This is a genomic window from Butyricicoccus sp. AM27-36, from assembly GCF_003480945.1.
GTDB lineage: Bacteria > Bacillota > Clostridia > Oscillospirales > Butyricicoccaceae > Agathobaculum > Agathobaculum butyriciproducens.
This window is the reverse complement of sequence record NZ_QUJR01000004.1, coordinates 38,713-96,383: the sequence shown is the minus strand read 5'-3', so window position 1 is coordinate 96,383 and position 57,671 is coordinate 38,713. Positions and strand designations below refer to the sequence as shown.

Below are 57,671 nucleotides of genomic sequence, written 5' to 3'. Positions count from 1 at the left end.
GGCAAGCCGGTTATCGGCGTGGTGCCGTACGGGCGTTTTGACATCGACGATGAGGACAGCCTGTCTGAGCGTCTGGACGCAAAGGCTGCTCCCGCACTGGTAAACATTGCGGTGATAAAGCTGCCGCGACTGTCCAATTTCACCGATTTTTCCGCACTTTCGCGCGTAAGTGGCGTGAGCGTCGCGTACGCGGACAAACCGGCGCAGCTTGCCGGAGCCGGCCTGATTATCCTGCCGGGCACCAAGTCTACGCTGGCAGACCTGCGGTGGCTGCGCGAGAGCGGCATGGAGGCGCAGATTCTCAAGGCGCACGCGGCAGGCACACCGGTTTTCGGCATCTGCGGCGGTTATCAGATGATGGGACGCACGGTGTCCGACCCGAACAATACCGAGGGCGGCGGCAGTCTGCGCGGCATGAATCTGCTGCCGATCGACACGGTGTTCCGCCCGAGCAAGACCACGACGCAGACGCGCGGCACGCTGCTTGAGATTGACGGCGTGCTGTCCGATTTGAGCGGTCTGGCGGTCGAGGGCTACGAGATTCACATGGGCGAAACCGTGCGCGACGCGAGTGCAAAGCCGCTCGTTCGATTGCTTCGCAGGGAAGGCGAAATCGAGGACGGCTGTCAGACGGAAAACGCCTTCGGCACTTATCTGCACGGCGTGTTCGATGCACCGGAGGCGGCGCTGCGGACAGTGCAAGCGCTGGCGAAAAAGAAGGGCGTGACGCTCACCGGTGAAGCGCTCGACACACACGCCTACAAGGAGCAGCAGTACGACAAACTGGCGGATTCGGTGCGGAAATCGCTCGATATGGAGTGGATTTACCGTATAATGGAGGGAAAAGCATGACAGGACTCATTCACCTGTACTGCGGCGACGGCAAGGGCAAGACTACGGCGTCGGTCGGTCTGGCGGTGCGTTGCGCCGGACGCGGGAACAAGGTCGTGTTCGCGCAGTTTCTCAAGGATGGGACCTCGGGTGAATGCCGTGTGCTGGCGAAATTGCCCGAAGTGACCGTTATGGCAGCCAATCCGGTCGGCAAGTTCTCGTTCCGCATGACGGATGCGGAGAAGCGGGAGACAGCAGACGCGCTCACCCGCACCTTCGATGCGGCAACCGGCTTTGCCGTGCGGGAGCACGCGCGGCTGCTCGTGCTGGATGAGGTCTGCGCGGCAATCTCGTGCGGCTTTCTGGATGAGAAAACGGTCGTAAAATTTCTTGAGATCAAGCCGGAAACGCTCGAGGTCGTACTGACCGGACGGGGTCCGTCCGAAGCGCTGCAGGCACACGCGGACTACATTACAGAAATGAAAATGCAGCGGCATCCATATGAAAAGGGCGTTGCCGCGCGGGAGGGAATTGAATTTTGAACAGATACATGAAGCCGCAGGACATTGAAAAGCGGTCGTTTGAAATCATCACCGCCGAACTGGGCGAGCGCACGTTTCCGGCGGGCATCGCCGAGGTGGTCAAGCGCGTCATTCACACCACGGCGGATTTTGACTACGCGGACAGCCTCGCGTTTTCGCCGGATGTGATCGAGCAGGCAAAGGCCGCGCTTGCGGCAGGGGCGACGGTGGTTACCGATACCAATATGGCGCTCTCCGGGGTGAGCAAGGTGACGCTGGCAAAGCTCGGCGGAAAGGCGGTCTGCCTGATGGCGGACGAGCAGGTGGCGAGCGAGGCCAAGGCTCGCGGTGTCACGCGGGCGGTCGTTTCGATGGAGCACGCCGCCAAATTTGAAGGCCCGCTCATCTTCGCCATCGGCAATGCGCCGACTGCGCTTATCCGTCTGCATGAGTTGATTGAGGAAGGCATTGTCGCGCCTGCGCTCGTCATCGGCGTGCCGGTCGGATTTGTCAACGTGGTCGAGGCGAAGGAGCTGTTCATCGGCGGGGACACGCCGTATATCATCGCGCGAGGCCGCAAGGGCGGCTCGAATGTAGCTGCGTCCATCGTCAATGCACTGCTGTATCAGATGGTACATCGAGAAGGCTTTTAAGCAGAAATTAGGAATTGCGTAATGGGTTGGCTGACCGGCGGCGGTTTTTCTCGGCACTCGCTTTCCGGTGCACACGTACCGTGCAGCGGTACGCTCTTTCCGGGCGGAGAGTATTGCCGCAGGCGCACAAAAAGGAGGAAACCAACGGTTTCCTCCTTTTTGTGAATCTTCCTCTTGCCCTTGGATAGCTTGGACGCAGATGGTAAACTGCGTAAGCATAGCAAAGGGGAACGACAGTGGGGTTGCATTTGCGTAGGGGCAGACCAATGTGTCTGCCCATTTCTCTGCCTATACGCAGTGTCAGATACCTTTGTGCTGCATATGTGGGTGAATCCACGCAAGCGCGGCACAAGGTGAATGGTTTGTGTAGCAGTACGTTATCCGAAATGCGAAAAGGTGTTATACCACGCGGAAGAAAAAATCCTCTGCCGTTCTCCTTTTCCACGCTTACGCAGTCTACCATCTGCACCCAAGTCCTCTAAGGGAAAGGTAGGAGTTCAAAGAGGAAGGAAAACCGTAGGTTGTCCTTCCTCTTTGTCCCCGCGGCGGACGCCGCAATGTCCTCGCCCGGAAATTGCAAACCGCTCACGCGGTTCGGGCACCCCGCAAAGCCGGTGCAGGAAATCTCCGTCACCGCGTCAATTACGAATTACGCATTCCTAATTACTTGCTCAATCGCTGTTCCATATAATTGTGCGCGTTCAGCTCAAGAGTATCGTTGAGCGGTACGAGCGGCTCGGTCTTGCCGTAGCGGCGGTCGAGCGCGGTCTGCAGGATGAAGTCGCACAGCACGGGATTCTTCGGCAGCAGCGAGCCGTGCGAGTAGGTGGCGAACACGTTGTTGTAGCGTGCGCCCTCGGTCTGGTCCTCGCCGTTGTTGCCGTAGCCCTTGATCATCATGCCGAGCGGCGCGACATCCTCACCGAGATAGGTTTTGCCCGAGTGATTCTCAAAGCCGACCACGATGGAGCCGCTGCTCTCGGGCGTTGTGCGGTACATGTAGTTGCCGATCATGCGCTCTTTCGCGCCGATGGTGTGCACGTTGATCGCGCCGATGAAGTCGAGCTGCACGCCGTCCCACGTTTTGTAATACTGGCCGAGCATCTGGTAGCCGCCGCAGATGGCGAGGAACACCTTCTCCTCCTCAACAGCGGTGCGGATGTCCTTGCCCTTGCCGGAGGCGAGGTCGCGCAGCAGCACCTCCTGCTCGAAGTCCTGTCCGCCGCCGATGAAGAAAATGTCGTACTTGTCCACATCGAGCGGCTGACCGATCGAGCACTCGTCCACATTGACGCTGATGCCGCGGCTCTCCAGACGGCGCTTCATCGTGATAATGTTGCCCCGGTCACCGTACAGATTGAGAATGTCGGGGTAAAGATGGCAGATATTCAGTTCCATTGCAGTTTCCCCCTTATTCGTAGAACGCCTTAACGTCTGTGTGCTTGCTGATCTCACCGCGCAGGTCGAACATGGCAGTGTATGTCGGCATAAGGAATGCCGGTGTCTCATCCGAGCCGATCTCGGTCAGCAGCTTGTCGTACTCGCGGATAACCTCGATACGCTCGGGTGCAAAGCCTGCATACTTGAGACGCAGCGCCATATCATCCGCACGCACGCTGGAAACCAGTACGCGTGTAAAGCGCACCTGCTGGTCGGCGAGTGCCTCAAAATCCACGTCCCAGATCCAGCTGATGTCCGTGCCGTCCGCGAAGCGGTCGTTGAGCAGGAACGCCAGCTTGTAATTGCCCTCGTCGTGCGCGATCAGGTTGATGACCTGATTGAAGCCGGCGGGATTCTTTACCAGCATCATGCGCGCCTGCGCCTGACCGAGCTTGAACTGCTCGGCACGGCCGAAGCCGCACTCAAACTGAGAAAGCGCGCTGACCGCAGTCTGCTCCTCAATGCCGACAACATGCGCGACAGCGGCCTCTGCAGCGGCGTTGTAGATGTTGTAGCCGCCCGGCAGGTTGACGTGTACCTCGTGCTCGTGACCGAAGATGTCCAGTATGATGTCGGACGAGTCCGCGCCGGTGGCGAGCACCTTGGTGACAGCAACCTGCGGTGTCTGGCGGTGGTAGCCGCACTTCGGGCAGCGGAAGCCGCCGAGATGACCGTAGGTGATGTAATCGTACTCATATTCGGTCTTGCAGTGGATGCAGTACGGCGCGTCGGACAGCTCGTGCGCGGTCTCCTTGTAGATCGGGACATTCACGCCGAACCAGACGATCTTGTTCGGCACGCTGCCCGCAAGGGAAGCGGTGAGCGAACAGTCCGCGTTCAGGCAGAGCGTTGCATTCGGCACATGCGTAATGCCCTCGCGGATGGCGTTGAGCGTGTGCGTAATTTCGCCGTAGCGGTCAAGCTGGTCGCGGAAAATGTTGTTGACGACCAGACATTCGACCGGCAGGTATTCACTCGTTTTGCGGAAGGCCGCCTCGTCGCATTCGATGAGCGCGTGCGTGTACGGGCATTTGCCGGACAGCGTGGAATGCTGTGCAAATACCGCGATGATGCCGGTCAGCAGGTTCGCGCCCGACTTGTTGGAGAAATATTTGAGTCCCGCATCGGCAAACGCCTGCTCGATCATGCGGGAGGTGGTGGTCTTGCCGTTCGTGCCGGTCACGACCGTGACCTTTACGCCGCGCGACAGCTCACCCAGAATATTTTTATCAATTTTCAGCGCCAGCTTGCCCGGCAGGTTGGTGCCGCCGCGTCCCAGCTTGCGCAGAACAGCGCCCGATGCCTTGCACACCAGCACCGCCAGTCTGGTTTGGAGTTTCATTGCTGTAACCTCTTTTTTCAAGTCATATAAAATAAGTATAGCGCATTTTGCGTCATTGCACAAGGGAAAACGTCGGAAAATGCGCCTACCCGGCGGGGGCACAAGAGGGTAGACACCTGCGGTTTCCACCCTCTTATGAATCACCCCTTTCCCTTGGAGGGTCTGGCGCAGATTGCCGACATGTGACCGCTGCGAAAAAAGGGAACGGCAGAGGATTTTTTCTTCCGCATCTTTCGCAACCTATTCGCAGTGTCGGAGACCGTACTGCTACACATAAGATTAACTCTACGCAGGCGCGACATACCCGTGTCGCGCAAATCCTTGGCACGTTGTAACGCACGGCACCTGCGAGGATAAATTGCACCGAACGCCTAATCCGTAGGTGCTGTCCGCAAACTCCAGACTTACGAGTTGTGCGGCACTGTCATCCTCCAGAGGACCCTCTCTTGCCCTTTGGGCAATTCACCTTGTGCCGCACTCTGCGTTGATTAACCCGCATGTGTAGCAGTACGCTGTCTGTGAACTGCGAAAAGGCGGAGAAAGACACGCTGAGGTAACCCGACTGCCGCGTCCTTTTCCTGCTTACGCAGTCTACCGTCTGCACCCAAGGTAGTAGGGAAAAGGGGAGATTCACAAGAGGGTGGAAAACCGCAGGTTGTCTACCCTCTTGTGCGCCTGCCGCGCGTAGCGGCAATTCCCCGCTGTGGTTCACGGCAAAGCTCCCCGCCCGGACAGGGCGAACCGCCTGCGCGGTTCGGGCACACTGGACAGCCTGTGCCGCCGTTTCCGTATCGGCTTTTCGGTTTGCATAGAGCAACAATTTTGCCCGCATATTGACTTTCGGCTGCGCATATGCTAAGATAAATCGCAATAAGGGAGTAGTCGGCGCGGAGCGTTCCGCCGCGCGGCAGAGCCAACATACTGGGGAGGACGCTCCTCTGGTTTTGCATGAAATGACGAGACTTATCTGTTCTACGCGGCAGATGGGTCTTTTTTTGTGCCTGTTTTCCGCCGGATAAACGACTGAGGAGGACAAGAAAATGGGTTTATTGGAGTTATTTTTGATCGCAGTCGGTCTGTCGATGGATGCGTTCGCGGTGTCTGTCTGCAAGGGACTGAGCGTGCGCACGCTCAAGGCTAAGCACGCGGTTATCTGCGGACTGTATTTCGGCGGCTTTCAGCTTTTAATGCCGCTCATCGGCTTTGCACTCGGCGTGCGCTTTCAGTCGCTCATCACGAGCATTGATCACTGGATCGCCTTCGTGCTGCTGGGGCTTATCGGCGCAAACATGGTGCGCGAGTCGCGCGAGCACGATGACGAAAGCGTCAGCGATTCGTTCCGCTTTATGACCATGCTGCCGCTTGCGGTTGCCACGAGCATTGATGCGCTTGCGGTCGGCGTGACGTTTGCATTCCTGCAGGTCGATATCGTTCCGGCGGTGTCGTTCATCGGTGCAACCACGTTTGTGCTGTCGTGCATCGGCGTGAAGATCGGCCATGTGTTCGGCACAAAGTACAAGTCCCGCGCAGAGCTGTTCGGCGGTATCGTGCTGATCCTGATGGGTCTCAAAATCCTGCTGGAGCATTTGGGTTTTCTGGGATAACAAAAGGCACCTCAATGAGGTGCCTTTTTACTGTCTCTATGCGTTTTCGGTCGAAAATCATTCGGCTGCAGCCTGCACGCCTGCCATATCCTGCACGGTCTTGCAGGTCAGCTCCTTGCTGATCTTGCCCGCGAAGCCGGTCAGCGTCTTGCCCGGACCGATCTCGCACGCCGAGGTCAGACCGGCAGCCATGCCGTTCTTCACCAGCTGCGTCCAGCGAACCGGAGAGATCATGTGCTGCTCGAGGTGTGCCGGCAGGTCGGAGCAGTCGTAAACCTTGCCGTCGAGGTTGGAGTAAATATCCATCTTTGGTGCGGAGAAGGTAAAGTCCGCAACGTAAGCGCGCAGCTCTGCGGCAGCCTTTGCCATCAGCGGGGTGTGGAATGCACCGGATACAGCAAGCGGGAGCGCACGGCGTGCGCCTGCAGCCTTGCAGTTTTCGATCGCCTCTGCGAGAGCCGCCTTTTCACCTGCGATAACCAGCTGACCCGGGCAGTTGTAGTTTACCGGACGAACCACGCCGGAGGTCACCTTCGCGCAGGCTCCTTCAATTACGCTGTCCTCCAGTCCGAGGATAGCCGCCATGCCGCCGTCGATCGAGTCTGCTGCCTGCTGCATCAGCTTGCCGCGCATGGAAACGATCTTCACGCCGTCTGCGAGGGAAACAACGCCTGCAGCCGCCAGTGCGGTGTATTCACCGAGCGAGAAGCCTGCCGCTGCTTTGAATTCCACGCCTGCTTCCTTCAGTGCAGCCCAGGCTGCCATGGAATGGGTGAAAATTGCAATCTGGCTGTTCTCCGTGCGGGAGAGCGTTGCCTTGTCGCTCTCAAAGCACAGCTTGGCTACATCCAGACCGGCGCCTTCGCTTGCTTCCTCAAAAACCAGCTTGGCAGCCTGCGAGTTCTCATAAAGATCCTTGCCCATGCCGGGGGCCTGTGCGCCCTGACCCGGGAAAAATGCAAAACCGTAGTTCACGTTTCGTTCCTCCAAAATAATAATCAAACGCTGACAGCACCGTATTTTAATAGATATTCTTCACACAAAGTGTTGCTAAATAATAACGGTCTGTCTTGACAATTTACTGTGCTTTTATTATAATAGTCGGAGAATACTTTGTCAATCTAACTATTGTCGCTTTTCCACGCTTTTTGGGAGAGCGATTTGGACTTTTTAGGAGCGTGGAAATCATCAACAGTAAACTGATCGGCACGGGCGCCTGCATTCCGGATTTTGTCCTGACCAACGCCATGCTGGAAAAAATGGTCGATACAAACGATGAGTGGATCGTGCAGCGCACCGGTGTGCGCGAACGCCGCATCGCAAAGAATACACATACATGGGAGCTGGCGCTCGGTGCCGCACAGGACGCACTCGCGGACGCAGGCATCACCGCAGAGGAGCTGGACCTCATTCTCGTCAGCACCTGCTCGCCGGATACCAACACGCCGAATACGGCGTCTATCCTGCAGGACAAGCTGGGTGCGCGTCAGGTCGGCGCGTTCGACATCAACAACGCCTGCACCGGCTTTGTCTCCGCGACCGACATTGCGGACAGCTACATTAAATCCGGCAAGGCAAAGACCGTACTGGTTGTCTCGGCGGAAACGCTTTCGCGCATCGTGGACTACACCGACCGCTCGACCTGCATTCTGTTCGGCGACGGTGCCGCTGCAGCCGTTTATCAGGCGACCGAGGACGAAACAGTCGGCATTCTGTCTACCTTCACCGCGGCAGACGGCTCGGGTGCAGAGTACCTGCACATGGAAGCCCTGCCGGTCGAGGATCCGCTTTCCGGCGACCGCACGGTGGACCCGAAGGCGCGTTTCCTGAAAATGCAGGGTGCACCGGTCGTGCGCTTTACCGCAAGAGCCGTACCGCTTGCGATCGACACCGCGCTCAAGCGGGCAGGCGTCACCGCAGAGGAAATCGACTGGGTGGTGCCGCATCAGGCGAATCTGCGTATTCTGGATGTTATTGCACGCAGATACCATCTGCCGAAGGAGAAAATTTACGTCAATATGGATCGTTTCGGCAATACCTCGTCGGCAAGCGTGCCGATCTGCCTGAACGAAATGCGTAAAAACGGCCTGCTGAAGGAGGGTCAGACTATTGTCTGCACCGGTTTCGGCGGAGGCTTGACTTATGGCGCATTTGTGATTAAACTATAATATTGGATAAATCCGGACGGTTCTTGCAGCCGTCCGGCATTATCTGTTAGACAAATTTAAGGTGAATTGTCTAAAATATGCACGCTGTCTATTATTTGCGTTAAAATATGTTATAATAATTTACTACCTATTAAAAAGGGGAGAACAAACCTATGAAAACCAAGATCACAGAACTTCTCGGTATCGAATATCCGATCGTGCAGGGCGCTATGGCGTGGATCGCGGAGCACCATCTGGCTGCTGCGGTTTCCAAGGCAGGCGGTCTGGGCATTATCGCGGGCGGCGCGGCTCCGGTCGATTACATCCGTGAGGAGATCCATAAGGCGCGTGCCATCACGGACAAGCCGCTCGGTATGAACATCATGCTGCTCTCCCCGAATGCGGACGATCTGGCACAGCTGGCCATCGACGAGAAGATCGAAGTGCTGACCACCGGCGCAGGCAATCCGGGCAAGTATATCGCGGACTGGAAGAACGCAGGCATTAAGGTTATGCCGGTCGTTGCTTCGGTTGCACTGGCAAAGCGCATGGAGCGCGCAGGTGCAGATGCGGTTATCGCAGAGGGTATGGAAGGCGGCGGCCACATCGGTGAGCTGACTACCATGCCGCTCGTTCCGCAGGTTGTAGACGCACTGAGCATTCCGGTCATCGCCGCAGGCGGCATTGCAGACGGCCGCGGCATGGCAGCTGCCATGATGCTTGGCGCCGAAGGCGTACAGTGCGGCACGATCTTCCTTGCAACACCGGAGTGTCAGATCTCGGAAAAGTACAAGGAACTCGTCCTCAAGGCAACCGACATTTCGACCGTTGTTACCGGTCGTCCGTCCGGTCATCCGGTGCGTTCGCTCAAGACCCCGATGGCGCGCAAGTGCCTCGAGCTGGAGAAGCAGAACACCGATGCCTCCCTTGAGGAGCTTGAGAAGGCAACCGCCGGTTCGCTGCGCAAGGCCGTGCAGGACGGCAACTATGAGGAGGGCACCTTTATGTCCGGTCAGATTGCGGGTATGCTCAAGGAGCTGCATCCGTGCGAGGAGATCCTCAAGGGCATGACCGCGCAGGCGGAGGACCTTCTGAAGAACGCTTACAAGAGATTTGAATAAGCGGAGAGTGAAGAGACACGAAAACTCCTCACTCCTGCCTGTCTATAGAATGGAGTAAACAATGAGCTTAGCAATCGTAACCGGCGGTTCCCGCGGCATTGGCGCGGCGATCGCGGAAAAGCTGGCGCAGGACGGCTTTGACGTCCTCATCAACTGTGCGTCCTCGGTCGAAAAGGCTGAGGCTGTGGCGGAGAAGTGCCGCGCGCACGGCGTCAACGCTTATGTGAAGAAGTGGGATGTTGCGGACTATGACGCCTGCAGCACCGCGCTCAAGGAAATTAAGGAAGAGATCGGCGTACCGTTCGTTCTCGTCAACAATGCGGGCATCACCCGCGACGGCCTGATGGTCCGCATGAAGGAGGACCAGTTCGACGACGTTATCCGCACCAACCTCAAGGGCGCATTCAACATGCTCAGCCTGTGCGGTGCGATGATGATGCGCGCCAAGCAGGGCCGTATCATCAACATCACCTCGGTTTCGGCGTTCACCGGAAACTACGGCCAGATCAACTACACTGCTGCCAAGGCGGGTATGGTCGGCATGACCAAGACCGCCGCCAAGGAGCTGGGTGCGCGCGGCATTACAGTAAACGCAGTCGCTCCGGGCTGGATCGCCACCGAGATGAGCGACAAGGTGCCCGAGGACATCCGCGAGAACGCCAAGAAGCAGATCGCGCTCGGCCGTTTCGGCAAGCCGGAGGAGATCGCAGGCGTGGTTGCCTTTCTGGCCTCCGACGCTGCAAGCTATATTTCCGGCCAGACGATCATCGCTGACGGCGGACTTTATTAAGGCATCACCGGACAATTCGCCTGCGGCACTTTGCGGTAATTTTCCGCTCTGATGCCGGCCGCAGTTTCTTGTGCAGGCTCCGGCCGCACTGCTGCGCTTTTTGCAATACACAAAGTATTGCTGCAAACCCGCGCCTAATCAGAACGCAAAATTCCTGCGCAAATTGCTCTTGCCGAATTATCCGGTGATACCTTTTTGCTGCGTGGAATAAAAATTGCGATTAGATAAATGCGTGATATTGGAATGAAGGAGCAAATATATGGAACGTGTAGTAATCACCGGCATGGGTGCCATCACTCCGGTCGGCAACGATGTGCCGTCGTTTTGGGAGTCGCTCAAGACCGGCAAGTGCGGCATCGGTCCCATCACCAAGTTTGATGTATCCGATTTTAAGGTAAAGCTGGGTGCAGAGGTCAAGAATTTCGACCCGACCCAGTATATGGAGAAGCGTGAGGCGCGCCGCGCAGACGCAAATGTGCATTACGCAATGGCGGCAGCGGTGCAGGCTGTCGAGCAGGCAGGCCTCAAGGAAGGCAATTTCGATCCCTATCGCACGGGCGTTATCTTTGGCTCGGGCGTAGGCGGTCTGCACGTTGCAGAGCAGGAGGTCCCGAAGCTGCTCGAAAAGGGTCCCGGCCGCGTTTCGCCGTTCGCTATCCCGGAGATGATCGCCAACATCGCGGCGGCGTATATCTCCATGCACTTCGGCTTCAAGGGCGAGAATTTCTGCCCGGTCTCCGCGTGCGCGACCGGCAACCACTCCATCGGTGAGGCAATGCGCGCCATCCGCCACGGCTATCAGGATGTTGTTGTCTGCGGCGGCACCGAGAACGGCATTATCCCGATCTCGATGGCAGGCTTCCAGAACATGAAGGCCGTTCACATGGGCGAGGACCCGACGGCGGCTTCCATCCCGTTTGACGCACGCCGTTCCGGCTTTGTCATGGGCGAAGGCGCAGGCTGTCTCGTACTTGAGAGCCTGACGCACGCACAGCAGCGCGGCGCGACCATTCTGGCAGAGGTGGCAGGCTACGGTGCCTCCGGCGACGCTTACCACATCACCAGCCCGTCTCCGGACGGCGATGCGGCTGCACACGCTATCCGCGGTGCCATTGAGGATGCCGGTCTGACCCCGGCTGACGTTGACTATATCAACGCGCACGGCACCTCCACGCCGCTGAATGAAAAGTATGAGACCATTGCCATCAAGAAGGCGTTTGGCGAGGAGGCTTACAACGTGAAGGTATCCTCCACCAAGTCCATGACCGGCCATCTGCTGGGCGGCGCGGCTGCGGTTGAGGCCATTGCCTGCGTTATGGCAATCCGCGAGGGCATTGTACCGCCGACTATCGGCTACAAGGAGCCGGATCCGGAGTGCGATCTGGATATCACTCCGAACAAGGCGGTTGAGATGCCAATCAATGTTGCCATCTCCAACTCGCTCGGCTTTGGCGGCCACAACGCCTGCATCCTGATCAAGAAGGTATAAAAATGGACATCAAAGAATTGAAAGACATCGCGCTTGAGCTGATGGACGCGCTGGCTGCAAAAAAGCTGGGCGAGGTCGAGCTCGAACTGGATGACGTAAAAATCAAGATTAAGGCAGCTGAACCGGCTCCCGTGATCGCTGCAGCATCGGTAGCAGCGGCGGCACCGGCAGCGGCGTCGGCGGCAGCACCCGCAGCGGAGAGCGCAGACGCGGCACCGGCGGCAGAGGAGCAGCTTCCGGCAGGCACGCAGGTGAAGAGCCCGTTGGTCGGCACGTTTTATTCTTCTCCGTCTCCGGACGAACCGCCGTTTGTGCTGGTCGGTCAGCAGGTGAAGGAGGGCGATACCCTCTGTATCATCGAGGCGATGAAGATCATGAACGAGATCAAGGCACCGTGCGACGGCAAGATCATCCGCATTATGGCGCAGCCGGGCGATATGGTGGAGTATAACCAAGTCCTTTGTGTTATTGAGTAAGACGTAAGCATCTGCCGCGCATCAGCGCGGATTCAATAGAATTTGCATAGCAAATTCATAAAAACGGGGAGCAAGTATCACCGTTTTTATACCGATAGAGGGAGAAAGTTTCGACCGACGGGAGGAACTTTCGTACGACTTGGGAACGGTCCACGATCCGTTCCTATTACCGGCAAAACTGTAGTTTTGCGGTAATTATCTTGCTTTTTAGATTGAGAGGGATTATAATATGCTGAACAAAGAACAGATCATGGAGATCCTTCCGCACCGTCCGCCGATGCTTCTGGTGGACGAGATCCTCGAAATGGACGAGAACCATGTAGTCGGTGCGCTGCACCTGACCGGTGACGAGTTCTTCTTCCAGGGCCACTTTCCGGGCAACCCGATCATGCCCGCAGTGTTCCGTCTGGAGGCGCTCGCACAGGCAGGCGGCGTAGCGCTGCTGTCCCTGCCCGAATTCAAGGGCAAGACTGCGGTCTACACCGGCATTGACAAGGCGAAATTCCGTGCAATGGCAAAGCCGGGCGATACCCTTCGTCTGGAAGTCACCTTCACCAAGCGCCGCGGCCCGATGGCAGTAGCCGAGGGCGTTGCCTGGGTTGGGGACGAGAAGGCCGCCGAAGCGGAGATCAAATGCATGGTCATCAATGACTGAGGCGGGAGAGAGCTAATCGAATGTTTCAGAAGGTACTCATTGCGAACCGCGGCGAGATTGCGGTCCGCATTATTCAGGCCTGCCGTGATTTAGGCATTATCTCGGTGGCCGTTTACTCCGAGGCTGACCGCGAAGCGCTGCACGCGCAGATCGCGGACGAAGCGGTCTGCATCGGTCCGGCCCGTGCGGCGGACAGCTACCTGAATATGGATAATATCATTTCGGCGGCGCTGGCTTCCGGCTGTCAGGCCATTCATCCGGGCTTCGGCTTCCTGTCCGAGAATCCGGATTTTGCCGAGCGCATCACGCAGGCCGGTCTGGCGTTTATCGGCCCGACTGCGGCAACCATCCGCCTGATGGGCGACAAATCCGAGGCAAAGCGCAACGCGATCGCCGCAGGCGTTCCGGTCGCGCTCGGCACGGACGGTCCGCTGCGCGATTTTGACGAAGCCATCTCCGAGGCCGAGCGCATTGGCTATCCGGTCATGCTCAAGGCGGCATCCGGCGGCGGCGGCAAGGGCATCCGCGTGGCGGAGAGCGTCAAGGACCTCAAGGACGCGTACGACAGCGCCTCTGCAGAGGCTATCGCCAACTTCGGTGACGGCCGCCTGTACATGGAAAAATATATTCACAATCCGCGCCATATCGAGGTGCAGATTCTGGGCGATAACTACGGCAACGTGGTGCACCTGTTCGAGCGTGAGTGCTCGGTGCAGCGCCGCCACCAGAAGCTGATCGAGGAAAGTCCGTCGGCTTTCGTCACGCCCGAGCTGCGCGAGAAGATGACCACGGCGGCTGTTGCGCTGGCAAAGCGTGTCGGCTACCGAAACGCGGGTACGATCGAATTTCTGGTCGATAACGACCGCAATTTCTACTTCTGCGAGATGAACACTCGCATTCAGGTCGAGCACCCGGTCACCGAGGAGGTCACCGGCGTAGATCTGGTCTGCGAGCAGCTTCGCGTGGCGGCAGGCGAGGCGCTGTCCTTCCGGCAGGAGGATCTGACCATCCGCGGTCACGCCATCGAGTGCCGCATCAACGCGGAGGACCCGTCGAGAAACTTTGCACCCTGTCCGGGCACGCTGGTGTCCTTGCATCTGCCGGGCGGTCCCGGTGTGCGCGTGGATTCTGCGGCTTATCAGGGCTATAAGATTCCGCCGTTCTACGATTCCATGATCGGCAAGCTGATCGTCTATGGCGCCGACCGTGAGCAGGCTATCGTTCGCATGCGCCGCGCCCTCGCGGAGATGCTGTTTGAGGGTGTTGTGACCGCAACCGACTATCAGATGCACATCCTGTGCTCGAAGGCGTTTGTGGAAGCAAACTTTAATGTTAATTCCATCGCAAACGGCGATTTTGACTAAATCAATTATTATGGTATAATAGATTTAGCATAAGTATAGTTGAATCCGAAGGTCTTACAAAATCAGCGTATTTTGAAAAGCGAAGTTTTTGTAATCCGAAGGATTTCAAAGGCAGTACCGCACGGTTGGACAAGAGCGATTTGCGAGATGTTTTGTTCACTGGTGCGGCGCGGACTTGCAGCAGTACGCTGTATTGCAAAAGTACGCAACAAAACCAGGGGGCAAAACAGCCGCAAAGCGCCGAAGGCCAATCGTGCGGTACTGCCTCCAAACGAAAGGGGAGTTACGCATGGGTCTGATCGACCTGTTTCAAAAAACACGCGAGACCTCTATGGAAATGAAACCGCAGGAGGACGAAGCGGCCAAGGTTGTAACCTGCAAGGGCTGCGGCGCAGAACTGAAGGCGTATGCCTACGGCAAGAATCTGTATGTGTGCCCGCACTGCGGACGATACGGACGACTGCTCGCGCGCACGCGCATCCGTCAGATCGCGGATAAGGACAGCTTTGAGGAGCTGTACGCAAATCTGGCACCGGCGGACCCGATCCACTTCCCGGGATACGCAGAGAAAACGGCAGTGCTGGCTGAAAAGGTCGGCATGCCGGACGCGGTCAAGACCGGCGTGTGTAAGATCGGCGGCGTGGAGACCGCGATCGGCGTGATGGACAGCCATTTCATGATGGCGTCTATGGGTTCGGTCGTCGGTGAAAAGCTGACCCGTCTGTTCGAGTACGCGACCGAAAAGGGTCTGCCTGTCGTGCTGTTCACCTGCTCCGGCGGTGCGCGCATGCAGGAGGGCATGTTTTCGCTGCTGCAGATGGCAAAGGTGTCCGCGGCGGCGCGCCGTCACTCGGATGCCGGACTGCTGTATATCACCGTGCTGACCGACCCGACCACGGGCGGCGTTACCGCGTCGTTCGCCATGCTGGGCGATATTATCCTCGCGGAGCCGCGCACGACCATCGGCTTTGCCGGCCGCCGTGTTATCGAGGGAACCATCGGCCAAACCCTCCCGGACGATTTTCAGTCCTCGGAGTTCTTGCTATCGCACGGTTTCTGTGATAAAATAGTTCCGCGTAATCAACTCAGAGAAACGCTGGAAAAACTCTTGAAGCTGCACTGCGGCTCCAAGTCCAAGAAATGGCAGGTGTGGCGTCGTGATTAACAAACCCGCAAGTGAAAAAATGCGTATCATTCACGATACCAAGCGTCCGATGCTCACGGACTATATCAATGAGCTGTTCACCGATTTCACCGAGCTGCACGGCGACCGCTATTTTTCGGACGACCATGCCATCCTCGGCGGCGTTGGCTACTTCAACGGCACACCGGTGACGGTAATCGGCCACCGCAAGGGCCGCACCATTGAGCAGAATATGGACGCCAACTTCGGTATGGCGCACCCGGAGGGCTATCGAAAGGCCCTGCGTCTCGCACATCAGGCGGAGAAATTCCACCGCCCGGTCATCAACTTTGTTGACACCGGCGGCGCGTTCTGTGGCGTAGGCGCTGAGGAACGCGGTCAGGGCGAGGCCATTGCCCGCTGTTTGTATGAGTTTATCGAGCTGAAAACGCCTGTTATCTCTATCGTGACGGGTGAGGGCGGCTCCGGCGGCGCACTGGCGCTGGCGGTGGCAGACCGTGTGCTCATGCTCGAGAACGCCCTGTATTCGGTTATTTCGCCGCGCGGCTGCGCGTCCATTCTCTGGAAGGACCCCAAGCGCGAGGCGGAGGCAGCGGACACGCTGCATATCACCGCGCAGGACCTGTACAGCTTCGGTATGATCGAAGGCATCATTCAGGAGGGCACATCCTCCGCACAGCTTATCCGCAATGTGGCGCGCACGCTGCGCGACCAGCTTGCCGAGCTGGATGCTGAGCCGGACATCGACACGATGCTGCAGAAACGGTATGAAAAATTCCGCAGAGTCGGAGTTTTCAGAACAATAAATCAAGAAAGTAATGAAGGAGTGTAAATCCCATGTTTGAAAAGGTATGTGAGATCCTGGCAGACAAGTTTGACGCTGACGCTTCCACCATGACCATGGACACCAAGGTCAAGGAGGATCTGAACGCAGATTCTCTGGACGTTGTAGAGCTGATGATGGACCTCGAGGAGAACTTCGGCGTAACGATTTCCGACGAGGAAGCTGCTAAGATGAGCACCATCGGCGACATCGTAAACTACATCGAAGCAAATCAGTAAGATTTCGTTTTGAGCATGAAAAAGCCACCGTTTCTTTGAAACGGTGGCTTTTTGCTGTGTGCAGCGTGTTTTTTATTTCACAGTCAAGATCATAGTCATGGTGTTCGCGTTCCAATCCACGCCGAAGCCGAGGGCGTCGCCAAGGTCGCGCAGCTTGAAGTAGTTGTTGCCGCCGATGGAATAGGCGGTCAGATTCAGCGGCTTGCCGTCCAGATAAACGGAGGCGTTCGTGAGAGATGCGGCCTTATTGCCGGAGGGCAGGGCAGCCTGCTCGCCGCCGACTGCGGTATAAGCGGTCCTGCTCGTCAGGTCGATGCGCTGCTGTGCGGCGTTCCACTTGACCTCAAAATTGGTGTTCAGACCGTCGAGTGCTTTCGCAAGATCGCGCAGCTTGAAGTAGTTGCTGCCGTTGATGGTGTACGCGCCAAGCTTTGCCGACTCGCCGTTGAGCGTTACCTTGTGGGTGGAAACCTTTGCGGTCGGGTTGGTCAGGCGGCGCAAAGAAGCGATGGTATCCTGCAGAGCCGCACGCGGAGACAGCGCACGGTCGCTGTTGTAAGGACTTTCCCAGAAGGAGTAATACTGCTCGTCCATATCGTCGGTGAAGTCGAGGATAGCGGAGGAAAATTCCTCTGCGGTAACGGACTGACCGTTGATGGTTTTGACTGGTGTCGGTGTCTCGGCATCCCAGTCGAAGCCGTCCGTGTAAGTGAGGACCACAACGGCTTTATCGCCCTGTTTGGTCCAGAAGGTGACCGGATTGTTATTCATCACTTCCTGACCGGAGACCAGATACGCCTTGTCTTTGCCAACGTAAAACTGGGTGCACGGCGAAACATCCGTACCGAAGTTGATCACGCCTTTCGGGATTATAAGTTCATAGATTTTGCCGTCTGCATATGAGTACATATGCTGTCCTTGGTGAGCGGCAGCGCAGTACAACTCCGGAATCGTGTCGCCGTCCATATCCACCAGCTTTGCCATCGACAGACCGGTCAGCAGTCCCTGAAAGCCGTCATCCGTGCGGGCGGCAGCCTTGCCGTACTTGTTCTGCAGGGTGGTGATCTGATTCAGATACGCCTTTGCACCCTGCGGCGAAAGCGTGCCGAGGTCAGCCGCGCCTGCGGCTCCGACTGCTATCGCACCGGTGAGCGCGGTGCAGAGCATTGCCTTTCCGATTTTGTTCATAGAGATTCTCCTTCCTTTTATCAGGCTTGCGTCTTTTCTTCATTGTACGGCAGCAGCCTGTCTGCGTCAACTGTATCCTGAGCGGAATTTTTCTCAGTTAGCAAAATATTTTACAATTTAGAGCGGATATATCGCCGTAATTTTGACGATAAAATAGGTGGAAAATGAACGAAAAAACGGGTATAATAAATTCTGTACGAAAATAATCCCGCTGATGGAGGAATAGAATATATGATCCGTAACGATTTACGCAACATCGCCATCATTGCGCACGTTGACCATGGCAAGACCACTCTGGTCGATCAGATGCTCAAGCAGGCTGGCGCTTTCCGCGAAAATCAGGTGGTAGAGGAGCGTGTCATGGACTCGGGCGACATCGAGCGTGAGCGCGGCATTACCATTCTGGCAAAGAACACCTCTGTACATTACAAGGGCGTAAAGATCAACATTGTAGATACCCCGGGCCACGCCGACTTCTCCGGCGAGGTAGAGCGTATCCTCAAGATGGTAGACGGCGTTGTTCTGCTGGTTGACGCAGCAGAAGGCCCGATGCCGCAGACCCGTTTCGTGCTGCAGAAGGCACTGGAGTTCGGGCACAAGATCATCATTGCGATCAACAAGATCGACCGTCCGGACGCTCGTCTCAACGAGATCGGCGACGAGGTCCTCGAGCTGCTGCTCAACCTTGATGCGACCGACGAGCAGCTGGACAGCCCGATCGTTTACTGCTCCGGCCGTGCAGGCACCGCTTCCATGTCCCCGAACGTGGAGGGCAAGGATCTGACCCCGCTGTTCGAGCAGATCCTCGAGCACATTCCGGCACCGCAGGTTGACACCGAAGGCCCGACCCAGATGCTTGTTTCTTCTATCGACTACAACGAGTACGTTGGCCGTATCGGCATCGGCCGTATCGAGCGCGGCTCGATGAAGGTAGGTCAGCAGGTTACCGTCTGCGACTACCACGGCAACACCAAGCCGTACAACGCGAAGCTGGTTACCCTGTACTCCATCGAGGAGCTGGGCCGTCAGCCGATCGAGGAGGCACAGGCAGGCGAGATCGTTTGCTTCTCCGGCATCGAAGGCGTTACCATCGGTGAGACCCTGTGCGACCCCGAGCACGTTGAGGCTCTGCCGTTCGTTAAGATTTCCGAGCCGACCGTTGAGATGACCTTTATGGTAAACGACTCTCCGTTTGCCGGCAAGGAAGGCAAGTTTGTTACCTCCCGTCACCTGCGTGAGCGTCTGTTCCGTGAGCTGCTCAAGGACGTATCCCTGCGCGTTAACGAGACCGACACCACCGATGCATTCCGCGTTTGCGGCCGTGGTGAGATGCACCTGTCCATTCTGATCGAGAATCTGCGCCGTGAGGGCTACGAGTTCCAGGTTGGCGCACCGAAGGCGCTGCTCAAGGAGATTGACGGCAAGACCTGCGAGCCGATGGAGCGCATGATCGCAGACGTTCCGGCGGATGCTGTCGGCGCGATCATGGAGAAGATGGGCTCCCGCAAGGGCGAGCTGGTTTCCATGAACCCGAAGGGCACCGACCGTATGCGCCTCGAGTTCATCATTCCGGCGCGCGGCCTGTTCGGCTACCGTACCGAGTTCCTGACCGATACCAAGGGCGAGGGCGTTATGTCCTCCGTATTCAACAGCTATCAGCCGTATAAGGGCGATATCCAGAAGCGCACCACTGGTTCTCTGATCGCGTTTGAGGCCGGCGAGGCTGTCGGCTATGGCCTGTTCAACGCACAGGATCGCGGCCCGCTGTTCATCGGCCCCGGCACGATGGTATACGAAGGCATGATCGTTGGCGAGAATCCGCGTGGCGAGGACATGGCTGTAAACGTCTGCAAGAAGAAGCAGCTGACCAACATGCGTGCATCCGGCTCGGATGATGCGCTGCGCCTGATCCCGCCGCGCCAGATGTCCATCGAGGCGGCACTCGAGTTTATCTCCGACGATGAGCTGCTTGAGATCACCCCGGAGAGCATCCGTATGCGCAAGCGCGTTCTGTCCAACACCGAGCGTCTGAAAAAGACCAAGGGCGGCAAGAAGTAATTTCACATCGTTTTCAAAAAATAAAGATATATAAAGGAGAATTCCCACCATGGCTATCAAGGAAGTTCTGCACACTGATCTCGCACCGGCAGCCGTAGGCCCGTACTCTCAGGCAATCGCTGCAAACGGTTTCGTATTTACCTCCGGTCAGGTTCCGATCGACCCGAAGGAGGGCAAGATCGTAGCGACCACCATCGAGGAGCAGACCGAGCAGGTTATGAAGAACCTGCAGTGCGTTCTGGCACAGGGCGGCGTAGGCTTTGACCGTGTTGTCAAGACCACCTGCTTCCTGTCCGACATCAACGACTTTGCAGCATTCAACAGCGTGTACGCTAAGTACTTCCCGGAAGGCGCTCCGGCTCGTTCCTGCGTTGAAGTAGCTGCTCTGCCGCTCGGCGCTAAGGTAGAAGTAGAAGTAGTTGCAGTACAGGGCTAAAAGCCTGCGGCTTTTTCGATTCAAAGGACTTGTCCTTTGAATCGAGGGACGGTGTCGCCGCGCGTGTCCGTTTCACGGACAGGGCGGGAACACCTGCTGCAGCAAAACACCCCGAAAACTTTCCGGTTTTCGGGGTGTTTTACTGTTTGTTAAAAATGGCAGGCGCATGTCCTGCCATTTTTGTCGCGCACGCGCTCCATTTTATGCGCTCCGCGGCGTGATGGGTTCTCTGGGTGCAGAAATCCCTGCGGGATTTTATGGGGTGGCAGAAACGCGGTCACCCGCGGAAGGCTCGGCGGCACGCGCCATCTGCCTTGTGGATGTCTTAATTTTCCGTTACTCGAATTCCCACCAAAACGCTTGCTTTGCGGCCTTTGTATGCAAACGGCGAAAAATATTATGCGGTGAGAAGAAATTTATCGAAAAATGATAATGCAATTTGCGGCATACTGTTGTATAATAAAGCTATATCGGAAAATCTGGTCGTATGACCCTTGAGAAACGAAAGGATTTCTGCGATGAATAAAGTAAATGCCGTCATGGTTGGCGGCCTGTTTGACGAAAGCGGCATTTCTGCCTTTGCGCGTCCGGTGCTGTTCGGCACTGCGGGCGATGCAATGCGGGATGCACTGCCTGATGCGGTGGAGGCATGCTTCTTTGCGCACGACGACAGAGAGTCTGCCGTTGCCGGCGCACAGGATATCGCGCTCGATGCTGCAAATCGTTTTGCCTCGCTGGCTGCGCTGCCGGAGAGCGAGCACGTTCTGGTGCTGGCGGCTCCGTTTGCACTGGCAGAGGAGGACGCGCTGTTCCATCTGGCGGAGACGCACCTGAACACCGGTTACGGCGTCAGCGTACTGTCTGCCGAGCAGCAGGGCTTTGACGCGGAAGGTCAGCCGCTGCCGAGAGACAGCCGCTGCTATGCCGCCATGTTCACCTGGGATATGCTGGAAAAGGCACTCGCGAGCGGCGCTGATACGCTCGACGGCCTGGTTGCGGCGGCTGTTGCAGCCGGTGCGCAGAAGGGCATTGCCATCACCAACAAGATTTACGTCATCTGCGACGGTACGGCGGCCTTTATGGCGCAGGTCGAGATGATGCAGCGTGTCAACTTCGGCCTCATCAAGAAGGGCGTGCAGATCTTCGATCTGACCAGCACCTACATTGCGCCGGACGCTGATATTGCTCCGGGCGCGACCATTCTGCCCGGCTGTCACATCCGTCCCGGCTGCAAGGTCGGCGCGGGCGCGGTCATCGGCCCGAACACCATCCTCGAAAAAGCCGAGATCGGCGCAGGCACCACGGTAAACAATTCGCAGGTTTATGAATCCACCGTCGGCAGCAATACCACGGTCGGTCCGTTTGCCTATATCCGCCCGCAGAGCGTGGTCGGTGACGGCTGCCGCATCGGCGACTTTGTAGAGCTGAAGAAGTCCACCATCGGCAACGGCACCAAGGTTTCGCACCTGACCTATATCGGCGACGCGACCGTCGGTGAGCGCGTCAACTTCGGCTGCGGCACGGTCGTTGTCAACTACGACGGCTATCACAAGTACCGCACTGAGATCGGTGACGACTGCTTCATCGGCTGCAACACCAACCTCGTTTCGCCCGTCAAGCTGGGCGACCGTGCGTTTACGGCTGCCGGTACGACTGTCACCAAGGACGTTCCTGCCGGTGCGCTGAGCGTTGCACGTTCCCGCCAGACCAATCTTGAGGGCTGGAACGACCGCCGCCGCGCCGCACACGAGAAGGACAAGAAGTAAATCCATAAAACGTATATAAATCCACACGGAACAAAAAATATATTTATATGACGGAGGCAAATCAATGATTTCTCACGGAAAAAACATCAAAATTTTCTCCGGCAACTCCCATCCCGCACTGGCGATGCAGATCGCTTCTGCGCTCGGACTGCCGATCGGCAAGGCTGCCATCTCTACCTTCGCTGACGGCGAAATCTCGGTTTCCATTTCGGAATCCGTTCGCGGCTCGGACGTGTTCCTCGTACAGTCCACCTGCGGTCCGGTAAACAACAACCTGATGGAGCTGCTCATCATGATCGACTCCTGCAAGCGTGCATCGGCAGGCCGTATCACGGCTGTAATCCCGTATTTCGGCTACGCTCGTCAGGACCGCAAGAGCAAGGCGCGTGACCCGATCTCCGCAAAGCTGGTCGCAAACCTCATTACTGCTGCAGGCGCTGACCGCGTGCTGACCATGGACCTGCACGCTGCACAGATCCAGGGCTTCTTTGACATTCCGGTGGATAACATGCTCGGTTCTTCCGTTCTGATCCCGTACATTGCGGGCAAGTTCGGCGTCGGCACCGATGATACCGTTATCGTTTCTCCTGATCTGGGTTCGGTTACCCGTGCCCGCAAGTTCACCCAGAAGCTGGATATGCCGCTTGCCATCATCGACAAGCGCCGTCCGAAGGCCAACGTATCCGAGGTTATGAACATCATCGGCAACGTAGAGGGCAAGAAGTGCATTCTGGTTGACGACCTGATCGACACCGCAGGCACGCTCGTACACGCAGCGGACGCTCTGGTAGAGCGCGGCGGCGCGACCGAGGTTTACGCCTGTGCAAGCCACGGCGTACTGTCCGGTCCGGCGATCGAGCGCATCCAGAACAGCCCGATCAAGGAGCTGACCATCCTCGATACCATCCCGCTGACCAACGACAAGAAGCTGGATAAGATCAACGTCCTGCCGGTTGCACCGGTGTTCACCGAGGCGATCGCGCGTATCTATGAGGAGACGTCCGTATCTACTCTGTTCGATTAAGTTTTTGCATGGAAAAGAGCTGCTGCATGGGTGCAGCGGCTCTTTTTTGTATATATTTTCTGCACCGACCAGCTGGGGGACACGAACTGCCGCAGGCGTGTTCGCCCCTGACGGGGCGGGGAGTTTTTTGCTGAACCTCAGCGGGGGGATTCGCCGTCTGCGGACGGCGGGAGCGTCGCGGCGCCCGCCGCGGGGGCAAAAAGGAAGGACAACCTGCGGTTTTCCTTCCTCTTTGAACTCCTACCTTTCCCTTGCTTCCTAATCTGGCGCAGATTTCCTATATGTGACCGCTTCGAAAAGGAGTACGGCAGAGGATTTTTTCTTCCGTATCTTTCTCAACCTGTTCGCAGTGTCAGATACATTACTGCTACACATACGGACTACTCTGCGCAAGCGCGGCACTGTCATGCCGCGCCCTGCGGAGATGAAACCACATGTGTAGCAGTACGGTATCTGACGCTGCGAATATGTCTCGGCATGGGAGCACACTGTGCTCCCCTACGATAGAAAAAAATCCTCTGCCGTTTCCTATTTCGCAGCGGTCACATGACGGCAATCTGCGCCAGGCTATCCAAGGGAAAGGGGAGATTCACAAGAGGGTGGAAACCGCAGGTGTCTACCCTCTTGTGCGCCTGCGCGGCGTCAGCGCACTCCCCCGCCGCGGGGCGCGGCATGCTCCCGCCGCAGCGGCGGCGCACTCCTCGCTGAATCCGGCGGAACCAATCAACGGCTTGCAGCAATGATAGAAAGAGGTAATCCATGAAACTATTAGTCATCGGCGATGTGGTCGGTGAGGCGGGTATCGACGCGCTTCACGGCCTGCTCCGCCGCATCAAGCGCGACACCGGCGCAGATTTCGTCATCGTAAACGGCGAAAATGCAGCCGGAAACGGCGTTCTCCCGCGTCAGGCGGATGACATTTTTGCCGCCGGCGCGGACGTGATCACGCTCGGCAACCATGTGTTCGGCAAGCAGCAGATCGTGCCGTATCTGGACAGCCGTTCGGATATTCTCCGTCCGGCCAATCTTGCGCCGCAAAGCCCCGGCCGGGGCTGGGGCATTTATGACGGCCCGCAGGGCATGCGCCTGCTCGTCATGAACCTGATCGGCCGCTGCGACATGAAATTCGGCCCGGATAATCCGTTCCTGTGTGCAGACCGCATTCTCAAGGAAAACGAGGGCATGTACGACGTGGCGCTTGCCGAAATCCACGCGAACGCCACGAGCGAAAAACTCGCCATGGGCTATTACCTCGATGGCCGCGCGGCGGCTGTCTGGGGCACGCACACGCATGTGCAGACCGCGGATGAGCGCGTCAATCCCAAGGGCACCGGCTACATCACGGATATCGGCATGACCGGCCCGATCGTGTCCGTGCTCGGCGTGCGCGTGGAGCAGTCCATCGCCATGTTTCGCGGTGACCTGACCGAGTATTTCAAGACAGCTGAGGGCGACTGTGCAGTTGCCGGTGCGCTGTTCGATATTACGAGAAACGGAAAATGCAATTCTGTCACCCGCGTGTGGGAGCGCTGGAATGTGAGATAAAGTGTACGCAGATGCACAGTATCGCACTTTTGATACACGATTGCGCATTGTGAAACGGATTTTGCCATGCGGAAACGTTTTCGTAAAAAAGTCCTATCGGCGGACAAGTGACCGTGTCGGGAAAACAGTGAGAAATCCCTCAGGTTTTGTACATTTTGCAAGAACTTGTAATTCAACTTGCAAAAAAAGCAAAATCACAGTTGACGAGAGGGTGGGTTTTGCGGTATGCTATAATCGAAAGACAATGGGGCAAAGGTTAAGAAATTTAACCGGCCCGGTTAGCATGCCGTGGCGAGGGACTCCGCGGTGCTTAAGGAGGAAATGATACAGATGAACTCATTGCTCACCAAATTCACCTTTACCGATGAATTGACCGATGTCATCGAGAACTGCAAGGGCGTATTTGTTCCCACTAGCAAGGCGGAACTGTACGACATGGTATTCGGTCCGGAACATGCCGACGTGTACGACGTTGTATTCGATGTACCGGGCAAGGGCAAGATCAAGGAAGCTGACGTTGTACGCTGCAAGAACGGCGCATCCGTCAACTTTGCAGAGGATTACATGCGCCGCCGCGAGCCGGACTGCATGCGCATCGCAGACGACAAGCCGACCGATAAGAAGCGCTTCGCGGATGTGTACGGCTACAAGTTCGACAAGCTGCGCCGCGAGACCATGGACTGGTTCAAGACGCAGGAGCTGATCCTCATGCCGTTTAATTCCGGCGGCAACCAGTACGGCTACGGCTCCATGCTCGTATGCCCGAAGCAGTGCGCGTTCTTCGCATTCGCGCTGGCACATCTGCAGGGCTTTGTAAGCGCAGAGGAGACCGAGGGCTACAAGCCGCGTGCGATCATCTATGTTGCACCTCCGTTCCGTCACACCCACTTCGACGGCAAGCAGGTCGTTGTTCACAACCGTCTGGATGACTGCCACGAGGTATTCTCCTATAACCTGTATCCGGGCCCGTCTGCCAAGAAGGGTGTTTACTCTGTACTGCTCGACATTGGCGAGCAGGAGGGCTGGACCACCTGCCATACTTCCGCAGGCCGTCTGATCACCCCGTACGAGAACGAGCTTGTCATCATGCACGAGGGCGCTTCCGGCGGCGGCAAGAGCGAGATGCTGCAGGATATCGCCCGCGAGCCGGACGGCGAGGTGCTGCTCTCTACCAACACGGTAACGGGCGAAAAGACCTACCTGCATATCAGCTCCACCTGCAAGATCGAGCCGGTGTGCGACGATATGGCTACCTGCTATCCGGGCGTGCAGAACAAGTCCGGCAAGCTGGTACTCGTTGACGGTGAGGACGGCTGGTTCCTCCGCATGGACGGCGTAACCCACTACGGCTGCGATCCGGTTTACGAGCGCATCTGCACCGAGCCGAAGGAGCCGCTGTGCTTCTTCAACATGGAAGGCCATCCGGGTGCAACCCTGCTGATCTGGGAGCACACCCTGGATTCCAACGGCAAGCCGTGCTCCAACCCGCGTGCCATCGTGCCGCGCTGGGATGTTCCGAACATCGTCAAGGAGCCGGTAGAAGTAGACGTACGCTCTTTCGGCGTTCGTATGCCCCCCTCCACCCGCGATAACCCGAACTACGGCATCATGGGTATGCTGCATATCATTCCGCCGGCACTGGCTTGGCTGTGGCGCCTGATCGCACCGCGCGGCTTTAATAACCCGTCTATCGTAACCGGCAACGAGCTGAAGAGCGAGGGCGTTGGTTCCTACTGGCCGTTTGCAACCGGCAAGCGCGTAAAGCAGGCCAACCTGCTGCTGCACCAGATCGTGGACAGCCCGAACACCCGCTACGTCCTGATCCCGAACCAGCACATCGGCGTTTACAAGGTCGGCTTTGCGGCTGAGTGGATCTCCCGTGAGTATCTGGCACGCCACGGCGGCGCAAAGATCCGCCGCGAGCACCTTGAGCCGGCACGCTGCCCGCTGCTCGGCTACGCGATGAAGGATCTGACCATCGACGGCCAGAAGATCCGCTCTAAGTTCCTGCGCGTTGATACGCAGGACCGCGTAGGCACCGACGGTTACGATGCAGGCGCAAAGATCCTGACCGACTTCTTCCGCAAGGAGCTGGCGAAGTTCGATACGCCGGAGCTTGAGCCGCTCGGCAAGCAGATCATCGACTGCTTCATGAACGGCGGCACGCTGGAGGACTTCGAGAAGATCACTCCGACCGGCCTCTAATAAAACGTAAAAGAAAATCACCGAAACAAATCGTTTCGGTGATTTTTTTGTTTTCGGCACGGAATAGACGGGGAACGTGAACCGCGTAAATTTTACCGCAGAATAGTTAGCGGCTCTCGATTTGCCGAACGGTCAGCAAGTCACCTTCCACAGTGAATTTGACCTCGAATCCCGCAAATGGGAAGCCGTACACGCGGCCTGCCTCGTGCTGATACCCCGGTCTCGGGTCCTGTGCGAGCACGTTCAGCAGCGTTTGACGGCGTTCCTGCGGCAGCTTTTCGAGCAGGCTTGCCGGACATTCCACGCGCACAGCATCGGTCGTGAGCGCAAAGCCGCCGAGCGCCTCCGGATGCGAATCCGTGTACGCAAGGTATGGCTTGATGTCGAAAATCGGCGTGCCGTCCATCAGGTCCGCGCCCGAAATGTGCAGCACCGGACCGTCCGGCGTGTTGGGCTCCACGCGGTCAAGGCGCACCGAGGACAGCCCGATCTCGTTCGGCCGGAACGGCGAGCGTGTCGCAAACACGCCGATGCGCTTGTTGCCGCCAAGCTTGGGCGGGCGCACGGTCGGTGACCAGCCGTCACGCACGGCTGCCGAAAACTGCCAGATGAGCCACAGGTGAGAGAAACCCTCGATGCCGCGCAGCGCATCTGCGTTGCGGTATTCCGGCTCGAATACAATGCGCGCCGGTACGTCCGCCAGTCCGCTCTGCCGCGGAATGCCGAATTTGGTGGGGAAATCGCTGCGTATCCGCGCAATAATGTGCATTTCTACCGTCTGTGACATAAGAATTCTCCTTTGGGGTGATATATTCAGTATAGCACAGGAACTGTCGGGTGCAAAGCAGTGTTTTACAAAATGTTAATGCATTCCACCTCAAAACGCGCTATAATAGAATCAGATTAAACTGGGAAAGCAGGGGAGAACTATGCCCAAGAAGATATTGATCGTAGAGGACGAGGCCAACATCCGTGAGCTGCTGCGCCTGTATCTGGAGCGCGAAGGCTACACGGTGCTCGAGGCGGAAAACGGCGTGGAGGGCATCAAAAAGTGGAAGTCGGACAAGCCGGACATGCTGCTGCTCGATGTGATGATGCCGGTGATGGACGGCTGGGCGGTCTGCAGGGAGATCCGCGCGGAGAGCGATGTGCCGATCATCATGCTGACGGCCAAAGGCGAGACTGCGGACCGCGTTTCCGGTCTGGAGATGGGCGCGGACGACTACATTGTCAAGCCGCTCGAAATGCCGGAGGTCATCGCGCGCGTGCGTGCGGTATTTCGCCGCATGGCGCCGGATGATGCGCCCGAGAAGCTGTCGTTCGACAACCTGGTGATCGACAAGCAGGCGTACGATCTGGTCATCAAGGGCAAGCGCGTGGATGCGCCGCCGAAGGAGATCGAGCTGCTGTACTTCCTCGCCTCCAGTCCGAACCGCGTGTTCACCCGCGCACAGCTGCTCGACGATGTATGGGGCTTTGACTATTTCGGTGACACGAGAACGGTTGACGTACACGTCAAGCGTCTGCGCGAAAAGCTGGAGGGCGTTTCGGACAAGTGGGAGCTGAAAACCGTATGGGGTGTCGGCTACAAGTTTGAGACCAAGGAGTAAGCCATGGGCAGACGCAGTTTTTTCTTCAAGGACTATGTGGCCCACCTGATTTTGATCGTGTGCGCGTTTGCACTGGCCGGCGTGGTATTCTGCTACCAGATGAGCAGCTACGCGCTGCACGCCAAGCAGACCGAGCTGCGCACGACCGTGCAGAGCCTTGCTGAGCAGAGCAAGCTGCTCGAGGGTACGGACTCTGACGTGATCCGTCAGATTTATGTGCTGTCTATCGCGCGCGTGGCGAAGGAGGATGAGCTGACCGTGCTCATCACGGACGCGGACGGCAACATTGAAATGGGCGCCAAGCCGGACGGCACGACCTACACGCTGCCCGGCTATCATATCTCAAACGAAGTGGTCGCAGAGATGCACAAAAACGGCAGTTATGCGTCTGTCGGGTCACTCGGCGTGCTGAGTGAGTCCTCGTTTTACACGGTGGGCACCTGCGTCAAGGATGATAACGGCGATGCGGATTTGATGATCTTCGTCTCCACGCAGGACCCGAATTCGGCAGGCGTGGTGCGTCACTCGACGCAGACGCTCGTGCTCATCCTGCTGGTGACACTGGCGGTCATGCTGGTGATTTCGTTCATGATCTCTCAGCACTTCACGCGTCCGCTCAAGACGATTGCCGCCGCCGCCAAGGAATTTGCGGGCGGCAACTTCGACGTGCGCGTGCCCGAGGACAACCGCTGCTACGAGATTGACGAGCTGGCGGTCTCGTTCAACAACATGGCGCGCGACCTTGACCAGCTTGAGGAGCTGACCCGCGGCTTCATTTCCAACGTCAGCCACGAGTTCAAGACCCCGATGACGACCATCGGCGGCTTTGTGGACGGCATGATCGACGGCACGATTCCGCTCGACCAGCGCGACAAGTACCTGAAGATCATCGCGGAGGAGACCAAACGCCTGTCCCGCATGGTAAACCGCATGCTGGATGCCGCAAAAATTCAGTCCGGCGAGCTGATCCTCAGTCCGGCGCCGTTCGACTTTACCGAAATGACGGCGCAGATCCTGCTCTCGTTCGAGCAGAAGATTGAGAAAAAGAAGCTGGATGTGCAGTGCGATCTCGAGGAACGGCTGACCGTCATGGGTGACCGCGACCACCTGTACCGCGCGGTGTACAACCTGACCGATAACGCGGTAAAGTTCATCGAGGACGGTGGTACGCTGGGGCTGAAGGTCCATCAGGAGGGACAGCTGTGCGTGTTCGCCATCAGCAACACCGGTATCGGCATCTCGGCGGAGGATCTGCCGCATGTGTTCGACCGCTTCTACAAGACCGACCGTTCGCGCTCGATGGATAAGACCGGCGCAGGTCTCGGCCTGTATATTGTGAAGAACATCATCAACCTGCACGGCGGCGAGATCTCCGTCCGCTCGGGCGGCGGCGAAACCGAGTTTGAGTTCACCCTGCCGCTCGCACCGGAGCAGAACCGACAGAATAACGCGTAAAAAGTGGCTTCCATGTGCTATCACTGTGCATGGAAGTCCTTTTTCTGCATGTGCTGTATTGAAGCGTTTCGCGCGGCAGCGCACATGAAATAGCATTTGCTCTGCAAATGCTCAAAAAGGGGGAGCATGTATCACCCTTTTTGGACTTCTGGAGGGAGAAAGTTTCTGAACAGGAACTTTCGGACGACTTTGGAACGGCCCACGGTCCGTTCCTCTTGTCGGCGAAACTGTAGTTTCGCGACAGGCAGTGTTCAAAAAATATTCATATTGTTTTCAACAAACTGCCACATTGAGAAACTATGATAGAAGCATCAACAGAGGGAACGGAATGTTCCCGCGAATAACAACAGGAGGTCAGTATCATGGACGACTTCAACATGAACAACAAAACACCGCTGAACAGCAGCGATCAGAATAACGAACAGCCGGCCACCGAAACCCGGAACACCGCACCGCAGAACGAGCAGCCGATGCAGCAGCCGCAGGCGGAGCAGTCCGCACAGGCTCCGCAGAGCGAGCAGCCGATGCAGCAGCCGCAGGCGGAACAGCCTGCACAGGCACCGCAGAGCGAGCAGCCGCAGGCAGAAGAGCCGCGCACGCCGTTCCAGACGCCGGTGCAGCATCCGGAGTTCCGTCAGGCGCAGCAGCAGACCGGCTTCGGCGAGGTTCCGCCGATGAGTCAGAAGCCACACACCCCGAAGAATAAAAAGCACAGCAGAGGCTTAGCGCTCGGTCTGTGCGGCGTAGCAGCCGCGTGCCTGCTGTTTGCAGGCGGCGCAGTTGTCGGCAATATGGCGTTCGGCGGCAATACAAACAGCGATTCCGGCGCTTCGGCATCGACCTCGGATTCCGCGCCGACGCTGCAGATCAACAGCAAGCCGGAGTCGGATTCAAGTAATTCCTCGGACAACTATGATACCGCGGACGGCATGGCCGGTGAGGATATCTACAAAAAGGTCAATCCGTCGGTCGTTTCGGTTATCTCCACCACCTCGGAGGGCACAGGCAGCGGCTCGGGCGTTATCATGAGCAAGGACGGCTACATCATCACCAACAACCACGTTGTGGATGGCGCGCAGTCGGTTTCCGTACAGCTGAGCGACGGCACCTCTCTTGATGCCGAGATCATCGGCACGGATGAGCAGACCGACCTTGCGGTCATCAAGGTAACGCCGACAAGCGACCTGACCGCCGCAGAGTTCGGTGACTCGGATGAGCTGGAGCCGGGCGAGTATGCCTACGCGATCGGTTCTCCCGGCGGTGTGCAGTTTGCGAACACCATCACCGGCGGCCGTATTTCCGCTATCAACCGCGATCTGACCGTCAATGACCGTGTTATGACGCTGATTCAGACCGATGCTTCCATCAACAACGGCAACTCCGGCGGCGCACTCATCAACAAGTACGGTCAGGTGGTCGGCATCACGTCCGCTAAGCTGTCCGGCAATGCGTTCGGCAGCGCCACCGTTGAGGGCATGGGCTTTGCCATCCCGATCAACACCGCCAAGGATATTGTTGATGAGCTGATTCAGAACGGTTACGTTTCCGGCCGTCCGTCCATCGGCATCACCGGCCAGAACGTCGAGTCCGCGGACGGCAAGGTGTCCGGCGTGCAGGTATATTCCATTGATTCCCGCGCAAAGGCAGCCAGTGAGGGTCTGCAGGTCGGTGATGTCATCACCGCCGTTGACGGTACCCCGACCCCGGACATGGATAAGGTAAACGAACTCAAGCAGGATAAGAAGGCTGGCGACAAGCTGACGCTGAGCGTATACCGTATTTCGACCGGCAAGACGCTCAATATCACCATCACGCTGACCGATTCGCACGACCTCGAGGGCAATGACCCGAATGCCCAGACCCAGCAGAGCCAGAGCAGCCAGAACGATAATTCGCAGCAGAATGACGGCTACGGCAGCTATGGATTCTCCAGTCCGTTTGGTTCGTTCGGCTGGTAAATAATTGAGAATTGAAAATGGAGAATGGAGAATTGATGTAACGGTCAGCCATTCTCCATTTTTTCATTTCGAGAAATATAATATAGAGCGGTTTTCCGTAGGGTGCCGCAATTCACCTTGTCGCACCCTACGGTAGAGCGTATGCAATACCCAAAACATTCCGAAACAACGGAAATGATTCCACAATAGCAACAAAACGCAGACCTATGATTTTAAGGTCTGCGTTTTGTTTTATTTAGAATGCAGAAATGAAAAATGAAATCATTCTCCATTTTTCATCTTCAATTACTTGCCATACTGCTCCGCCAGCTGCTGGCTGATAAACTGTCTTGCGGTACGCGGCGAGCGGCCGTTGCGGCGCAGCGCAAAGCGCTCTGCAAGCAGGTGCAGCTCGTCCGTATCAAGGTTCAGCTCGTTCTCCTTGGCCAGCTGCTCGACGATGTACAGATACTCGTCCTTATCCGGCACGGAGAAGGTGATCTCCAGACCGAAACGGTCGGACAGCGAGGTGACGGTCTCGAGGGTATCGCGCACGCGCACCTCATCGCCCTGACGGTCAGCCATGCTCTCACGGATGAGATGACGGCGGTTGGAGGTTGCGTAAATGACCAGATTGGACGGCTTTCCGGCCAGACCGCCCTCGATAAACGCCTTGAGCGCGGCAAAGTTGTCGTCCTCGCTGCTGAAGGTCAGGTCGTCGAGGAACACGATGAAACGGAACGGCGAACGCAGGGTCTGCTCGAACAGCTTGGGGAAATTCGTGATCTGCCGCGGAGACATCTCGATGATCTTCAGGCCGCGGTCGGCGTACTCATTGGCAACCGCCTTGACGGTCGAGGACTTGCCGGTGCCCTTGTCGCCGTAGAGCAGGATGTTGTTGGCGTCGCGTCCGTCGAGGAAGGCAAGCGTGTTCTTGAGGATTTTCTGCTTCTGCATCTCGTAGCCGGGCAGGTCGTGCAGACGGATGGCATCGGGATGCACGATCGGGGTCGCCGAGCCGTCGTCCTGCATGGCAAACGCCGAGGACTGTGCGAAGAAGCCGTAGCCCTCCTCGCGGTAGTAATCGGCAAGTGCAGCACCGGTGGAGAACGGAAGCGAGTCCGCGGCCTCGAAGTCCGGCAGATCCTCGAGGGCAGGCTCGTAGAACTTGTCCGCTGCGGCGGACTTGAAGGCTTCGCCGTCGAGCGCGAGCAGAGCGTTCAGCACGTCCAGATCGTGGGTTGCGGCGTTGAGCACAGCCGCTTCCGGTGCGTTGATGGTATCGGTCAGGGTGTTGGTGTCAAAGTGCACGGCGTCGAGCACTGCCTGCGCGATATCGCCGCAGGAGAAGCGGGTCGCGCACAGTGCGCCGTAGCGGTCGGCAAAGTCGGCGGCTGTGCCGTCGAGCGCGGTCAGCGTGTCGCCGTAGGCGCGCACCAGCGGATGGGAAAGCAGTCCGCGCAGCACGGAAAGCGCGCGCAGACGCAGGGAAAGGGCGGAAAGCTCCATTGTTTTCAACTCCAGTCAGGATTGTAGTTTATAACCTAATCAGCATAGCACACTTTTCCGCTCATTTCAACATAGTATGAGGGGAGAAACCTTAAGGCAACACCGCACAATTAAAGCTGCGGCTCCTTGCGCAGGCTCCGGTCGCGCTGCCGCGGCTCCTTGTGCAGGCTCCGGTCGCGCTGCCGCGGCTCCTTGTGCAGGCTCCGGTCACGCTGCCGCGGTTCCTTGTGCAGGCTCCGGTCGCACTGCCGCGGCGCTTTGCGGAAATTTTGTGCCCTGACTTTGGCTTCGGTTCCTTGCGCGAGTTCCGTCCGCGCTGCCGAGATTTCACGGTAATACATCAAGTATTACCGCAAAACTGCGCCTCGTCAGTCCGCAAAATTTACTCACAAATCGCTTTTGTTCAATTATGCGGTATTGCCTTAGTTTCTCAGAATTGGGAGGGAGGAGTGCCCTTATGGGCGGTTATGCGCTGTTGATCTGCCGCAGTCAGACCGAGGCCATCGGCCTGCGGCGGCATTTGGCGCGGTTGGGTGTACCGGGAGAGGTCGCGCGTCCGCCGCGTCACGAACGAACCGAATCCTGCGGATGGGCGGTGCGCGTGAGCGCGCAGCAGGCGGACTGGGCCGTGTATCGGCTGCGTCAGCTTGGTGTGCCGCCGTGCCGTGTGCTGCGGGAGGACTGACATGATCTATCTGGATAATGCTGCCACCACCTTGTATAAGCCGCGGGCGGTCGAGCAGGCAGTTCGCCGTGCGATGTATGGCGCGGCAGGCTACGCACGAGGCGGCTACGCGGCAGCCGATCGAGCGGGAGAGCTGGTGTACGCCTGCCGGGAGCAGGCAGCGGCGCTGTTCGGCGTGGGCGAGCCGGAGCGCGTCATTTTTACGCTGAACGCCACACATGCGCTGAATATTGCGGTAAATGCGCTCGTAAAACCGGATTCCCGCGTCATTGTGAGCGGTTACGAGCACAATGCGGTCATGCGGCCGCTAACGGCTCGAAATATCGAGCCGACCGTGTTGGATACGCCGCTGTGGGACGGCGCGGCTATGGTTTCTGCGCTGAAACAGGCGCTTGTGCAGGGCGCCGACTTGATGATACTGAGCCACGTTTCCAACGTATTCGGCAGCATTGCGCCGCTGGACGAAATCGCGGAATTGCTGACGGCGGCAGGCGTGCCGCTCATCCTGGATGCGTCGCAGTCGGCGGGCGTGGCGGAGATTGACGTAAAGCGCTATCCGTGTCTTGCGGCGGTGTGCATGCCCGGACACAAGGCGCTGTACGGACCGATGGGCACGGGCATTCTGCTGGCGCTCGACGACCGGATTGCCGCGAAGCCGCTGCTGACCGGAGGAACGGGCAGTCTCTCCGAGGAGCTGCGCCAGCCGGATTTTCTGCCGGATGCGCTCGAGAGCGGCACGCCGAATGTGCCCGGCATCGCGGGACTCGCGGCGGGCATCGCCTTTGTCCGGGCGGTCACGCCGGCGCACATTGCCGGGCAGGAGAGACGGCTGGTGCATGAGCTTGCTCGTGCGCTCGCCCGCGAAAGCAAAATCGAGTGCTTTGCCGGAAAGGAGCAGACCGGCGTGCTGTCCTTCCGTGTTCCCGGCACGCCGAGTGAGGTGCTCGCGGATATGCTCTCGGACGAGGGGGTGTGCACCCGGGCGGGGCTGCACTGTGCGCCGCTCGCGCACCGGACGGCGGGCACGGAGGACACCGGAACCGTGCGGCTGTCCCTGTCGTTCTACTCGACGGCGCGGCAGCTGGAGCAGGCCGCAGACAAAGTTTGCAGATTGGTAAAAAAACTGTGAACACGCTATACAGAAAGCCGGATTTGTGGTAGTATAAGTAAGGTAAAACATGGTGTTTGCGTGCAATCTGCTGCGTGCATCCGCAAATGCCCGCGAATATGAGGAGCAAGTTAGGATAGGTGACAAAATGGGAGCGCTGCAAAATGTATTCTCACCGAATTTATCATGGCGGACCATGATAAGTTCGTTTTTCAGTGCGTTTGATCAATTCCGCACAATGACGCCGATCGACGTGGTGGATATCCTCGTCGTGGCGTATATCATTTACCGTGTTATGAAGCTGCTGAAGGATACCAGCGCCGCACGACTGGCAAAGGGTATTCTTATTCTGGTGCTTATCATGTTGTTCGCCAGCTTCCTGCGTCTGACCATGATCTCGTGGCTGCTGCGCAACGCGCTCAGCGTCGGCGTATTCGCCGTTGTGGTCATTTTTCAGCCGGAGCTGCGCCGCCTGCTCGAGCAGATCGGCAAGGGCAACCTCAGCCGCATGCTGATTCCGGATACCGACCCGAATGTGGTAGAGAGCATGATCGTTGCAACCGTTTCCGCGTGCGCGGATATGTCCAGGACCAAGACCGGCGCGCTCATCGTGTTCGAGCGCAAGGAGCGTCTCGGCGAGATCATCGCCACCGGCACGAGAGTGGACGCAGCACCGTCTGCCGAGCTGATCAAGAACATTTTCTTCAAGAACAGCCCGCTGCATGACGGCGCCATGATCGTCCGTGCCGGACGGGTGTGCGCTGCAGGCTGCGTGCTGCCGCTTTCCGGCAATCAGGGCCTGTCGCGCGACCTCGGCACGCGCCACCGCGCGGCTGTCGGCATGAGCGAGACCGCGGACAGCGTGCTCGTCGTTGTCTCCGAGGAGACCGGCGCGATCTCTGTCGCCATCGGCGGCATGCTCAAGCGCCATCTGTCGCCCGAGATTCTGCAGAAAATGCTCGAGAGCGAGCTGCTCGGCGATGAACTCAGGAACAGGAACGAAAAAAGCCGTATTGCCGCCATCCGCGACAAGTGGAAGGGAGGTGCCGGCAAGTGAAGAAGAATTTTATCAAAAAGCAGGATTTTCTGCTGAAGCTCCTGTCGCTGGCGCTGTCTATCGTTCTGTGGGCAGTTGTTATGGATATTGACAATCCTGAGCGCAACATGCGCTTTGACGATGTGCCGGTGCGCGTCATCGGTGCGTCGCAGCTGAAAGCATCGACCGGTCTGGAGCTCATCGAGGGCGAGAACACAACGGTCACTGTCAGCCTGCGCGGTCAGAGCAAGAGCGTCGGCGAGGTCCGCGCCAGCCAGATCACCGCAACGGTGGATATCTCGGGTCTGACCGAGGCGAATGAATACGATCTTCCGGTCACCGTGTCGGTCAGCAAGTCCGGCGTGGAGACTAACTATGTCAATCCCGGCAAGGTGCACGTCCGCGTGGACCGCGTGGAGAGCAAGGATGTTCCGATCGAGGTCAATGTGACCGGCACACCGAGCGACGGCTACCGCGCAGGCAAGCCGACCGCGGCAACCAAAAAGGTCACCGTTTTCGGTCCGGCAACCGATCTGGCGCAGGTGGCCAAGGCGGTTGCAGCCGTGGATGTTACCGGCCGCAATTCCTCGCTGACCAACTACGAATGCAGGATAACCCTGTATGATCAGGACGGTGCGGCGTTCACCTCGAACTATATCACCAGCCAGACCGAAAAGATCAAGGTTTCGGTTCCGATCTACCGCGTCAACAAAATTCCGCTGACCGTCACTCTCAAGGACGGCGGCAGCCTGACGCAGAATCAGGTGCAGTGCGTCATCGACCCGGAGAACGTAGAGGTTATCGCAAGCGATCAGGCGGTGCTGAGCGACATCAAGGAAATCAACCTCGGTGAGATCGACCTCGGCAGCGTCCACACGGGCACGCCGATCTCCATGTCCATCAAGGATAAGCTGCCGAGCGGCGTTTCGCTCGTCAGTGGTCAGCCGGAAACGGCAAACGTCACCATCTCGGTGGACGGTATTGCAACCCGCAAGGTGCAGGTTTCCAAGTTCGCGTGGAACGATACCGCGCAGGAGAATACGCCGTACAAGGTTTCCATCCTCACCAAGTCGGTCGAGATGGAGCTGCGCGGCAGTGAAAGCCAGCTGCAGAAGGTCGATGTGAATAACCTGTCCATCGGTCTGACCTACGATTCGGTATCGCTCGGCGTCGGCAGGCACAAGGTCAAGGGCATGGCTACGACCGTCGGTCTGCCGAGCGGCGTAACACTCGTCGAGGAGGATATCGAGGTCGAGATTGAGATCACCGACCCGCATGTGTCGGATGAGACGATCACCTCGGATAAGACAGACAGTACAGACAATACGGACAGCACGGTCGCAGAGCCGACCGTGCACCGTACAAGAAAGGGCGGTGACAGCCAGTGAGCCTGATGGTAACCGGCATCCGTCTGCCGTTTGATCTGCCGGAGCAGGCCGCCATTGCGGAGGCACGTCGGCTGACCGGTCTGACGGCAAACGACATACAAGCGGCGGTCTGCCGCGTCAGCATTGACGCGCGGCGCGGACAGATCAGCCGGGTATATTCGGTGCGTCTGGACGCGCCGTTCGACGAAAAGGCATTTGCGGAAAAACTGCAAATGCCCTTCGTGCGTTATAAACCCAATACGAAAATCGTCATTCCGCACGGCGAAAAGCGGCTCGAGCACCGTCCGGTGGTGGTCGGTCTCGGTCCTGCGGGACTGTTCGCCGCCTATGTACTGGCAAAGCACGGCTACCGTCCGCTCGTGCTCGAGCGCGGCAGAGATCTGGACGAGCGCGACAAGGTCGTGGACACGTTCTGGAAGGGCGGTGCGCTCGATACCGACTGCAATATCCAGTTCGGCGAAGGCGGCGCCGGCGCCTACTCGGACGGCAAGCTGACCACGCGCATCGGTGATCCGCTGTGCGACAATGTGCTGGAAATCCTTGCCGAGCACGGTGCTCCGGCGGATATCGTCAAAAAGGCGAAGCCGCACGTCGGCACGGATATCCTCAAGACTGTAGTTCGTGAAATGCGCCGCGAGATCATCAAAAACGGCGGTGAAGTGCGCTTCCGCACGCCGCTGACCGGTGTTTCGGTCAAAAACGGTGCGCTCTGCGCCGTTCAGGCGGACGGGCAGGACATCGCCTGCGAGCGGGCGGTGCTGGCCATCGGTCACTCGGCGCGCGACACCTTTGCCGCGCTGCACGGAAACGGCGTGTACTTTGAGCCGAAGGCGTTCTCTGTGGGCGTGCGCATCGAGCACCTGCAGACCGAGATCGACCGCGCTCTGTACGGAAAGGCGGCGGGACATCCCATGCTGCCGCCTGCGGAGTACAATCTCTCGCGCAGAGCCGACGGACGCGCGTGCTATTCCTTCTGCATGTGCCCGGGCGGCGTGGTCGTTGCGGCACAGAGCGAGGAGAACACGGTCGTCACCAACGGCATGAGCTATCATGCGCGCGACGGCAAAAACGCCAACGCGGCGCTTGCCGTGTCGGTTGACCCGAAGGACTACGACGACGGCACGCCGTTCGGCGGCGTGGCGCTGCAGCGCCGGATCGAGCACGCGGCGTACGTGCAGACCGGCTCTTACCGCGCGCCGTGCCAGAAGGTCGGGGATTTTCTGAACGGCAAGCCGACCCGAAAACTCGGTGCGGTCAAGCCCAGCTATCCCATCGGCGTGGAGCTTGGAGAGGCGGCAGCCTGCCTGCCGGACTTCGCGCAGACCATGCTGCGGGACAGCCTGCCGTATTTCGGCCGTAAAATCCGCGGCTATGACACGGCGGACGCGCTGCTGACCGGTCCGGAAACGCGGACCTCGTCTCCGGTGCGCATGACGCGCGGCGAGGATCTGTTCGGACTCGGCTGCAGCGGCATCATTCCGTGCGGCGAAGGCGCCGGATACGCCGGAGGCATCATGTCCGCCGCCGTGGACGGAATCAGAGCAGCATTTCGGATTATGGAAGAGTTTGCAGATTGAGAATGAAAAATGGAGAATGAATGTGCTTTGTACATGACCATAATTTTCAATTCTCCATTACTGCAACTGGTTTTGAATAATAGAGAGGAAGATTTCAACGTGACCCAACAGGGAACCATCAAAAAGCTGCTGCCGAACGGTCTGGCAGAGGTCGAGGTAACGCGCCGCTCGGCGTGCGGCCACGACTGTGCCAAGTGCGGCGGCTGCGGCGGTCTGGAAACCCAGACGCTTTACGTTACCGCGCGCAATCACGCGCATGCGTCCGTCGGCGACCGCGTGCTGCTCGAGGGCGAGACCAAGCAGGTGCTCGGCTTTGCCGTGCTCGTGTATCTGCTGCCGCTCGTGCTGTTTTTTGTCGGCTACGGCGTCGGCGCAGGCATGAAACTTGGCGGCGGACTGTCCGCGCTCATCGGCGGCGTGCTGTTCATCGGCGGCATTCTGGCGGCGATGTGGTACAGCCATAAGCTGAAGCTCAGAAATGAAGCGCCGTTTGCCATCACCGAGCGGCTTTGATGCGGAATAGAGTCGGCGAAACCGTGGTTTCACGACAGGCAGTTTTAATTTTTTATGAATTTTCGCCAATTTTCTGTGTTCGCCCTTGTCAGATACGCAAAAGTTCGGTAAAATAGATTGAATACGAAAGTCCGTGCACACCGCACGGCGGGAAAGGGCTATGCGATGTTTGGCTTTATCCGTCCGGTGAAGGCCGAGCTGCGGGTGAAGGAGGCTGACCGTTTTCAGCAGGTTTACTGCGGCTTATGCCACGCGATCCGTGCAGAATACGGCAGATTTTACACCTTGTTTTTAAGCTACGATATGACGTTTTTTGCACTTGTTGCAGGAAGTGAGGAGGCGGAGACTGCTCCGCTGTGCAGAAAACGATGCGACGCTTCTCCGTTTCGGCGGAAAAGCTGCGCCGAGACAGACGATGCACTTCGTCTGGCGGCGGACGCGAGCATCCTGCTGACCTATCACAAGTTTCAGGATGACCTGGCGGACGAAAAGGGCGCGAAACGCGCGCTTGCGGCGCTGCTGTGCCGCCTCGGCCGCCGCGGCTATGAGAAGGCGCGCGCACGCATGCCCGAAGCGGATGAGGACATCCGGCAGGCGCTCGAGGATCTGCGCCGTCTGGAGGCGGAACGCTGCCCGTCCATGGACCGTGCGGCGGATACGTCCTCGCGCATGACAGCTGCCGTTGTGCCGCGCACCGGAGACACCCGCGAGCGTATTCTGCACCAGATGTTCTACCAGATCGGCAGGTGGATCTACCTTGTCGATGCGGTGCAGGACATCCAAAAGGATATGGAAGAGAACAGCTACAATCCGGTCGTTCTGCGGTACGAGCTGCAAACGCCGGACATCTCTGCGGTAAGGGAACCGCTCGAGCGCACGCTCGAACGCTCACTGGCGGATATCTGCATGGCGTTTGACCTGCTGAGTCCCCGGAGAGATGCGGACCTGATCCGCAATATCATTTTTCTTGGTATGCCGACCGTCACCCGACAGGTATTGAACGGCACCTACCAGACGAACGAAGGAAGGGGAAAACATGGATCCCTATAAAGTGCTCGGTGTAACACCGCAAACGAGTGATGATGACGTCAAGCGCGCGTACCGTGAGCTGGCGCGCAAGTATCATCCGGATAACTATGTAAACAATCCGCTGGCAGATTTGGCCGAAACCCGCATGAAGGAGATCAACGAAGCGTACGACATGATCATGAACGAACGCAGAAATCCGGCGGGAGGCAGCAGCGGACAGCAGCAGAGCTATGGCGGCGCATACAACGGTCAGCAGTACGGCGGCTATCAGCAGCGCACCTACACCGGTGCGAATGCCGCGCTGTACAGTCAGGTGCGGCAGGCCATCAATCAGGGCAACCTCGGCATGGCGGAGGCGCTGCTGCAGAGAGCCGCAGGACGGGATGCGGAGTGGTTCTATCTGACCGGCACGGTATACTACCGCAAGGGCTGGTACGATGAGGCCGCCCGCGCGTACACGCAGGCGTGTCAGATGGACCCGAACAACGCGGAGTATCAGCACGCGCTGCAGAATCTCCATCTGTCCGGCGGCTACGGCGGCTACCGGCCCATGCAGGAGACAAGCATGTGCGACTGCTGTGTGCAGACGCTCATCTGCAACTGCTGCCTGAACATGTGCTGCGGCGGAGGCGGCTGCTGATATGAGCACGCGCGAGATCGCCCGCGGCGGACTTCTGGCAGCGGCGGCCACGGCGTGGCTGTATTTCGGCGGTGTGATGCCGCAGATCGGACCGGCGGCCTGCCTGATAGCAGGTGTGGCCTCAGCGATACCGCTGCTGCGCCACGCGAACGTGAAAACGGCGGTGCTGCTGTACCTCGTCACCTCGGTGCTGGGATTGCTGCTGTCACCGCGCAAGCTGATCGCGGCGGCCTATGTGCTGCTGTTCGGCCTGTACCCGATCGTGAAATATCTGATCGAGTGCCGTCTGCCGGTTTTCACGCAGCTGAGCGGCAAGCTGGCGTATTTTAACATTGTGCTGGTGCTCGCGGCTGTTCTGGTAAGCTGCGGTCTGTTTCCGCAGCTGAAAATGCCGGGCATTTTCCGGCTTGCCGGACTGTGGATCGCGGCAAATATCGGCTTTATTGTATATGATATCGGGTTGTCAAAGGTGATCGCGCTGCTGCGCCGCACCCTGCCGCCCGAATAAGAAGGGAAAGAGATATCTATGAAGAGTATGACCGGCTACGGACGTGCCAAGCAGGAGCTGCACGGCAGAACCATCACAGCAGAGCTGCGTGCGGTCAACCATCGCTATCTGGACTGCACAGTAAAGGCTCCGCGTCAGTACGGCTTTCTGGATGATGCCGTGAAAAAGGCTGCCGCGGCGCGCATTGCACGCGGCAAGGTTGAGGTTTACATCGGCGTGGAGACGCAGGAGGGCGGCGACATTGCGGTTACGGTGAACCATGCGGTCGCGGAGCACTATCTGACGGCGCTGCATGAGCTGGCCGACAAGTACGGTCTGCGCGACGACGTGAGCGTGATGAGTCTGGCGAAGCTGCCGGATGTGCTCGGCTCCGAGCGCATCGAGCAGGACGCGGACGAGATGACCCGCGATGTGCTGTCCGTATTTGGCGAAGCCTGCGACAATTTCGACGAAATGCGTACCCGCGAGGGTGCTAAACTGGCTGAGGATGTGCGAAACCGTGCGTCCGAGATCGAGCGCATGGTCGGTGAGGTGGAGGTCCGCTCGCCGGAGCGCGTGCGTGAGTATCGCGAGAAGCTGCTCGCCCGCATGAAGGAGGTGCTGGCGGATACGTCCATCGACGAGACCCGTATCGTCACCGAGGCGGCCATCTACGCGGACAAGACCGCCGTGGACGAGGAGACCGTGCGTCTGCGCAGCCATCTGCAGCAGCTGGACGGCATGCTGAATGAGGTCAAGCCGGTCGGCCGCAAGCTGGATTTCCTTGTGCAGGAAATGAACCGCGAGACCAATACCATCGGCTCCAAGGCAAACGATGTGTCCATGGCGCAGATCGTGGTCAATATCAAGAGCGAAATTGAAAAAATCCGCGAACAGATTCAGAATATCGAGTAATTTACAGTATATCGAGGAGTGAGGTCAGCGATGAAGCTCATCAATATCGGATTTGGCAATATGGTCGCTTCGTCGCGGCTGATCGCCATTGTCAGCCCGGAATCCGCACCGGTCAAGCGCACTGTGCAGGAGGCCCGCGACCGCGGCATGGTCGTGGACGGCACCTATGGCAGACGCACCCGCGCCGTGCTCATCATGGACAGCGACCATGTGGTGCTCAGTGCTCTGCAGCCGGAGACCGTTGCGGCTCGTTTTGCGGGCGAGACCGAGGAAGGAGAACCAGAAGATGCGTAAGGGAACGTTGTATGTATTCACCGGACCGTCCGGTGCAGGCAAGGGCACAGTGCTGTCCAGGCTGCTGAGCGAGGACGAGAAGCTGTTCTTCTCGATCTCTGCGACGACCCGTGCGCCGCGTCCGGGCGAAAAGGACGGCGTACAGTATTATTTCCTCACGAAAGAGGACTTTGAGGCGAAGATCGCCGCTAATGCGTTCCTCGAGCACGCGAAGTACGTTGATAACTACTACGGCACGCTGGAGGCTCCGGTGAACGAAAAGCTGGAGGAAGGCTATGATGTTATCCTCGAGATCGAGGTGCAGGGCGCGATGCAGGTGCATGAAAAGCGTCCGGATGCCGTGATGGTGTTCATTGCGCCGCCGTCGTTCGAGGAACTCGCGAACCGTCTGCGCGGACGCGGCACCGAGGACGAAGCCAAGGTGCAGAAGCGTCTGGAAACGGCGAAGGGCGAGCTTGCGCAGCAGGATAAATTTGATTACGTCGTCGTAAACGACACGGTGGAGCGTGCGGTTGAAGAATTGCACGGCATTCTCGCCAAGCGTCGATAAGCGACAGTATATAAACAGAAACTTTCATAAAATAAAACTATATCTGGTAAATAAGGAGAACTGATTACTATGCTGAACCCTTCTATGCAGGAACTGATGAAACGAGTAGGCAACCGCTATCTGCTGGTAAACCTGGCAGCACAGCGTGCCCGCGATATTGCCGATGAGTCGGAGGAAAAGGGCGAGCCGCTGCCGGACAAGGCTGTTAAGCTGGCGCTCGACGAGATCGCAGCCGGCAAGATCGTTTACCGTCCGGGTCCGCGTGTAGAGACTGCCATTCCGCAGAACAATGCCATTGCAGCCGCTATGGTTGATGTGGACGATACCCTTGATCTGGATGAGGACGAGGAGCACACCGACTCCGAGGATGACGAGGACAAGGATGAGAACGCGGACGAGGTGCGCCGCCTGAACGAGTTTGACGACGGCTCTCTGAGCGACGGCGACATTCCGGAGGAGGACCTCTAAGCCATGCGTTTTGCAGGGAAAACGGTCGTTCTGTGCGTGACGGGCGGCATTGCGGCCTATAAAGCTGCCGATCTCACCAGCAAGCTGCACCAGAACGGCGCGACTGTCCATGTGCTGATGACCGAGTCCGCGACCCAGTTTATCGCGCCGATGACGTTTGAAACACTGTCCGGCAACCGCGCGGTCGTGGATACGTTCGACCGCAGCTTTCCGTGGGAGGTGGAGCACATTTCGCTCGCGAAGGCCGCTGACGTGTTTGTTATCGCACCCGCGACCGCAAACGTCATCGCCAAGGCGGCGCACGGCATCGCGGACGACATGGTGACGACCACGCTGCTTGCCACTAAGGCGCCGGTCGTTGTCGCTCCCGCGATGAACACCGGCATGTATGACAATCCGGTGACGCAGGAGAATCTCGCTGCGCTGAGAAAGCGCGGCTTCCACATCATCGAGCCGGACGCAGGTCACCTCGCCTGCGGCGACAGCGGACGCGGCAAGCTGCCGGACACGCCGACGCTGCTCTGGGGCATTGAAAAGGCGCTGACCGAGCAGGATCTGGCAGGCAGGCACGTTCTTGTTACCGCCGGCCCGACACAGGAGGCCATGGACCCGGTTCGGTTCCTGTCCAACCACTCCACCGGCAAAATGGGTTACGCGATCGCGGCCCGCGCAGCCATGCGCGGTGCGGACGCAACGCTCGTTTCCGGACCGACCGCGCTCGATACGCCGCACGGTGTCACGCGCGTGGATATTGTTTCCGCGCGGGATATGTACGACGCGGTGACGAGCCGCGCACCCGAGCAGGATTTCATCATCAAGGCTGCCGCCGTCGGTGATTACCGTCCGGCGCAGACTGCGGATGAAAAGCTCAAAAAGGGTGACGGCGAGATGAATATCGAGCTGACCCGCAATCCGGATATCCTCGCCGCACTCGGCAAGGACAAAAAGCCGGGACAGCTGCTGTGCGGCTTTGCGATGGAGACGCAGAACCTTCTCGATAACGCCGAGAGCAAGCTGCGCCGCAAGAACTGCGATATGCTTGTAGCGAATTCGCTGCGCGATAAGGGCGCGGGCTTCGGCACGGATACCAATGTGGCTACCTTGCTGTTCAAGGACGGCCATCGGGAAACCCCGCCGATGATGAGTAAGGAAGATCTGGCGGACCTGATTCTCGATAGACTTCTCTCGATGCAGGGTTAAAATCTGTTCCGTAGGGCACCCCGCCCTACGGTGTATTATCACATGGTTATATGGTGTTATACCGTGTGCAGAATGTTAAATTATTGTAGGGACGCGCATTGCGCGTCCAAAAACGAAAGGTTGGTGTGTTCCTTGGCGGAAAAAATCTGTGCGGCCGCCGTGGATGCGGCAACCTATGCCATCGACAAGCTATATTCTTACCGTGTGCCGGACGAGCTGCGGGAACAGGTGCAGATCGGCACCCGCGTTCTCGTGCCGTTCGGCTTTGGCAATAAACGGGCGGAAGCGGTGGTGCTCTCCTTCCGCGAGGATGCGGGCGAGTTCAAGCTCAAGCCCATCGTGGAGGTGCTGGACGAAACGCCGATTCTGACCGCCGAGCAGCTGAGACTCGCGGCGTGGATGCGGGAAAGATTGTACTGCACCTACTTCGACTGTGTACACGCCATGCTGCCCGCCGGCTTGTGGTTCAAGCGAAACGAGACGTACACGCTCGCGCCGGACGCGGATTTGGCGGCTCTGCGGGAGCGGGACGGCGAAGCCGGTCAGGTGCTGGCGCTGTTTGAGCAGCCGGGACAGACGCTCTCGGTGAGCGAGATACGCGAACGGCTCGGCAAAGGCGCGGGACAGACACTGGACGCGCTGGCAGGCGAGGGAATACTCATCTACCACAGCAATACGGCGCAGAAAACCGGTGATAAGACCGAAAAAATGCTCCGTCTGGACATGGAAGCAAGTGAAGCCATGTCGCATATCAGCCGCCGCAGTCCGGCGCGGATGGACGTGGTGTCGCTGCTGTCGGACGGCGGTGCGATGAGCCAGAAGGAAATTGTCTACATGACCGGCGTGAGCGACGCCGCGCTGCGCGACATGACGAAAAAGGGCATCCTCCGCGCGGAATACGAGGAAGTGCTGCGCGCACCGGACTTTTCCGAGGTGCCGCGCGCCGCGGCTCCGGTGCTTTCGGCGGCACAGCAGCAGGCGTATGACGGCATGGCGGCGCTCATGGACGAAAACGCGCCTCGTGCGGCGCTGCTGTTCGGCGTGACCGGCAGCGGCAAGACGCAGGTGTACCTGCAGCTGATCGCGCACGCGCTCGAGCAGGGCAAAAGCGCCATTGTGCTCGTGCCCGAGATCGGACTGACACCGCAGCTTCTGCGGCAGTTTGCGGCTCGATTTGGCGAAGAAGTCGCGGTTCTGCACTCGGCGCTGTCCGCCGGTGAGCGGTACGACAGCTTCAAAAAGATAAAAACCGGCAGAGCAAGGGTGGTCATCGGCACACGCTCGGCGGTGTTCGCGCCCGCGAAGAATCTCGGCGTTATCATCATCGACGAGGAGCAGGATGCGGCGTACCGCTCAGAGCAGTCGCCGCGCTACCATGCGCGGGATGTGGCAAAGTACCGTGCCGCGCAGACGGACGCGCTGCTCGTGCTCGGCTCGGCAACGCCGTCTGTGGAAACCTATTACGGTGCAAAACTGGGAAAATATCCGGTTTTCACGCTCACCGAGCGCTTCCTCGGTGCCGGACTGCCCGAGGTCATCATCTCGGACATGCGCGGTCTGGCCCGCGAGGGACGGAGCGGCATCATCGGGCCTGACCTCGAGCGCGAACTGATCGGCACGCTCGAAAAGGGAAAGCAGGCCATCCTGTTCCTCAACCGGCGCGGCAACAGCCGCGTGATCGGCTGCGGCGTGTGCGGCTGGGTGCCGGAGTGCCCGTCCTGCTCGACCACCATGACCTACCATTCGGTTTCCGGCCGCGCGATGTGCCACTACTGCGGCGCATCCATCAAGATAACCGGCAAGTGCCCGCAGTGCGGCAGCACGAGCCTGTTCACCGAAACGCCCGGCACGCAGAAGCTGGAGGAGGAGCTGCACGAGCGGTTCCCGTCCGCGCGGGTGCTCCGCATGGACGCGGACACCATGACCGCCAAGGGCGCACACGAACGCCTGCTGAATCAATTCGGCAAAGGCGAAGCCGATATCCTCATCGGCACCCAGATGGTGACCAAGGGACTGGATTTTGAGAACGTCACGCTGGTCGGTGTGCTGGACGCGGACCAGAGCCTGTACGCGCAGGACTACCGCGCACATGAGCGCACGTTTTCGCTCGTCACGCAGGTGGTCGGCCGCGCCGGACGGCGATTTGACACCGGACGCGCCGTGATCCAGACGTACAGCCCGCTGCATCCGGTCATCCTGACCGCCGCGCGGCAGGACTACGAGGCGTTCTACGAGAGCGAAATGCAGACGCGCGAAGCGCTCCGGTGCCCGCCCGTGTGCGACATCACCATGATAACCGCCGTCGGTGAACTGGAGCAGCAGGTGCTCAGCAGTCTGCTCGCGCTCAAAACGCGCCTGCAGAGCCTGATGGAAGGGCAGTTTGCCGATGTGAAAGCACCCGTGCTCGGCCCCGCCGCGGCGCAGATGGTCAAGGTGATGGGACGGTATCGCTACCACCTCACCATCCGTGCGAAGGACTGTGCAAGATGGCGCAGGCTCATCTCGGGCGTGCTGCGGGAGTTTATGCAGGACGGTAAAAACCGGGGCGTTACCGTGTTTGCGGATTCCAATAATGAAATGTAGCAGTAATTGAGACCCCGGCAAAGAAGGTTAATTCAATGAGCAAATTTGTCATTCGCAAGGCAACAGAAAACGATGCAGAATCGCTTTTGAAGATTTACGAGCCTTACATAACGAATACAACCATCACGTTTGAATATGAGGTGCCGACGGCTGAGGCGTTTGCAGATCGTATCCGCGAAACGGCGGCTGCGTTTCCGTATCTCATCTGCGAGCAGGACGGCATGATCATGGGTTATGCCTACGCGCACCGCATTCGTGAGCGCGCGGCGTACGACTGGGATGCGGAGCTGTCCATCTATCTGGCACAGGGCACCCACGGACACGGTGTGGGCACGACCGTGCTGGCGTGCCTGATCGACCTGCTCGAGCTGCAGGGGCTGCGCCACCTGTACAGCTGCGTGACCCTGCCGAACGAAAAGAGCATCCGCATGCAGAGAAAACTCGGTTTCGAGGACGCAGGCGTGTGGCACGACTCCGGCTGGAAGTTTGATGGCTGGCACGATGTGGCATGGCTGGAAAAGCATATCGGCAGCGGAAAGCCGCAGCCGGTGACGCCGTTTCCGGCGCTCGATGAGAAAAATATACAGGAATGTTTACAAAAATACATGGATAAGCTGAATCAAGTGGAGGAATAAAACAATGGCACTGAGAAAGATTTTGACCGAGGGCGACGAGCAGCTGCTCAAGCACAGCCGCAAGGTAGAGAAGTTTGACGACCGTCTGCATACGCTGATCGACGATATGCGCGAAACGCTCGAGAACTCCGGCGGCGTTGGTCTGGCGGCACCGCAGGTCGGCATTCTGCGCCGCGTTGTCGTGCTGCTGGATGTGAACAAGGAGCCGGAGGAGATGGTCGAGCTGGTAAACCCGGAAGTCATCGAGCAGAAAGGCTCCGAGCGCGTTGTTGAGGGCTGCCTGTCCGTGCCGGGCGTTTACGGCTATGTGACCCGTCCGACCTGGGCGAAGATTCGCGCACAGGACCGTTTTGGCAACTGGTTCGAGCGCGAAGGCGAGGGCATTGTAGCGCAGTGCTTCTGCCACGAGACCGAGCATCTGGACGGCCATCTGTTCACCGAGAAGGTCGAGGAGTACATCGACCCGGAGGATATGCAGGGTGGTGACGAGGAATAATGCGTATCGTATTCATGGGCACGCCGGACTTCGCCGTGCCGAGCCTGCAGGCGCTCATCGACGCCGGACATGACGTCTGCGCCGTGTACACGCAGCCGGATAAGCCGCAGGGCCGCAAGCAGATTCTCACTGCACCGCCGGTGAAAACGCTCGCACTCGAGCATGATATTCCGGTTTTCCAGCCGAATACCCTCAAAAATGAGGACGAGCAGGCGCGTCTGCGCGAGCTGGCACCGGAAGTCATTATTGTTGTCGCGTACGGCAAGCTGCTGCCCAAGGCGGTGCTCGATATCCCGCCGCACGGCTGCATCAACGTGCACGGTTCGCTGCTGCCGCGCTGGCGCGGTGCCGCTCCGATCCAGTGGGCGGTCATCGCGGGCGATGAAATGGCAGGCGTTACCACCATGCAGATGGCGGAGGGTCTGGACACCGGCGATATGCTGCTCACCTATGAGACCAAGGTCGGTGAGAAGGAGACCGCAGGCGAGCTTTTTGACCGCCTGGCACAGTCCGGTGCGGAACTTTTGACCCAAACGCTCGTCAAATTAGATGAGATCACGCCGCGCCCGCAGGACGATGCACAGAGCTGCTACGCCCATATGCTGGATAAGCAGATGGCGGTGATCGACTGGAGCAAGTCCGCACATGAAATCGACTGCTTGATTCGCGGCCTAAATCCGTGGCCGATCGCGCTGACCACGCTTTCCGGTGAAAGACTGAAGGTGTTTGCCGCCGAAAAGGCAAACGGCAGAGGAGAGCCGGGCACGGTGCTCGAGTCCGACCCGAAAAAGGGTCTGACCGTGGCGTGCGGAGAGGGCGCGCTCAAACTGACCGAGATTCAGCTGGTCGGCGGTAAGAGAATGAAGGCGACGGACTTTCTGCGTGGGCACGCAATCCAAGTCGGCACTAAGCTGGGAGACGAATGAAAAAGCGTGAGGAGTGAAGAACGGAGAGGACGTAAGCTCCAATCTCCAATTCTCCACTCCGGTATGGAGGTTTTCTTATGCCTTATCATGGTTACTACTACGGCATTGACATGTACTACATTGTACTGGTTCTGCCGTGCGTTTTATTTGCATTCTGGGCACAGAGCAAGGTAAACAGCACGTTTAACCGCTACTCGCGGGTGCAAAATCTGCGGGGACTGACCGGCGCACAGGCGGCGGAGGCGGTGCTGCGGTACAACGGCGTTTCCGGTGTGCGGATCGAGTACGTTTCCGGCAAGCTGACCGACCATTTTGACCCGAGAAGCAATGTCATTCGGCTGTCGAGTGCGGTGTACTCGTCCACGTCGGTGGCGTCCATCGGCGTTGCCGCGCACGAGGCAGGGCATGCGGTGCAGTACGCCATCGGCTATGCGCCGATCAAGCTGCGCGCGGCGATCATCCCGCTGACGCAGTTCGGCTCGATGGCGGCGATGCCGCTGCTGATCCTCGGCCTGATCCTTAACACGAGCACGCTCGTCACGATCGGCATTGCGGCGTTCGGTCTTTCCACGCTGTTCCAGCTGGTGACCCTGCCGGTGGAGCTGGACGCATCCCGCCGCGCTTTGCAGACCATTCAGCAGAACGGCCTGCTGACCGCAGACGAGTACCCGATGGCGAAAAAGACGCTCACGGCGGCGGCGCTGACCTATGTTGCCGCGCTGGCGACCTCGCTGGCACAGCTGCTGCGTCTGGTGCTGATTTTTGGAGGAAGAGACCGCAATGATAGATAAACGCCCCAAAACACCGCGTGAGGTGGCGGCGTTCTCGCTGTTTTCCATGGCAGAGGAGGCCGCCTGGTCGGACGGTGCGCTGCACCACTATTTATCCCGCGCGGGACTGGACAGCCGCGATGCGGCGCTGGCCTCGCGGCTGACCTACGGCACGGTGCAGAACCAAATTTTACTGGACTGGTACCTGCGGCACTTCTCGAGCGTGCGGCTGAAAAAGATCGCGCCGCGTGTGCTGGCGTGCCTGCGGATGGGTCTGTATCAGCTGATCCTGATGGATAAGATTCCCGCGCATGCGGCGGTTGCCGAGACGGTCGCGCTGGTCAAGCACTACGGCCATGCAAATGACCGCACGGTCGCCTTTGCCAATGCGGTGCTGAGAAATGCCGCAAATGCGGCCCAAAACGGCTCTTTGCCGCGCCTGAACTGCCCGGATAAGGAAAGCTACTACGCACTGCAGTACAGCCACCCGGAGTGGCTCGTGCGCCTGCTTTCCGAGCAGTACGGCCAGAAGCTGACGCAGAAAATCTGTCAGGCGGATAACGCGGACGCGCCGATTTCGGTGCGCGTGAACACGATGAAATGCACGCCTGCCGAGGCTCAGGCAGAGCTGGAGGCCGCCGGACTGACCGTGCAGCCGCACGAGGCATTCCCGGAAATCCTGCTGTGCAGCGGCGGAGACGCAGCCGCGCTTCCGGCGTTTATCGAGGGCCGCGTGACCGTGCAGGACGCGGCAAGCGCACTCGCGGCGGCGGTCGCTGACCCGAAACCGGGCAGCACCGTGCTCGACTGCTGCGCGGCGCCCGGCGGCAAGAGCTTTGCCATGGCTGAAAAAATGCAGGGGAAAGGCAGCGTCACCTCGTGCGATATTTACGAGCACAAGCTGAAGCGCATCCGCGACGGCGCAGCCCGCCTCGGATTGCCGAATATCCGCACCGAGCTGCAGGACGCGTCGGTCTGCCGCGAGGAGTGGAAGGACAGCGCGGACGTTGTGCTGTGCGACGTGCCCTGCTCGGGACTGGGCATTATCCGCAAGAAACCCGAAATTCGGTTCAAGAATCCGGATGAAATCCGGACTTTGCCGGAGATTCAGGCGAGAATCCTTGCAAACTGTGCACAGTATGTAAAGAAGGGCGGCACGCTCGTCTACTCGACCTGTACCATCCTGCAGCGGGAAAACGAGGACGTTGTCCGCGCGTTTCTCACCGAAAACCCGGAGTTTGAAGCGGTTTCGTGGACGCATCCGGTCTGCGGAGAGAGGGCAGACGGTATGGTGACGCTGCTGCCGCCCGTTCACAATACGGATGGGTTCTTTATTGCGAAAATGCACCGGAAGTGATACCGGAACCGTAGGGCGGGGCACCCCGCCCTACGGTATATTTGTTAAACGGTTATAATAAATTGACAATCGGCGGAACATTCCGCCATATAAGAAACAAGAGAAGATTTGAAGGAGAGACACATGGTCGAAATCAAATCCCTTACAATAGATGAACTGAAAACCGCCCTGAAGGAAATGGGCGAAAAGCCGTTCCGTGCGGGACAGATCTTCAAATGGCTTCACGAGGGTGTGGAGTCCTTTGAAGAGATGTCCAACTTATCCAAGGACTTACGGGCGCGTTTAGCGGAAAATTTCCTGCTGACCGTACCGGAGGTCGCCCGCAAGCAAGTGAGCCGCGTTGACGGCACGGTGAAATACTTATGGCGTCTGCGGGACGGCAACTGCGTGGAGTCCGTACTGATGCACTATGAGCATGGCGTGTCCGTCTGCGTTTCGACGCAGGTCGGCTGCCGAATGGGCTGCAAGTTCTGCGCGTCGGGACTCAACGGACGCACGCGCAGTCTGTCCGCAGGCGAGATTCTGGACGAAATCCTGTTCATGCAGAAGGACAGCGGTGAAAAGGTCTCCAACATTGTGCTGATGGGCACCGGCGAGCCGCTCGACAACTACGACAACGTGCTCAAATTCCTGCATCTGGTGAGCTGCCCGGAGGGAATCAACATCGGACAGCGCCATATCTCCTTGTCAACCAGCGGAATTGCTGATAGAATAGAGATGTTAGCACGGGAAAAGCTGCAGATCACGCTGTCCGTATCGCTGCACGCGCCGGATGACGAAACACGCTCGTCCATCATGCCGGTGAACGATGCGTATCCGGTCGAGCGCCTGATGAAGGCGTGCCGGTACTATTTCGACACCACCGGACGGCGCATTTCCTACGAGTACATGATGGCGCGCGACAAGACCGACCGCCCGTGGCAGGCTGACCTGTTGGCGAAGCTGCTCAAGGGCCGTCCGGCGCACGTCAACCTCATTCCGCTGAATGAGGTGGCGGAAAGCCCGCTGAAACCGTCCAGACCGGAAACCGTCCGCAAGTTCCAGCAGGCGCTCGAGAAGCGCGGCGTTACCGCGACCGTAAGGCGCAAGCTGGGTCCGGATATTGATGCGGCCTGCGGTCAGCTCCGTCAGCGGCAGCTGAAGGAGGACGGTAAGAGCAGTTCTCGTGATTAACTTGAATATTCTCACATATAAACACAATCGAAGGAGGTTGTGAAATGGAATATTTCGGCTTGACCGATAAGGGACGGGTGCGCCCGACCAATCAGGATATTTTTCAGATCGAAGCGCGGGAGGACAACCAGACCGCGCTCCTCGTCGTGTGCGACGGCATGGGCGGTGCAAATGCGGGCAACGTAGCCAGCCGCTTTGCCGCGCAGAGCTTTATCGAGTCCGCGGGTGACGCTTTAAGCGGCACGCTGGACGAAACGGCTCGGCAGAACCTGCTGACGCAGGCGCTCAAGCAGGCGAACGAGACGGTTTTCTCTCTGGCGGGCAGGCAGCCGGAGTTCCGCGGCATGGGCACGACCCTGGTTGCCGCGCTCATTCAGGGCGACTGCGCGACCGTCATCAACGTGGGCGACAGCCGCGCGTACCGCTTTGACGGCGAAGCCATGCACCAGATCAGCGAGGACCACTCCTATGTGGAGGAGATGCGCCGCCGCGGCAAGATCACCGAGGCGGATGCGCGCACCCATCCGCAGAAAAACCTCATCACCCGTGCGGTAGGCGTGGAGCCGTGTGTCGAAGGCGACCTGTTTGAAGTGCGCCTGAACGAAAAGGACATGCTGCTGCTCTGCTCGGACGGTCTGACCGGCATGGCGGAGGACAGCCGGATCGCGGAGGTGCTGGCAAACGCGCCGACGCTCGAGCTGGCCGGTGACGCGCTGCTGCAGCTGGCGCTTGACGGCGGTGGCCGCGACAACATCACCGTTGCGCTGTTCACCCTCGGTAAAAAGCAGGGAGCGTGACGGACTATGGATAAATATATCGGCAGTATGCTCGGCGGACGCTATCAGATTGAGGAAATCGTCGGCGTTGGCGGCATGGCGGTCGTTTATCGGGCGCGGGATACCATTCTCGGGCGCGATGTGGCACTCAAGGTGCTCAAAAAGGAGTTCGCGGAGGATCCGGATATCCGCAAGCGGTTCTCCATTGAGTCGCGCGCCGTTGCCAAGCTGAGCCACCACAATATTGTTTCCGTGTTCGACGTTGGCAGCGAGGACGGCACGGATTATATCGTTATGGAGCTGATCGAGGGCATCACCCTCAAGCAGTATCTGCAGCGCAAGGGCCATCTGTCGTGGGAGGAGACCATTTTCTTCGCTGAGCAGGTTGCCCGCGCGCTCATGCACGCACACTCGCGCGGCATCATCCATCAGGACGTTAAGCCGCAGAACGTTATCATCCTGCGGGACGGCACCGCAAAGCTGACCGATTTCGGCATTGCCTCGTTCGCTGCCGCGCAGGAGACCCGCGTGGTGCAGGAGGCCATCGGCTCGGTGCACTATATCTCGCCGGAGCAGGCAAAGGGCAGCAAGATCGACTACCGCACCGACCTGTACTCGCTCGGCGTGATGATGTACGAAATGCTGACCGGCAAGCTGCCGTTTGAGGGCGAAACCGCGCTCCAGATCGTCATGCAGCACATCAATGAGGTACCGATCATCCCGAGCGCGTTTGTGCCGGGCATTCCCAAGGGCATGGACGACATTGTCATGCACGCCATGAGCGCGAACATCAGCCGCCGGTACGAGTCCGCGGAAAAGATGTACGAGGACATGGAGGTGCTTCGCTCGGACCCGAACGCACGCTTCCACTATGTGGCAAGCGAGGACAACTCGGGCGAGACGCAGATCATCGGCGCGGACATTCAGCGTGCGGCGCGCCGCAGTGCGGCAGAGCATGAAGCCGCTTCCGTTGAGGGCGTAGCTGCGCCGCGCACCCGCACGCGCACGCAGACCCGGACCCGCACCCGCACCGGTTTCCGCAAAAAGGAGCAGGATGAGCCGGATGGCTTTTTTGAAAAGCTGGCCGAGCGCCCCGGCATGGCGGTCGGCATGGCGGTCGGCGTGATTGCGGTGATCAGTCTGCTGCTGGTCGGCATTCTGGTGATCACCGGCAGCGGCGACAAGTCGGAGAAGATTATCGTGCCCGACCTCATCGGACGCAATATCGATGAAGTGATGGCCGACCCGGATATAACCGACAACTTCACGGTAAAGGAAGCGACCGAACGGCAGGAATCCGACCGTCCGGTCGGTGAGATACTCGAGCAGGACCCGGACGGCGACGGCAAGAAAAAGGCAACCAAGGGTACGATCATCACGGTAACGGTGTCCTCGGGCGGCGAAAACGTCAAGGATACCTACAAGGTGATCGACTTTACCGGCAAGACGCTCGATTATGTGCAGGCGGCGCTCGCGTCGCGCGATATCAAGTGCGAGGTCGTTGAGGAATACAGCGACGACGTGGAGGAAGGCAAGGTTATCCGCACCGACCCGGAGGCGGGCACCGAGCTGGAAAAGGGCGCGACGCTGACCGTCTATATCAGCAAGGGCAAGCAGAAGGACGATAACGAAAACGTCTCCGTGCCCGGTCTGCTCGGCATGACAAAGGACCAGGCGGAAAAGGCCCTGACGGAAAAGGGTCTGTCCATCGGCTCGGTGAACGAGGTCGAGAGCACCGCTGAGGCCGGTTCGGTCGTATGGCAGTCGCAGGATGCGGGCGCGGAGGTCGCAAAGGGCACTGTCGTCAACATCCAGATCTCCAAGGGCAAGAGCACATCGAACAATAACTCGCCGGATAATAACAGCGGCGGCAATTCCGGCGGTCAGGACAACGGCGATGGCGACTACGACGATACGCCGAGCCTCGGCAGTGCGACCATTCCGGTTTCGCTGCCGGACAACACGGATACCGCGCATGTTATCATCTATGTGGACGGCGTGATCCAGTATGACGACACCTGCAGCACGAGCGGCGGCAGCACGTCCATCTCGGTGAGCGGCTCGGTGGGCGACCATGATGTTACGGTCAGCGTGGACGGTTCGACTACCTCGCAGACGTACACATTCAGTTAAAAACGGAGGAATTAAGTTTGATCGAAGGGATCATTCTGAAGGGCATCGGCGGTTTCTACTATGTGGATACCGCCGAAGGCCTCATTGAATGCAAAGCACGCGGACGGTTCCGCAAGACCGTGGGCAAGCCTATTGTCGGGGACCGTGTGACGCTGGAAATTCAGCCGGAGGACGGCACCGGCTATCTGCAGACGATCGCGCCGCGCAAGAACAGCCTGATCCGGCCGGCTGTGGCGAATCTGGATCTGGTCGTTGCCGTGGCGAGCGCGGCACCGCCGGTGACCGACCCGTTCCTGATCGACAAGGTAACGGCGATCGCGGTGCACAAGAACATGGATGCACTGGTCGTCATCAACAAGACGGACGCGAATCCGGGCGACGAGCTGTATGAAACCTACCGCAGAAGCGGCATCGAGGTGCTGCGCGTGAGCGCGCACACCGGCGAGGGCATTGACGCACTGCGCGAACGCATCCGCGGCAGGGTGAGCGCGTTTGCGGGCAACTCGGGTGTCGGCAAGTCGAGCGTGCTCAACCGTCTGGACAGCTCGTTCGGCGCTGAGGTCGGTGCGATTTCGGACAAGATCGGCCGCGGCAAGCACACCACCCGCCATGTGGAGCTGCATCCGATCGAAGGCGGCGGCTACATCGCGGACACGCCCGGCTTCTCCTCGTTTGAGACCGAGCAGATGGATTTGGTTCTTGCCGAGGATCTGCAGTATGCGTTTCCGGAGTTCGAGCCGTACATCGGGCAGTGTAAATTCACCGGCTGTGCGCATGTCAAGGAGAAGGGCTGCGCCATCCTTGCGGCGGTGGAAAACGGCGAAATTGCGAAAACCCGTCATGAAAGCTATGTAAAGCTGTACGAAAGTGTAAAGGATCTGAAGGAATGGGAACTTACCAAGGGCGGCACGCGCTGATTTTTGCGGCTGCACCGGAAACCGATTACGGTTACATCCGCGCGTTTCTGCGCGAGCATCCGTCCGCGCTTGTTGCGTGTGCGGACGGCGGCCTGCGGCATGCGCGGGCGCTCGGTCTGCATCCGGATTTCATGATCTCCGACCGGGATTCCATGACCGAGGTGGAGGGAGAGGACGTTATCCTCTTGAAGCCCGAAAAGGACGACACGGATTCGCAGAGCTGTCTGCGCGAGGTGTTCCGCCGCGGCTGTCGCGAGGCAACGCTCGTGTGTGCGACCGGCGGGCGCATCGACCATATGCTGGCAAATCTCTCGCTGCTTGAGGAAGCAAAAACGCTCGGCGGTCACCTGACCATCCTCGATCCGTACAACCGCGTCGAGCTGCATCAGGGCGGACGGCAGGAATTCATCATGCCGGAGACGTTTACCTACTTCTCGGTCGTGCCGATGGACGCGGTGCTCGAGGGCGTGACCATCGAGAATGCAAAATATGAATTAACGAACGGCACGGTTACCCGTGTCGGCATGATCTCCACCTCGAACGAGGCAAAACCGAACAGCCGCTTTGCCGTCACGATTGAACGGGGAACGGCTCTGATTATCTTCTCGCGCGACCGTGTTTTGTGAAAATTCCACACCTGACC

Annotated in this window: 55 protein-coding genes (1 of these 55 running past the window's edge); 48 read left to right on the top strand and 7 right to left on the bottom strand. The window is 58.6% G+C overall.

What is annotated here, in order from left to right; genetic code table 11:
- The 3 genes in view from DW724_RS07015 to DW724_RS07005 are tightly spaced (at most 8 nt apart) and all read left to right on the top strand, a layout consistent with a single transcriptional unit that may run on beyond the window.
- Window positions 1-852, top strand: partial view of a cobyric acid synthase gene (locus tag DW724_RS07015; protein WP_118761066.1) — the 3' portion only. It extends 648 nt beyond the left edge of the window; only the last 852 of its 1,500 coding nucleotides appear in the window; its start codon lies off the left edge, out of view; its stop codon occupies window positions 850-852.
- Window positions 849-1,373: a cob(I)yrinic acid a,c-diamide adenosyltransferase gene (locus tag DW724_RS07010; protein ID WP_118761065.1), complete on the top strand. Its 525-nt coding sequence runs from the start codon at window positions 849-851 to the stop codon at window positions 1,371-1,373. The genes DW724_RS07015 and DW724_RS07010 overlap by 4 nt, the downstream gene beginning before the upstream one ends.
- 8 nt (window positions 1,374-1,381) lie before the next feature.
- Window positions 1,382-2,005 carry a precorrin-8X methylmutase gene (locus DW724_RS07005; RefSeq protein ID WP_118761131.1) on the top strand — a complete coding sequence of 208 codons (624 nt, stop codon included), beginning with the start codon at window positions 1,382-1,384 and terminating at the stop codon, window positions 2,003-2,005.
- A gap of 663 nt (window positions 2,006-2,668) precedes the next feature.
- On the opposite strand, the gene DW724_RS07000 is transcribed toward DW724_RS07005, so the two are convergent.
- Window positions 2,669-3,403: a type 1 glutamine amidotransferase gene (locus DW724_RS07000; RefSeq protein ID WP_118761064.1), complete on the bottom strand. Its 735-nt coding sequence runs from the start codon at window positions 3,401-3,403 to the stop codon at window positions 2,669-2,671.
- Window positions 3,404-3,416: 13 nt separating this feature from the next.
- Window positions 3,417-4,787, bottom strand: a complete 1,371-nt coding sequence (locus DW724_RS06995) for a Mur ligase family protein (protein WP_118761063.1) — start codon at window positions 4,785-4,787, stop codon at window positions 3,417-3,419.
- A gap of 1,040 nt (window positions 4,788-5,827) precedes the next feature.
- On the opposite strand from DW724_RS06995, the gene DW724_RS06990 reads away from it, so the two are divergent.
- Entirely contained in the window at window positions 5,828-6,391 is a 564-nt protein-coding gene (locus tag DW724_RS06990) for a manganese efflux pump MntP (RefSeq protein WP_110435160.1), read from the top strand.
- A gap of 57 nt (window positions 6,392-6,448) precedes the next feature.
- Here DW724_RS06990 and fabD read toward each other — a convergent pair whose 3' ends face one another.
- Window positions 6,449-7,366, bottom strand: a complete 918-nt coding sequence (fabD, locus tag DW724_RS06985; RefSeq protein WP_118761062.1) for an ACP S-malonyltransferase — start codon at window positions 7,364-7,366, stop codon at window positions 6,449-6,451.
- A gap of 203 nt (window positions 7,367-7,569) precedes the next feature.
- Between fabD and DW724_RS06980 the strand changes: the two genes are divergently transcribed.
- The 10 genes from DW724_RS06980 (at window position 7,570) to acpP (ending at window position 16,639) form a co-directional block, all read left to right on the top strand.
- Window positions 7,570-8,559 carry a beta-ketoacyl-ACP synthase III gene (locus DW724_RS06980; protein WP_243022861.1) on the top strand — a complete coding sequence of 330 codons (990 nt, stop codon included), beginning with the start codon at window positions 7,570-7,572 and terminating at the stop codon, window positions 8,557-8,559.
- A 152-nt stretch (window positions 8,560-8,711) separates the two neighbouring features.
- Window positions 8,712-9,659 carry an enoyl-[acyl-carrier-protein] reductase FabK gene (gene fabK, locus DW724_RS06975; RefSeq protein ID WP_118478368.1) on the top strand — a complete coding sequence of 316 codons (948 nt, stop codon included), beginning with the start codon at window positions 8,712-8,714 and terminating at the stop codon, window positions 9,657-9,659.
- Between the two features lie 61 nt (window positions 9,660-9,720).
- A complete protein-coding gene (fabG, locus tag DW724_RS06970) occupies window positions 9,721-10,449 on the top strand; it encodes a 3-oxoacyl-[acyl-carrier-protein] reductase (RefSeq protein WP_110435157.1) in 729 nt (242 codons plus the stop codon).
- Window positions 10,450-10,708: 259 nt separating this feature from the next.
- The gene (gene fabF / locus DW724_RS06965; RefSeq protein ID WP_118761061.1) at window positions 10,709-11,938 is read left to right on the top strand and encodes a beta-ketoacyl-ACP synthase II; all 1,230 of its coding nucleotides are present in this window, start codon (window positions 10,709-10,711) and stop codon (window positions 11,936-11,938) included.
- A 2-nt stretch (window positions 11,939-11,940) separates the two neighbouring features.
- Entirely contained in the window at window positions 11,941-12,414 is a 474-nt protein-coding gene (gene accB / locus DW724_RS06960; protein WP_118647941.1) for an acetyl-CoA carboxylase biotin carboxyl carrier protein, read from the top strand.
- Between the two features lie 229 nt (window positions 12,415-12,643).
- Complete coding sequence (fabZ, locus tag DW724_RS06955; RefSeq protein WP_199667351.1) at window positions 12,644-13,069, top strand: 3-hydroxyacyl-ACP dehydratase FabZ; 426 nt, start codon at window positions 12,644-12,646, stop codon at window positions 13,067-13,069.
- Window positions 13,070-13,089: 20 nt separating this feature from the next.
- Window positions 13,090-14,433 (top strand): acetyl-CoA carboxylase biotin carboxylase subunit, encoded by a 1,344-nt coding sequence (gene accC / locus DW724_RS06950; RefSeq protein WP_118761060.1) that lies wholly within the window; start codon window positions 13,090-13,092, stop codon window positions 14,431-14,433.
- A gap of 289 nt (window positions 14,434-14,722) precedes the next feature.
- Window positions 14,723-15,598, top strand: coding sequence for an acetyl-CoA carboxylase, carboxyltransferase subunit beta (gene accD, locus DW724_RS06945; RefSeq protein WP_117488860.1), 876 nt, complete (start codon window positions 14,723-14,725; stop codon window positions 15,596-15,598).
- Between the two features lie 19 nt (window positions 15,599-15,617).
- Window positions 15,618-16,409, top strand: a complete 792-nt coding sequence (locus DW724_RS06940) for an acetyl-CoA carboxylase carboxyltransferase subunit alpha (protein WP_118360857.1) — start codon at window positions 15,618-15,620, stop codon at window positions 16,407-16,409.
- 5 nt (window positions 16,410-16,414) lie between these two features.
- Window positions 16,415-16,639 (top strand): acyl carrier protein, encoded by a 225-nt coding sequence (gene acpP, locus DW724_RS06935; protein ID WP_110435152.1) that lies wholly within the window; start codon window positions 16,415-16,417, stop codon window positions 16,637-16,639.
- A 72-nt stretch (window positions 16,640-16,711) separates the two neighbouring features.
- On the opposite strand, the gene DW724_RS06930 is transcribed toward acpP, so the two are convergent.
- Window positions 16,712-17,827, bottom strand: a complete 1,116-nt coding sequence (locus DW724_RS06930; protein ID WP_118761059.1) for a stalk domain-containing protein — start codon at window positions 17,825-17,827, stop codon at window positions 16,712-16,714.
- A gap of 231 nt (window positions 17,828-18,058) precedes the next feature.
- Here DW724_RS06930 and typA point away from each other — a divergent pair, with 231 nt between their 5' ends.
- The 6 genes from typA (at window position 18,059) to DW724_RS06900 (ending at window position 26,861) form a co-directional block, all read left to right on the top strand.
- Entirely contained in the window at window positions 18,059-19,885 is a 1,827-nt protein-coding gene (gene typA, locus DW724_RS06925) for a translational GTPase TypA (protein ID WP_118478378.1), read from the top strand.
- A gap of 49 nt (window positions 19,886-19,934) precedes the next feature.
- Window positions 19,935-20,321 carry a RidA family protein gene (locus DW724_RS06920; protein WP_118761058.1) on the top strand — a complete coding sequence of 129 codons (387 nt, stop codon included), beginning with the start codon at window positions 19,935-19,937 and terminating at the stop codon, window positions 20,319-20,321.
- A gap of 518 nt (window positions 20,322-20,839) precedes the next feature.
- Entirely contained in the window at window positions 20,840-22,087 is a 1,248-nt protein-coding gene (locus DW724_RS06915; protein ID WP_118761057.1) for a DapH/DapD/GlmU-related protein, read from the top strand.
- Between the two features lie 64 nt (window positions 22,088-22,151).
- Window positions 22,152-23,111 carry a ribose-phosphate pyrophosphokinase gene (locus tag DW724_RS06910; RefSeq protein ID WP_110435147.1) on the top strand — a complete coding sequence of 320 codons (960 nt, stop codon included), beginning with the start codon at window positions 22,152-22,154 and terminating at the stop codon, window positions 23,109-23,111.
- Between the two features lie 759 nt (window positions 23,112-23,870).
- Entirely contained in the window at window positions 23,871-24,656 is a 786-nt protein-coding gene (locus tag DW724_RS06905) for a TIGR00282 family metallophosphoesterase (RefSeq protein WP_118761056.1), read from the top strand.
- Between the two features lie 330 nt (window positions 24,657-24,986).
- Window positions 24,987-26,861, top strand: coding sequence for a DUF4914 family protein (locus tag DW724_RS06900; RefSeq protein ID WP_118761055.1), 1,875 nt, complete (start codon window positions 24,987-24,989; stop codon window positions 26,859-26,861).
- A gap of 106 nt (window positions 26,862-26,967) precedes the next feature.
- Here the strand turns inward: DW724_RS06900 and tsaA are convergent, their stop codons facing one another.
- A complete protein-coding gene (gene tsaA / locus DW724_RS06895; protein ID WP_118761054.1) occupies window positions 26,968-27,648 on the bottom strand; it encodes a tRNA (N6-threonylcarbamoyladenosine(37)-N6)-methyltransferase TrmO in 681 nt (226 codons plus the stop codon).
- Between the two features lie 142 nt (window positions 27,649-27,790).
- On the opposite strand from tsaA, the gene DW724_RS06890 reads away from it, so the two are divergent.
- The 3 genes from DW724_RS06890 to DW724_RS06880 all read left to right on the top strand — a co-directional run bounded on the left by DW724_RS06890 (window position 27,791) and on the right by DW724_RS06880 (window position 31,884).
- Window positions 27,791-28,471, top strand: a complete 681-nt coding sequence (locus tag DW724_RS06890) for a response regulator transcription factor (RefSeq protein ID WP_110435133.1) — start codon at window positions 27,791-27,793, stop codon at window positions 28,469-28,471.
- 3 nt (window positions 28,472-28,474) lie between these two features.
- Window positions 28,475-29,926: a sensor histidine kinase gene (locus DW724_RS06885; protein WP_118761053.1), complete on the top strand. Its 1,452-nt coding sequence runs from the start codon at window positions 28,475-28,477 to the stop codon at window positions 29,924-29,926.
- A gap of 362 nt (window positions 29,927-30,288) precedes the next feature.
- Window positions 30,289-31,884 (top strand): trypsin-like peptidase domain-containing protein, encoded by a 1,596-nt coding sequence (locus DW724_RS06880; protein ID WP_118761052.1) that lies wholly within the window; start codon window positions 30,289-30,291, stop codon window positions 31,882-31,884.
- 285 nt (window positions 31,885-32,169) lie between these two features.
- On the opposite strand, the gene DW724_RS06875 is transcribed toward DW724_RS06880, so the two are convergent.
- Window positions 32,170-33,372 carry an ATP-binding protein gene (locus DW724_RS06875; protein ID WP_118761051.1) on the bottom strand — a complete coding sequence of 401 codons (1,203 nt, stop codon included), beginning with the start codon at window positions 33,370-33,372 and terminating at the stop codon, window positions 32,170-32,172.
- A 110-nt stretch (window positions 33,373-33,482) separates the two neighbouring features.
- A complete protein-coding gene (locus DW724_RS06870; protein WP_118761050.1) occupies window positions 33,483-33,713 on the bottom strand; it encodes a hypothetical protein in 231 nt (76 codons plus the stop codon).
- A 116-nt stretch (window positions 33,714-33,829) separates the two neighbouring features.
- Here DW724_RS06870 and DW724_RS06865 point away from each other — a divergent pair, with 116 nt between their 5' ends.
- The 25 genes from DW724_RS06865 (at window position 33,830) to DW724_RS06745 (ending at window position 57,654) form a co-directional block, all read left to right on the top strand.
- Complete coding sequence (locus tag DW724_RS06865) at window positions 33,830-34,057, top strand: putative Se/S carrier-like protein (RefSeq protein ID WP_158580233.1); 228 nt, start codon at window positions 33,830-33,832, stop codon at window positions 34,055-34,057.
- Between the two features lies 1 nt (window position 34,058).
- Entirely contained in the window at window positions 34,059-35,186 is a 1,128-nt protein-coding gene (locus DW724_RS06860) for an aminotransferase class V-fold PLP-dependent enzyme (protein ID WP_118761048.1), read from the top strand.
- Between the two features lie 175 nt (window positions 35,187-35,361).
- Window positions 35,362-36,222, top strand: coding sequence for a diadenylate cyclase CdaA (gene cdaA, locus DW724_RS06855; protein ID WP_117751687.1), 861 nt, complete (start codon window positions 35,362-35,364; stop codon window positions 36,220-36,222).
- On the top strand, window positions 36,219-37,589 hold the full coding sequence (locus DW724_RS06850; protein ID WP_118761047.1) for a CdaR family protein: 1,371 nt from the start codon (window positions 36,219-36,221) through the stop codon (window positions 37,587-37,589). The genes cdaA and DW724_RS06850 overlap by 4 nt, the downstream gene beginning before the upstream one ends.
- A 5-nt stretch (window positions 37,590-37,594) precedes the next feature.
- Window positions 37,595-39,166, top strand: coding sequence for an NAD(P)/FAD-dependent oxidoreductase (locus DW724_RS06845; RefSeq protein ID WP_243105707.1), 1,572 nt, complete (start codon window positions 37,595-37,597; stop codon window positions 39,164-39,166).
- 99 nt (window positions 39,167-39,265) lie between these two features.
- Window positions 39,266-39,679, top strand: a complete 414-nt coding sequence (locus tag DW724_RS06840; protein ID WP_158557324.1) for a SoxR reducing system RseC family protein — start codon at window positions 39,266-39,268, stop codon at window positions 39,677-39,679.
- A gap of 117 nt (window positions 39,680-39,796) precedes the next feature.
- Window positions 39,797-40,729, top strand: a complete 933-nt coding sequence (locus DW724_RS06835; RefSeq protein ID WP_147358645.1) for a DUF5685 family protein — start codon at window positions 39,797-39,799, stop codon at window positions 40,727-40,729.
- A complete protein-coding gene (locus DW724_RS06830; protein ID WP_110435122.1) occupies window positions 40,716-41,348 on the top strand; it encodes a J domain-containing protein in 633 nt (210 codons plus the stop codon). Before DW724_RS06835 ends, DW724_RS06830 begins: the two co-directional genes overlap by 14 nt.
- A gap of 1 nt (window position 41,349) precedes the next feature.
- Window positions 41,350-41,856, top strand: a complete 507-nt coding sequence (locus tag DW724_RS06825) for a hypothetical protein (protein ID WP_118761043.1) — start codon at window positions 41,350-41,352, stop codon at window positions 41,854-41,856.
- An 18-nt stretch (window positions 41,857-41,874) separates the two neighbouring features.
- On the top strand, window positions 41,875-42,750 hold the full coding sequence (locus DW724_RS06820; RefSeq protein WP_117751693.1) for a YicC/YloC family endoribonuclease: 876 nt from the start codon (window positions 41,875-41,877) through the stop codon (window positions 42,748-42,750).
- Window positions 42,751-42,780: 30 nt separating this feature from the next.
- A complete protein-coding gene (locus DW724_RS06815; protein ID WP_110435119.1) occupies window positions 42,781-43,044 on the top strand; it encodes a DUF370 domain-containing protein in 264 nt (87 codons plus the stop codon).
- Window positions 43,037-43,594, top strand: coding sequence for a guanylate kinase (gene gmk / locus DW724_RS06810; RefSeq protein ID WP_118761042.1), 558 nt, complete (start codon window positions 43,037-43,039; stop codon window positions 43,592-43,594). The genes DW724_RS06815 and gmk overlap by 8 nt, the downstream gene beginning before the upstream one ends.
- A 69-nt stretch (window positions 43,595-43,663) precedes the next feature.
- Window positions 43,664-44,062, top strand: a complete 399-nt coding sequence (gene rpoZ, locus DW724_RS06805) for a DNA-directed RNA polymerase subunit omega (RefSeq protein WP_117488808.1) — start codon at window positions 43,664-43,666, stop codon at window positions 44,060-44,062.
- A gap of 3 nt (window positions 44,063-44,065) precedes the next feature.
- Complete coding sequence (coaBC, locus tag DW724_RS06800; protein ID WP_118761041.1) at window positions 44,066-45,262, top strand: bifunctional phosphopantothenoylcysteine decarboxylase/phosphopantothenate--cysteine ligase CoaBC; 1,197 nt, start codon at window positions 44,066-44,068, stop codon at window positions 45,260-45,262.
- A 132-nt stretch (window positions 45,263-45,394) separates the two neighbouring features.
- Window positions 45,395-47,845 (top strand): replication restart helicase PriA, encoded by a 2,451-nt coding sequence (gene priA / locus DW724_RS06795; protein WP_243105704.1) that lies wholly within the window; start codon window positions 45,395-45,397, stop codon window positions 47,843-47,845.
- Window positions 47,846-47,880: 35 nt separating this feature from the next.
- Entirely contained in the window at window positions 47,881-48,480 is a 600-nt protein-coding gene (locus DW724_RS06790) for a GNAT family N-acetyltransferase (RefSeq protein ID WP_118761039.1), read from the top strand.
- Window positions 48,481-48,484: 4 nt separating this feature from the next.
- Window positions 48,485-48,976: a peptide deformylase gene (gene def, locus DW724_RS06785; protein WP_118761038.1), complete on the top strand. Its 492-nt coding sequence runs from the start codon at window positions 48,485-48,487 to the stop codon at window positions 48,974-48,976.
- Entirely contained in the window at window positions 48,976-49,902 is a 927-nt protein-coding gene (fmt, locus tag DW724_RS06780) for a methionyl-tRNA formyltransferase (protein ID WP_118761037.1), read from the top strand. The genes def and fmt overlap by 1 nt, the downstream gene beginning before the upstream one ends.
- Before the next feature lie 77 nt (window positions 49,903-49,979).
- Window positions 49,980-50,693, top strand: coding sequence for a zinc metallopeptidase (locus tag DW724_RS06775; protein ID WP_116704621.1), 714 nt, complete (start codon window positions 49,980-49,982; stop codon window positions 50,691-50,693).
- Window positions 50,683-52,029: a 16S rRNA (cytosine(967)-C(5))-methyltransferase RsmB gene (rsmB, locus tag DW724_RS06770; RefSeq protein ID WP_118761036.1), complete on the top strand. Its 1,347-nt coding sequence runs from the start codon at window positions 50,683-50,685 to the stop codon at window positions 52,027-52,029. Before DW724_RS06775 ends, rsmB begins: the two co-directional genes overlap by 11 nt.
- A 123-nt stretch (window positions 52,030-52,152) precedes the next feature.
- A complete protein-coding gene (rlmN, locus tag DW724_RS06765) occupies window positions 52,153-53,202 on the top strand; it encodes a 23S rRNA (adenine(2503)-C(2))-methyltransferase RlmN (RefSeq protein ID WP_118730265.1) in 1,050 nt (349 codons plus the stop codon).
- Between the two features lie 44 nt (window positions 53,203-53,246).
- Window positions 53,247-53,999, top strand: coding sequence for a Stp1/IreP family PP2C-type Ser/Thr phosphatase (locus DW724_RS06760; RefSeq protein WP_110435108.1), 753 nt, complete (start codon window positions 53,247-53,249; stop codon window positions 53,997-53,999).
- 6 nt (window positions 54,000-54,005) lie between these two features.
- On the top strand, window positions 54,006-56,111 hold the full coding sequence (gene pknB / locus DW724_RS06755) for a Stk1 family PASTA domain-containing Ser/Thr kinase (RefSeq protein WP_118761035.1): 2,106 nt from the start codon (window positions 54,006-54,008) through the stop codon (window positions 56,109-56,111).
- A gap of 17 nt (window positions 56,112-56,128) precedes the next feature.
- Entirely contained in the window at window positions 56,129-57,028 is a 900-nt protein-coding gene (rsgA, locus tag DW724_RS06750) for a ribosome small subunit-dependent GTPase A (RefSeq protein WP_243022142.1), read from the top strand.
- Window positions 56,998-57,654, top strand: coding sequence for a thiamine diphosphokinase (locus DW724_RS06745; protein WP_117488788.1), 657 nt, complete (start codon window positions 56,998-57,000; stop codon window positions 57,652-57,654). Before rsgA ends, DW724_RS06745 begins: the two co-directional genes overlap by 31 nt.
- The last annotated feature ends 17 nt before the right edge of the window (window positions 57,655-57,671 follow it).

Bases quoted from the DNA above. Each gene is read 5' to 3' on its own strand.
- DW724_RS06910 (WP_110435147.1), top strand. From the start codon at position 22,152: ATGATTTCTCACGGAAAAAACATCAAAATTTTCTCCGGCAACTCCCAT.
- gmk (WP_118761042.1), top strand. From the start codon at position 43,037: ATGCGTAAGGGAACGTTGTATGTATTCACCGGACCGTCCGGTGCAGGC.
- DW724_RS06845 (WP_243105707.1), top strand. From the start codon at position 37,595: ATGGTAACCGGCATCCGTCTGCCGTTTGATCTGCCGGAGCAGGCCGCC.
- def (WP_118761038.1), top strand. From the start codon at position 48,485: ATGGCACTGAGAAAGATTTTGACCGAGGGCGACGAGCAGCTGCTCAAG.
- DW724_RS06745 (WP_117488788.1), top strand. From the start codon at position 56,998: ATGGGAACTTACCAAGGGCGGCACGCGCTGATTTTTGCGGCTGCACCG.
- DW724_RS06875 (WP_118761051.1), bottom strand. From the start codon at position 33,372: ATGGAGCTTTCCGCCCTTTCCCTGCGTCTGCGCGCGCTTTCCGTGCTG.
- DW724_RS07010 (WP_118761065.1), top strand. From the start codon at position 849: ATGACAGGACTCATTCACCTGTACTGCGGCGACGGCAAGGGCAAGACT.
- coaBC (WP_118761041.1), top strand. From the start codon at position 44,066: ATGCGTTTTGCAGGGAAAACGGTCGTTCTGTGCGTGACGGGCGGCATT.
- DW724_RS06905 (WP_118761056.1), top strand. From the start codon at position 23,871: ATGAAACTATTAGTCATCGGCGATGTGGTCGGTGAGGCGGGTATCGAC.
- DW724_RS06900 (WP_118761055.1), top strand. From the start codon at position 24,987: ATGAACTCATTGCTCACCAAATTCACCTTTACCGATGAATTGACCGAT.
- rlmN (WP_118730265.1), top strand. From the start codon at position 52,153: ATGGTCGAAATCAAATCCCTTACAATAGATGAACTGAAAACCGCCCTG.
- pknB (WP_118761035.1), top strand. From the start codon at position 54,006: ATGGATAAATATATCGGCAGTATGCTCGGCGGACGCTATCAGATTGAG.
- DW724_RS06915 (WP_118761057.1), top strand. From the start codon at position 20,840: ATGAATAAAGTAAATGCCGTCATGGTTGGCGGCCTGTTTGACGAAAGC.
- DW724_RS06930 (WP_118761059.1), bottom strand. From the start codon at position 17,827: ATGAACAAAATCGGAAAGGCAATGCTCTGCACCGCGCTCACCGGTGCG.
- DW724_RS06890 (WP_110435133.1), top strand. From the start codon at position 27,791: ATGCCCAAGAAGATATTGATCGTAGAGGACGAGGCCAACATCCGTGAG.
- fabF (WP_118761061.1), top strand. From the start codon at position 10,709: ATGGAACGTGTAGTAATCACCGGCATGGGTGCCATCACTCCGGTCGGC.
- acpP (WP_110435152.1), top strand. From the start codon at position 16,415: ATGTTTGAAAAGGTATGTGAGATCCTGGCAGACAAGTTTGACGCTGAC.
- DW724_RS06815 (WP_110435119.1), top strand. From the start codon at position 42,781: ATGAAGCTCATCAATATCGGATTTGGCAATATGGTCGCTTCGTCGCGG.
- DW724_RS07000 (WP_118761064.1), bottom strand. From the start codon at position 3,403: ATGGAACTGAATATCTGCCATCTTTACCCCGACATTCTCAATCTGTAC.
- accB (WP_118647941.1), top strand. From the start codon at position 11,941: ATGGACATCAAAGAATTGAAAGACATCGCGCTTGAGCTGATGGACGCG.
- DW724_RS06870 (WP_118761050.1), bottom strand. From the start codon at position 33,713: ATGTATTACCGTGAAATCTCGGCAGCGCGGACGGAACTCGCGCAAGGA.
- DW724_RS06860 (WP_118761048.1), top strand. From the start codon at position 34,059: ATGATCTATCTGGATAATGCTGCCACCACCTTGTATAAGCCGCGGGCG.
- accD (WP_117488860.1), top strand. From the start codon at position 14,723: ATGGGTCTGATCGACCTGTTTCAAAAAACACGCGAGACCTCTATGGAA.
- DW724_RS06885 (WP_118761053.1), top strand. From the start codon at position 28,475: ATGGGCAGACGCAGTTTTTTCTTCAAGGACTATGTGGCCCACCTGATT.
- DW724_RS06940 (WP_118360857.1), top strand. From the start codon at position 15,618: ATGCGTATCATTCACGATACCAAGCGTCCGATGCTCACGGACTATATC.
- fmt (WP_118761037.1), top strand. From the start codon at position 48,976: ATGCGTATCGTATTCATGGGCACGCCGGACTTCGCCGTGCCGAGCCTG.
- DW724_RS06995 (WP_118761063.1), bottom strand. From the start codon at position 4,787: ATGAAACTCCAAACCAGACTGGCGGTGCTGGTGTGCAAGGCATCGGGC.
- tsaA (WP_118761054.1), bottom strand. From the start codon at position 27,648: ATGTCACAGACGGTAGAAATGCACATTATTGCGCGGATACGCAGCGAT.
- DW724_RS06825 (WP_118761043.1), top strand. From the start codon at position 41,350: ATGAGCACGCGCGAGATCGCCCGCGGCGGACTTCTGGCAGCGGCGGCC.
- DW724_RS06920 (WP_118761058.1), top strand. From the start codon at position 19,935: ATGGCTATCAAGGAAGTTCTGCACACTGATCTCGCACCGGCAGCCGTA.
- typA (WP_118478378.1), top strand. From the start codon at position 18,059: ATGATCCGTAACGATTTACGCAACATCGCCATCATTGCGCACGTTGAC.
- rpoZ (WP_117488808.1), top strand. From the start codon at position 43,664: ATGCTGAACCCTTCTATGCAGGAACTGATGAAACGAGTAGGCAACCGC.
- DW724_RS06865 (WP_158580233.1), top strand. From the start codon at position 33,830: ATGGGCGGTTATGCGCTGTTGATCTGCCGCAGTCAGACCGAGGCCATC.
- DW724_RS07005 (WP_118761131.1), top strand. From the start codon at position 1,382: ATGAAGCCGCAGGACATTGAAAAGCGGTCGTTTGAAATCATCACCGCC.
- DW724_RS06830 (WP_110435122.1), top strand. From the start codon at position 40,716: ATGGATCCCTATAAAGTGCTCGGTGTAACACCGCAAACGAGTGATGAT.
- DW724_RS06790 (WP_118761039.1), top strand. From the start codon at position 47,881: ATGAGCAAATTTGTCATTCGCAAGGCAACAGAAAACGATGCAGAATCG.
- DW724_RS06775 (WP_116704621.1), top strand. From the start codon at position 49,980: ATGCCTTATCATGGTTACTACTACGGCATTGACATGTACTACATTGTA.
- fabZ (WP_199667351.1), top strand. From the start codon at position 12,644: ATGCTGAACAAAGAACAGATCATGGAGATCCTTCCGCACCGTCCGCCG.
- DW724_RS06880 (WP_118761052.1), top strand. From the start codon at position 30,289: ATGGACGACTTCAACATGAACAACAAAACACCGCTGAACAGCAGCGAT.
- fabK (WP_118478368.1), top strand. From the start codon at position 8,712: ATGAAAACCAAGATCACAGAACTTCTCGGTATCGAATATCCGATCGTG.
- cdaA (WP_117751687.1), top strand. From the start codon at position 35,362: ATGATAAGTTCGTTTTTCAGTGCGTTTGATCAATTCCGCACAATGACG.
- fabG (WP_110435157.1), top strand. From the start codon at position 9,721: ATGAGCTTAGCAATCGTAACCGGCGGTTCCCGCGGCATTGGCGCGGCG.
- rsmB (WP_118761036.1), top strand. From the start codon at position 50,683: ATGATAGATAAACGCCCCAAAACACCGCGTGAGGTGGCGGCGTTCTCG.
- DW724_RS06820 (WP_117751693.1), top strand. From the start codon at position 41,875: ATGAAGAGTATGACCGGCTACGGACGTGCCAAGCAGGAGCTGCACGGC.
- DW724_RS06760 (WP_110435108.1), top strand. From the start codon at position 53,247: ATGGAATATTTCGGCTTGACCGATAAGGGACGGGTGCGCCCGACCAAT.
- accC (WP_118761060.1), top strand. From the start codon at position 13,090: ATGTTTCAGAAGGTACTCATTGCGAACCGCGGCGAGATTGCGGTCCGC.
- DW724_RS06990 (WP_110435160.1), top strand. From the start codon at position 5,828: ATGGGTTTATTGGAGTTATTTTTGATCGCAGTCGGTCTGTCGATGGAT.